Raw genomic sequence first — 57671 nt, forward strand, 5'->3', positions numbered from 1 at the left:
TCGGCCACCGAGACCGTGTCATCAACCGCAACCGGCGCGTCGTTCACGCCCGTCACCGTCACCGTCACCGTTGCCGTGTCGGCACCGCCATTGCCGTCGCTCACCGTGTAGACGAAACTGTCTGTGCCAGTGAAATTCGCATCCGGCGCGTAAGTGAATCGCCCATCCGGCAGCATTGTCAGAGTGCCGTGTGTCGGGGCAGTCGTGAGCACGACCGCCAGCGCGTCGCCCTCGATGTCAGAGTCGTTCTCTAGAACTGAACCCGCGACGCTACCGTCTTCGCCGACCACGAAAGTATCCGGAGCGGCAATCGGGTCGTCATTTACGGCTTCGACTTCTACAGTCACGGTGCCAGTGGCAGAAGTTCCGGTCGTGTCGACGATCTCATATGTAAAAAAGTCTTGCCCGAAGAAATTGGCCTCGGGCGTGTAAACGAATGTCCCGTCCGGATTAACCGTCGCGGTACCGTTCTGTGGCCCCTTGTCTAACGAGAAGACAATTGAATCGTCCGAGGCATCCGCCAGCTCAATCTTGCCTGAAATGGGCGAGGAGCCGCCAGAATCCTCGGGTCCGGAAACCACAACATCAACTGGTTCGATCTCCCCAAAAGGGTCGCGAATATTGTCAATGTTCAGATGCGTGTCGTCGAAATCCCCCCTTGTTTCGTTGGGGTTATTCTCCGGTTCCTCGGGTTCAGGTTCAAATCCCTGCGAGGGTGGAAGTGTGCCATCATCCGGTGCATTTTGCTGGATGAGAGGTGAGCTAACGGATTTGATCTCGACGTAATTCTGGCCTGCGAGGATACGCTCTTGAGCCAGTTGATAGGCGACAAGTGCATCCCCCACCAACAGTGACTCGTCCATTTCTTCTCCGTCCGAACGCGGCAGTTCGACAACCTGGCCAGAAACAGGAATCACCCATTTTGTGTCGGTCGTGGTGATTGTCGTGATCAGATTTCCGTCAAGATCTGAAAGCACGATCGAACCCAGGCTGCCGTCCGGGTCGTAGTTGAGCGCGACAGTTACTTGGGTGACGGTCTCTGCGCGATCGACCTCGGCATAAACATTGGTCCCACGGATGCCCATCGTGGCTGCAGGAGTGCTGACATCCATGTCGCCGGTTTTCGCCAGTTGTCCAGCAATGAAAACGAAGCCACCGTTGATGAGGTTGAATGACCCCGCGTTATTGGTTCCCTCCGGCTGATAGACAAGCTCATCGATGACCATGCGCGACGCTTCCGACATCGAAAACACGGTACCATCGGCGAAGGTAACAGACAGTCTGCCATCCGCGTCGGTCAACAGGACATCGCGTTGGTATATCTTGGTTCCTACCGACAGATTGTCTATCGTTCCGTCGAGCCTCTGTACCCGGGCACTGCCCGATACCACTTCGACTTGCCCGATCGGAACCGGCACCGGGGCGGGCCCGAGCTGGGCGAATTGCGCATCGACCGCGGCACCCGCCAGCAATCTGACCGTATCGCCGTCAAGCACACCACCCTCTGCCGAAACAAGGTCAGCAGGGCTCAGGCTTTCAAAATATTCCAGGACGCGCACAACAGTCCCTTGTGCATCCCGGACGAGCAGATCTTGCTGCGACTTTTCGAAATCCGCTCCAAAAAGCCCGAAACCATCGGGGAACACAAGAGGACTACTATCGAGAGACGTGATATCGACCGCGGTCTCAAGCGTACCGACTGGTTCCGAAAATGCTACCCGAGCCATCCTTCGCCCCCCAGTACAAACATTAACCAAAGGTTAACCTTAACACAGGCGGTCGATTCTGCCTAAAAACATCAATGAAGATGCTATATTATGTCTACATTTTGGCCGATATAGGGTAACATTTACTCCAAACTACAAGCTATTGTTCACACCCGAGCCTCTCCATTCCCGGTAAGATAGATTGTAGATTGGGCCCATACTCGCCACAGGTGCGGACGGGGAAGCGGTACGGTGTTTAAGACGCTCACAAGCACGGTCAATCTTGGTCGACTTCTCGGCCTGGCTTTGCTTGCCGGCCTTCTGGTGCTGCGGGCCATCGATCCTACAATCGTAGAAAGGACAAGGTTACAGACCTTCGATCTGTATCAGCGCCTTGTGCCCCGCGAGACCGGGAATTTTCCGGTTGTGATCTTGGATATCGACGACCGGAGCCTGGCCGAACTCGGTCAGTGGCCGTGGCCCAGGACATTGCTTGCGACCTTGACGGAGCGCGCCATGCAAGCCGGTGCGGTGGCACTCGCTTTTGACATCGTCTTTTCGGAACCCGACCGGCTGTCGCCTGCAGTCGTGGCAGCAGACAACCCGCAACTGCCGGAAGACTTGCGTGCTGTGATGCTGGAGCAACCCTCAAACGACCGCATTCTGGCAGATGCCTTTGCACGGTCGAGAGTTGTCGTGGGTCAGACCAGCGTCCGTATCGGAACGCAGCGGACCGACCAAACCAAGGATATTCGGCAAATCCCTCACGCCTTTATCGGGCATGATCCGACGCCTTTCCTGCTGAAGTTTCCCAATCTCATCGAAAACCTGTCCGTTCTTGAAGACGCTGCATTGGGACACGGGGTGTTCACCGTGCTTCCCGACTCGGATGGGGTTTATCGGCGTGTCCCTATCGTGATGATGGTCGAAGGCGCCTTGAGACTGAGCTTGTCGGTAGAGTTGCTGCGGGTCGCGACGGGCGGAAATGCGTTTGCGACCAGGGCCAACGAGGCCGGAATCGAAGGGGTCGTTGTGGCCGGCCAGATGATCAGGACCCAGGGGGATGGAACAGTCTGGACACGGCTTTCGAAATCCGATCCCGATCGGTTCGTTTCCGCCGTCGATCTGATACGGGGCGACCTGCCACCCGAGCGTCTGCAAGGTCGACTGGTTCTAGTTGGCACCTCGGCCATCGGGCTCGAGGATTTTCGCGCAACGGCCCTTGGCGTTCCGATGGCCGGTGTCGAGCTGCATGTACAGTTGCTGGAGAATATCCTCGGCAATGAGCTGCTAAAGCGTAGCAACACCGCCGATGTGCAGGAATTGTTCTGGGTGGCTTGTCTCTCGCTTCTGGTCATCGCGCTGGCACCGATGATGCAGGCGAGCTGGCTGATCGTCAGTTCACTGTTGCTGGTCTCTGCCTACGCGAGCTATTCCTATCTTTCGTTTGCCTGGACCAGTACCTTGGTCGATCCGACCTATCCGATGTTCTCGACGATCCTGTCTTTGATGCTGACGTCGAGCACGAACTACCTGCGTGAGGAACGGCGCAAGCGGAGGATCAGAAACGCGTTCGGACAATATGTGTCCCCCGATCTCGTCGCAAAGTTGGCGGATAGCCCGGAAGGACTGACACTCGGTGGCGAGCGACGGGACTTGTCCGTGCTTTTCAGCGACATTCGTGGTTTCACCACCCTAGCAGAAACCTTTCGCGAAGACCCGCAGGGGCTGACGCGACTGATGAACCGAATGTTGACGGCCATGTCTGAACCGATCCTGCAATATGGCGGTACCATTGACAAATTCATGGGCGATGCCGTCATGGCGTTCTGGAACGCCCCCCTCGACCACCCCGATCATGCCTCCGATGCCTGCCACGCCGCGCTCAAGATGGTGGCAGCCGTTCACGAGCTGAACCAGCAACGCAAGAAAGACCGTTCGTCTGGAGAGGAGGTCCAACCGATCGATATCGGAATTGCTGTTAATACAGGAACCTGTTTCGTCGGCAACATGGGCAGCGATACCCGCTTCGACTACACCGCTGTTGGCGACACCGTGAACGTTGCCTCCAGACTGGAGGGTCAAACCAAGTCATACGGGGTACGCATTCTGGTCGGCGAAGCAACAGCCAAGGCCATCGAAGACAGCTTCGCGGTGATCGAACTGGATCTTGTCCGGGTCAAAGGCAAGACCGAACCCGAACGGATCTATGGTCTGTTCGGAGACAGGGCGCTTGCCGAAAACCTTCAGTTCCGCGCGCTAAAAAAGGCCGTCGAAGCGATGCTTACCGCCTATCGAGCCGGTGAATGGGGCCTGGTCCTAAGAAGGGTCGGCGATGTCGAGAAGCTGGTTTCGGCATTGCAACTCGAGATGTGGGGCTATTGCGCCCTGTTCCGAAACCGTCTGAGCCAGCTTCAGGAAACGCCGCCCGACGAGAACTGGACAGGGGTCTACGATGCGCAAGAGAAGTAACCTAGCGTTCGCGCATGGCCTCGTATTGTGCGCGTCTCAATGGCTTTAGCAGGTAATCCAGCACCGTCTTGCGTCCGGTCAGGATATCGATGCTCGCCACCATGCCCGGAGAAATGGGAAGCGGCCTTTCTGCGTCACCCAGATGACTCTGTTCTGTCTGTACGACAACGCGGAAAAACTCGGTCCCGTCATCTGCGGCAATCGTGTCTGCGCCGATCCTTTCGACATATCCCGGAATATCGCCGTAGATCAGATAGTCATATGCCGTGATCTTGACCGAAACCCGTGCGCCCGGCCGGACAAAGGCGACATCCGCAGGACGCAGGTTTGCTTCGATCACCAGGCCATCATCGACCGGCACAATTTCCGCCAGCGCCTGTCCCGGCCCGACCACTGCACCAAGCGTTGTGATCGGAACGGCATTTACCGTTCCATGCACCGGTGCACGGATGCTCGTTCTGGCCACACGGTCGCGGGCAGCGCGTAAGCCTTCTTCGACAACCGCGAGCTCGACCTGCAGCTCTGCCAGCCTCTGACGCGCCGTCAGTTCATAGCCGGATTGGGCCACTTCGATCTCGGTTTCGGCTTGCGCGATGACCGCTTCCAGCCGGAGTTTCGACGCTTCCCCGACAGCCAGGTCCCCTTCCAGTGCGGCCATCTTAGACATCAGCCGCAAGAACTCGATCTTTGGCACTGCTCCCGTTCTGGTCATCTGTTCGGTCAGTTCCACTTCTTCACCGAGCGGGACAATCATCTTGCGGCGTTTGACTTGCTCCGCCTCAAGCTCGGCCAGTTCGCTTTTGCGTTGGCGCAGCCTGTCATCGAGAATCTGCAACTCCCGGTTCAATTGCGCTCGCCGGGTTCGGAACAACTCCCCTTCGGCGCGCGTCGCAAGGGGGTTCGCCTCTCTCAACTCGGCCGGAAAACTGATGTCGTCATGGCGCATGGATTCGCCGACCAAGCGAAGGCGTTCAGCCAGAAGAGCCCCCCGCCGCTGTTTTAGCTCGCCAAGCTCGGAGGCGAAGCGGGTATCGTCGATCAGCATGATCACGTCCCCTTCGGCGACGGTGTCCCCCTCTCGAACATAGATCGCGCGCACGATGCCGCCCTCAAGGCTTTGTACGACCTGTACCTTTCTGGAGGGTATCACCTGGCCTTGCCCCTTGGTGAACTCTTCGATCTCACTCTTGCTGGCCCAAACGAAAAAGCCGAGGACGGCCGCGGCGACCAACAGCAGAAGCCGCGCGGATGTACGGCCCGAAGCGGCCTTACCGGACCCCCGAGGATTGTTTGCGAACATGCCTTCGACATTCTGCTCGAACATCTATCCTTGCCCCGTTTGCTTGAGCGTGGTCGCCCTGGACAATTGCGCCGAGACATCCTCGCGCGTTCCGTCCAGCACCTTCTTGCCAGCATCGAGAACGACGTAACGCGAGGCGATATTGGCCAGCGGTTGGCGGTGTGTGCACAAGATCAAACCAGTGCCCGGCCCAAGTTCGGTATCCAGACGTTGGCACACACGCGCCTCCATCCCCTGGTCCATCGCATTGGTGGGTTCATCGAGAAAGAGAAGCCTCGGGCTGCGCAGCAGCATGCGGGCCAGTGACAACGCCTGCGCTTGACCGCCCGACAGCCTTGCACCGCGCTGGCCCACCGAATAGTTCAGCCCCTCGGGCACGCTTGATACGAACTCGTCCAGACCCGAGAGATAAAGCGCCCGTTCAATTTCCGATTGCGAGCTGTTCGGCCTACCGATCAACAGATTCTCACGCAAGCTCCCGGTGAAGGCTTCGACGGATTGCGGCAAGTAACCTATGCCGTCGCGCAGCTCGGCCGGGTCGAATTGCGATAGCCCGTGATTGTCGACCAGAATGGTACCCTTTTCGGGTGAAATCAGCCCCGACAGCAGCATGCCAAGTGTAGATTTGCCAGACCCGACCCGACCGAGTAGCGCAATGCGCGCGCCTTCGGGAATGTCCAGTTCGACCGCGTCAATAGCCGGCCTGCGCGCGCCGGGATAGGTGAACGTGACCTCGCGAAAACTGACCGCACCCTTTCTGACCCTCAGATTGGACTGCACGGTATCGTGACGTTCGGTAGGCCGTGCCATGATATCGTTGAGCATACTCAGAGACTTGCGCGCGTACTGGGCGCGAAAGATCGTCTGCGCGATAACAGCAAGGGGCGCAAGCGCCCGGCTGGCAAGAATATTGGCAGCGATCAAGCCACCAACGGTGATTTCGCCAGCGACGATGAGATAAACGCCGAGCACAACGATAAAGACACTGTTGAGTTGCTGGATCGCAAGTGTCGCGCTTTGGGCAAATCCCGCCCAGATTCGCGCCCGGCCGTTCAGGCGCGACGAGGACGCGACCGCGTTTTCCCACTCGCGCTGAAGCACGTTTTCCGCATTCAGCGATTTGACCGTGGTCACCGCGGCGAGTGTTTCGGAAAGAACGCTTAACCGGCGCGCGGCCACCTGTATCGCGGTCTGTGCCGTTTTTGCCATCGGCAGCTGAGACACGCTCGCTATGACCAGGGTCAACAGAATGGCGGCCAGCGGCACATAGGCGAGCGGCCCGACAATTGCGAAAAGAACGGCAACGAAGACGCCGACAAAAAGGAAGTCGACGAGCGCGACAAAAGAGGCCGATGCAAAGAACTCCCGAACTGTTTCGTATTCTCTGATACGCCCTGCCAGTGTCGCGTATTCCGCCTGACGATCCAGGTGCCGGAGGTTCAAAACCTGCCGGAACAACGCGGACGCAACCTTGAGATCGACGCGTCTGCCAATGCCTTCCAGTGTTCCGGCTCGCAACAGGCGCAGCAGCAGATCGAGCGATATGGCAATGCCGACACCGATGGCCAGCGTCCAAAGCGTGACGGTAGAGTTGGTCGGGATCACCCTATCGTAGACATTCATAACAAACAAAGGCAGTGCCAGCGCCATGATATTGATAAGCAAGGTGGCCAGCATGACCTGGCCCCACCCTTGCCAGTTCGAAAAGACCGGCCCCCAGAACCAATGCCTTCCGGTTAGGGTCTCGCTATTGGTCTCGGCTGCAAAGGACGCAGATTGCACATCCTCCAGAGGTGTCACCAGAAGCAGATCAGGCCTGATCCGCTTTTGCACGATCGAAAGCGGCCGCACCTCGGTTTCACCGGTTGCCGGGTCGAAAACCGTCACCGTTCTTCGTTTCGCATCAATCTCGATGATTGCCAGCATGTCGCCGCGTGGCCCGACCGAAATGCAGGGCAGAACGATCGGGTCCAACCGCTTCAATTTAGCGCGATGCACCCGGGTTCGGAACCCAATGGCACGCAGGGCGAGTTCAAGGTCGTCGACCTCACCCAGGTTTGCGCCCGCTGGCAATCTCGACATAACGGCGATCGGGGTGAAAGATCGCGCATAGTAGTCGGCAAACCACTCGACCAATCGCAGCGGCGGCGACATCTTCCGTGCCTCTTCGCCACCGCCGAGCGATATCCCCGGCGCTTGCGTTACAGCTATCTTTGTCTCCGTCGCTGGGGTTGACTTGTTCATCTATTCACGACGGGTAAGGCCTTGTCGATTACGTTGAAAGGCTTTTGACTTTGAGTTGCCCCCACCTGCAAGGCAAGAACCTCGCCGGTGCTATCGATGCCGAAATACCGCGCCAGCTGGCTTTGGGCGCCTAGCATTCGATATGCGCTCATGACGACCGCCGCGTTGGAATTGACTTGTTGTACACGGGCATGGAACAACTCGGTTTCGGCGATCAGGACATCCAGCAGACTGCGCGTGGCGAGTTCGAATTCCACAAGATACTGCGCCACCAGATCACGGTTCAGCGAAACCTGTTTGGACGCCAAGCCCGAGATACGCTGGTTGGAGTGAAAGGAAGTCCAAGCGGTTTCCGCCATTTGCTGGACTTGTCGGGCGATGGCCATCCGGTCGTAGAGGGCTTCGTTCTGTCTCTCCACCAAGGCTCTGCGCCTTTCGTTCCGACCGCCGCTATACAGCTGCCACGTCAGATTGAAGCCTATAAAGGCACGGGTTTCCTCACCACTCGCCCCATCGAGATCGGCCCCGTAGGAAGACCCCGCATTCAAACTTACTTGTGGCAAGTACTCCGACTCGGACACCCCCCGTTCGAATTTCCTTGCATCTACATGCGCCTGAGCGCCCTTCACCCTGAAATTATTGGCTATGCTGGTCCGCACCAACACATCCAGGCTTTGCGGGATAGCCGGGACAGGTGGCACCGCCAGGTTCGACTTCGGCAAACTTCCCACCAGTTCCTGGAAACGCCATTCGGCGTTCTGAAGCTCGCGAGAGATTTCGCCGATTGTTATGCGCACGGCTTCGACGCGTGCCTCGGACTGCAACTGATCGCTCAGCGGAAGGCGCCCACCCGACACCTGGTTCGACACCTTGTCAGATATTTCCAGGTGCCGCGCCAATTGATCTTGCGCCGTTGCTAGCAAGGCTCTGTTTCTGGCAACGTCAATATGCGCTTGCACAACGGTCAACGCCATGGTTTCCGATGCGTCAAGATACTCGAACATCGTGCGATCAAGCCGTGCCGCCCGCACGTAGACGGTATTGGCGCGTCGATAGCCATCGAAGACCGGAAGCTCTACCACGAAACCAACCTCGCGCGAGTTTTTCGATCTTGCGTTGTCCGCCAAGGACAATCCTCCCGGATCATCCACATACTCCGGAACCAGCGAGCCGAAAGCGGTCACCGTCGGCTCGTAGGCCCCCCGCATCTCCAAAAGTTCGTATGCAGCCGACCGCACTGCAGCGTCTTTCGCTCGTACACTTGGGTTCGAACTGAGTGCCGTTCTTACAGAGGTCCTTAAATCCTGGCTCATGACTGGTGGCGCGGTCAGAAAGAGCGAAATCAAAAAAATAGACGAAACTAACCTAACTCTAAACATTCAACGCTCCCCTACGGACATTGAAGATTGAACTCTCACCGTAGCAAAATATTCGAATTTTTAGAAGCTATTTACCGACCGGACCTAAATCAGAAGACAATCGGAGGACCAGACGACAAAACCGCATCTCAGTAACGCGAGTTTGCTTGGCATTGCCGCACCGTGCGCTGGTAAGGCTGAAGTGCTATCGCAATACACCGTTGAACGCCAGGGACAGACGTTCGGCGATCAAATCGGCATCCGATTCCTCCATGATAAAGGGGGGCGCCAGCAAAACGTGGTCGCCATGGCGCCCGTCGCGTGTGCCGGGCATCGGGTAACAGATAAGGCCATGGGCAAAAGCGGCTTTCTTAAGCTTCCCGGCCACCCCCTTGGCCGGGTCGAACGGGTTCTTGCCGTCACGATCGGCTACCAACTCGACACCCCAGAACAGGCCCCGTCCACGAATATCCCCCACATGCGGATGCTGGTCGAACCGCGCGCGCAACGCCGCTTCCATCACCCCGCCCAGCGACTGCACCCGCGCGGGCAGGTCGTGTTCCAGCATCTCCCGCACAACCGCAAGCCCGGCGGCGGTGGCGACCGGGTGGCCGATATAGGTATGCCCGTGCTGGAAGAAGCCCGAACCGTTCGCAATGGCCTCGTAAATTGCACCTGAGCACAGCATCGCGCCCACCGGCTGATAGCCCGCCCCAAGCCCCTTGGCGATGGTGACGATGTCGGGCCGCACCCCCTCGCCCGTGCAGGCAAAGAGGTGACCGGTGCGCCCCATACCACACATCACCTCGTCCAGGATCAGGAGCACGCCGTAGGTGTCGCAGATCTCGCGGATGCGGGCGAAATAGCCCTCGACCGCCGGAACCGCGCCCAGCGTTGCGCCCACCACCGGCTCGGCGATAAACGCCATCACCGTTTCCGGGCCAAGCCGCAGGATCTCGGCCTCCAGCTCATCCGCCGCGCGGCGACCATAGTCGGCGAGGCTCTCGCCCTCGGCCCGCTCGGCATATTCATAGCAGGGCGCGATATGGCTGACCCCGATCAACAGCGGGTCGAATTGCGCCCGCCGCCAGGCATTGCCGCCCGCCGCCAGCGCCCCCAGCGTGTTGCCGTGATAGCTCTGCCGCCGGGCGATCAGGTGGCGCCGTTCGGGCTGGCCCACTTCCAGATAATACTGCCGCGCCAGCTTGATCGCGGCCTCGACTGCCTCGGACCCGCCCGAGACGAAATAGACCCTCTCGATCCCCTCGGGGGCGTTTGCGATCAAGAGATCGGCCAGATCCTCGGCAGGGTCCGAGGTGAAGAAACCGGTATGGGCAAAGGCCAGCCGGTCCACCTGATCCTTGATCGCCTGTTGCACGCGGTCGTTGGAATGGCCAAGGCAGGACACCGCCGCCCCGCCCGAAGCGTCGAAATAGCGCTTGCCGGTGCTGTCTATGAGGTAACAACCATCGCCGCCCACGGCGGTGGGGAGTTGCGCGTGACAGTGACGGGGGAAGACGTGGCTCATGCCGCTTTCCTTTCCAGATGATGCCGCAACGAGGCCACCGCGGCGGCATTGTCGGGCCAGAGGGTGCCATCGGGCGACAGCAGGTTGTTTTCAAAGCCGACGCGCAGGATCTCGGCGCCCACGCGCGCTCCGGCCAGCAGGCAGGCCTGTTCCTGCGGACCAAAGGCACACAGGCCCAGCCGCAGCCCATCCAGCGCCGGGGTAAGCGCGGCCAGTTCCTCGGGCCGGCCTGCACGCGGCGGCGTATAGGCACCCAGCACACAGATCACCTCGTCCTGCTCGGGGCGGATGATGCCTGCCGCGCGCCCTTGCGCCAACAGGTCCAGATCGGCGCGATCATAGGCGATATGCTGCAAGCGGATGCCGTTATCGGCGGCCATCGCATAGAGGCGCGGCGCCAGATCGGCGTCGCGGGCGATCTCGCGCAGCGAGACGCTGGCCCAGGCCGGGCGCAGTGCATCAAGGCAGGCATATTGCTCGGTCGGGCTGTAGATACCCGCAGCCTCGGTTGTGATCTGCACCTGCATATCGGGCAGCACGCGCGCCAGTTCGTCCAACGCCTCTCGGTACCGGCCCGCATCCAGCGAATGCGCGCCGTCGGCGTTGCGCACATGCAGGTGCAGCGCATCGGCACCGGCGGCGCGGCAGGCGCGCGCCTCGGTCAGCATCTCGTCCAGCGTGATCGGCAGGCGGGCATGATCGGCCTTGCCGCGCCGGGCGCCATTGGGCGCAACCATGATCAGGGGGGCGGTCATCGGAACTCCTTGGCTCATGAGTGTCAGGATAGAGCGGTTTGCCTGTCTCAAGATGACCTGATCCGACACATCACGTGACCTAATCCGACATGGCGTTCTGCCGGTCCTCGGAGGGCAACAGGCCAAACAGCCGCCGGTAGCTGCGCGCAAACCCCGCCGGGCTATAGCCGTGATCCAGCGCGATCTCGGTTAGGCTGCGGCGACTGTCGCGCACCTCGGTGCGGGCATCCTGAAACCGTAGTTCCAGGTAGAGCGCGCTGGGGGTCTTGCCGAATTCGCGGGCAAAGACGCGCTCCAGCTGACGCGCGGACACGCCCTGCGCGCGGGCGATGGCGGCGATCGGCAGGGGCGGCAGCAGGTTGGCACGCATCAGGCGCAGCGCGGCAAAGGCGACCCGGTTACGGGTCTCGAACCGCATGTCCAATGCCCGACGCTGACGGGTGCCGCCGCCCCGCACCGCGTCGATCACCAACCGGGCGGCGATCTCGTCGGCTATCTCGCCACCCAGGTCGCGGCGCAGAACGCTCAGCATCATGTCGCTCGCCGCCCCGCCACCCGCACAGGTCATCACGTCACCATCGCTTACGAAAAGCGAGGCGGTGACCTGAATCCGGGGGTGGCTGTCGCGCAGATAGGCGACGTCCTCCCAATGCGCGGCCACCCGGCGCCCGTCGAGCAGCCCCGCCTGTGCCAACCGCACCACGCCCGAGGAGATGCCCCAGACCGGATGCCCCCGCCGCGCCCAGCCGCGCAGCCGCGCGGCAAGCGCCGATTCTGCGCTGTGCCCGGCCCGCACGCCCGCCACCACCACGATGACCGACCGGGGCGGCACCGCCTCGGCAGCAAGGTCGGGGATCAGACGAAACCCGTTCGACGCCGCCACCGGCCCGCCCGACAGGCTGACGGCATTATAGCGATAGCCGGTGCCGGGCCGTACCCTGTCGAGCAGGCGCAACACCTCGACCGCCGACGAGAACGCCTGCATCGTGAACCCCTCGTCGAGGACAAAGACGAAATGCCGCCCCGCCGTGTACTGACCCATGCGCACCGCCGTTCCCCCGTTTCCCTGTCAGCATAGAAACGCGCGCCACCGGGGCAAGCGCTACACCGTGACACTTACCGGAAGCTGAGGGATTGCTTGAGAAAAATGGACAGAGCCTGCATTGTCGAGGGTATATCATTCCGACTCGGCCCTGGCCGTTCCGATTATCGAGAGCGCACCGTACCAGACGAAAGAGGTTTTCCATGCAGACCCGCTCCCCTTCACTCCTGATGCGTATGCGCTGGGTACCCGCCACCCTCACCGGCCTTGCGGTCGGACTGACCGCCCTGCCGATGGGCGCGCAAGAAGCGCCCAAGGTGTCAGTTGCTGCTGCCTACACCCAGGAGATTACCGAAGAGGCGGTGTTCATTGGTCGCGGCGAGGCGATCGACAAGGTCGATATCGTGGCCCGTGTCAGCGGGTTCCTGGACGAACAACTGGTCGAGGATGGCAGCACCGTGGCCGAGGGCGATCTGCTGTTCCGGATCGAGCCCGACCTCTATCAGGCGGTGCTCGAGGCGCGGCGCGCCGATCTGGACAAGGCCGAGGCCAATCTGGAACTGGCAGGCGTAGAACTCGCCCGCAAGGAAGAGCTGCTCCGCCGAGAGGCCACTCCGGCCTCGGAAGTGGACATTGCCCGCGCCAACGAACTGGTGGCCGAAGCGGCGGTGAAATCGGCACAGGCGGCGATCCGTCAGGCCGAGCTTGATCTGAGCTATACCCAGATCGAAGCACCGTTTGCCGGCCGGCTGGGTCGGGTCGCGACCTCGGTCGGCGATGTGGTGGGGCCGGCCAACCCGCCGCTCGTCACGCTGGTGCGCGAGACACCGATCCATGTCACCTTTGCGCTCAACGAAAAGCGGATGATCGACGTGCTGCAACAGCTTGGTGAAACAGCCGAGACGCTGGCCGAGAACCAGCGCAGCCCCGACGTTCACGTCACCCTGCCCAACGGCGCACCGCTGGACGAGGTCGGGCGACTGGTCTTTGTCGATAACCGGGTCGATCCGTTGACCGGCGCAATCGTGATGCGGGCCGAGTTCGCAAATACCCAGAGGCTGATCGTGGATGGCGCCTTTGTCCATGTGCGCATCTCGGCGCTGGAGCCGACGTTGCGGGTGCTGATTCCGCAGGCGGCGCTGCAACGCGATCAGCGCGGCGATTTCGTGCTGGTGGTCAATGACAAGCAGATGGTCGAACAGCGCTATGTGACGCTGGGCGACACGGAAGGCACTGCGGCCATCGTGCTCGATGGCCTGCGCGAGGGCGAAAGCGTGATCGTGGAGGGCCTGCAACGGGTGCGCCCCGGCGTTGCCGTCGATGCGGTTGTCGCCGCAGAACAGCCGGGAGAGTAACCCATGTTCTCGGCCCTTTTCATCAGCCGGCCAAAGCTGGCCTTTGTCATTTCGCTGGTCCTGACCATTCTGGGCGGGATCGGCTATCTGGTCTTGCCGGTTGCACAGTTCCCCGATATCACACCACCGGTGGTCAGCGTTTCGGCCAACTATACCGGCGCCAATGCCGAGACGGTGGAAAATGCCGTCGCCGCCCCGATCGAGGCGCAGGTGAACGGCGTCGACGACATGCTCTACATGACGTCGACCTCGGCCGATAACGGGTCCTATTCGCTGAGCGTTACCTTCGAGGTAGGCACCGATCCCGACATCGCCTCGGTCAACGTACAGAACCGGGTGGCACAGGCGCTGTCCTCGTTGCCGACCGAGGTGACCAATTCGGGCGTGGTGACGCAGAAATCCTCGACCAACATGCTGATGGTGGTCACGCTCACCTCGCCCAACGACACCTATGACAGCGTGTTTCTGTCCAACTATGCCTCGATCAACCTCAAGGACGCGCTGGCGCGGGTGCAGGGTGTCGGCAAGGCCGATGTGCTGACCGACCTGCAATATGCCATGCGGATGTGGATGGACCCCGACAAGATGGCGGCCCTGTCGATCACGCCCGGTGACCTGATCGCGGCGGTGCGCGAGCAGAACCTTGAGGTATCTGCCGGCCAGATCGGTGCGCCCCCCGCGCCCGAGGGACAGACATTCCAGTACACGATCAAGTCCAAGGGCCGGCTGAGCACGGTTGACGAGTTCGAGAATATCGTGATCCGCACCGGCGAGGCCGGCGCCGTCGTGCGGGTGCGCGATATCGCCCGGGTCGAGCTGGGGGCGCAGTTTTACAGCGCTTCGGGCTATTTCCAGGGCAAGCCGGCCACCGTGCTGGGCATCTACCAGGCGCCGGGCGCCAATGCGCTGGCGGTCTCCGAGCGGGTCACCGCCGAGCTGGAGCGACTGTCGCGCGGCTTTCCCGAGGATGTGGAATACGAGATTCCCTTCAACACCACCGATTTTGTGGAACAGTCGCTGAATGACGTGGTGACGACCCTGATGCTGACCTTTGTGCTGGTGGTCTCGGTGGTCTTTGTGTTCCTGGGAAACTGGCGGGCCACGCTGATCCCGGCGGTGGCAATCCCGGTCTCGCTGATCGGCACTTTTGCCTTTCTGCTGGCCTTCGGCATGTCGCTGAACACCATCTCGCTGTTTGCGCTGGTGCTGGCCATCGGCATCGTGGTGGACGACGCCATCGTGGTGGTGGAAAACGTCGAACGCATCATCGCCGAAGAGGGGCTGAGCCCGCCCGAGGCCACCCGCAAGGCGATGGGCCAGATCACCGGACCGGTGATCGCAACCACGCTGGTGCTGCTGGCGGTGTTCGTGCCGGTCACCTTCATGCCCGGCATCACCGGGCGGCTTTATTCGCAATTCGCCGTCACCATCTCGGTCGCGGTCGCGATCTCCTCGATCAATGCGCTGACCCTGTCGCCGGCACTGTGCGGTCTGGTGCTGCGGGCGCGCTCGGGTCCGCCCAAGGGGGTGCTGGCCCTGTTCGAGCGCGGCATCGGCGGGGTGCGCGACGGTTATGTGGCGCTGGTGCGCAAGCTGTTGATCCTGCCGGTGATCTCGCTGGCCATCGTGGCCGCGATCGGCGCCGGGGCTGGCGGCATCTTCTCCAACACCTCCAAAGGGTTCCTGCCGCTGGAGGATAACGGATACCTGTTTGTCGACGTGCAACTGCCCGACGCAGCCACGCTGGGCCGGACCGAGACGGTCACCGCGCGGCTGAACGACAAGCTGCAGCAGCTTGACGGCGTGGCCAACACGGTTCTTGTGAACGGGTTCTCGATGCTGAACGGGCTGACGCCCAACGGCGCGATGATCATCGTCAACCTGACCAACTGGGAGGAACGGCAAGAGCCGGAGCTGAGCGCCGATGCCATCCTGAAAAAGATCCTGAACATCGCCTATGGTGAAAGCGCGGCCTCGATCGTGGCCTTCAACCCGCCCCCGATCCAGGGTCTGGGCATGTCGGCGGGCGTCGAGATGGAGGTGCAGCAGACCGGTGGCGGCTCGGCCCAGGATCTGGCCGCGGCGGTCGGCTCGCTGGTCTATGCCGCCAACCAGCGGCCCGAGATCGCACAGAGCTATACCACCTTCCGGGCCAACGTGCCGCAGCTGTTCGTCGATCTGGACCGGGAAAAGGCCAAGACGCTGCAAGTGTCGGTGGCCGAGGTGTTCCAGACCATGCAGGCGCATCTGGGGTCGTATTACATCAACGACTTCAACCTGTTTGGCCGCGTCTACCGGGTGATGATCCAGGCCGAGGGCAGCTATCGCGACAAGGTCGAGGATATCGGCAACCTCTATGTGCGCTCGCAACAGGGCCAGATGGTGCCGCTGGGCACGCTGATCGACGTGGAAAACGTGCTGGGGCCGGTGCTGCTGAAACGGCACAATCTGTTCCGCTCGGCCACGGTGACGGCGGTGCCTGCTCCGGGCCTGTCCACCGGCGACGCGATTTCGGTGATGACCGAGGAGACCGCGAGTGCCCTGCCCCCCGGCTATGCCTTCGAATGGACCGGCAGTGCCCAGCAACAGCTGAGCTCGGGCGGGCTGGTCGCGGTGATCCTGGGGCTGGCGGTGCTGTTCGCCTATCTGTTCCTGGTGGGCCAGTATGAAAGCTGGTCGATGCCGGTCTCGATCCTGCTCTCGGTGATCGTGGCGCTGTTCGGGGCGGTGGCGGCGGTGGCCGTGGTCGGCTCGGACATCAACCTCTATACCCAGATCGGCATGATCATGCTGGTGGGCATGGCGTCCAAGAACGGGATCCTGATCGTGGAATTCGCGATGGAGCAGCGCGCCAAGGGGCTGAGCATCCGTGAGGCCGCTGCCGAGGCCGCGCATCAACGCTTTCGCGCGGTGATGATGACGGCGCTGTCCTTCCTGCTGGGCGTGGTGCCGCTGCTGACCGCCAATGGCGCCGGCGCCGCAAGCCAGAAAGCCATCGGCGTTGCCGTGTTCGGCGGCATGCTGGCGGCCACGGTGATCGGCGTGGTGCTGGTGCCGGTGCTCTATGCAGTGATGCAGGGCGCGCGCGAGCGGATCAAGGGCAGCCCCGACGCCCCGACCCCCGCTGAGTGACCCCGACCGGCTGAGAGAGGAGCGCAGTCCATGTTCGACGTGCTGCGCCACCGCGCCTATCGGCACCTCTTTGCTGCGCAGGTGGTGGCGCTGACCGGGACCGGTCTGGCCACCGTCGCGCTGGGGCTGTTGGCCTATGATCTGGCCGGACCGCGCGCGGGTATGGTGCTGGGCATCGCGCTCACCATCAAGATGCTGGCCTATGTCTTTCTGTCGCCGCTCGCCGCCGCGCTGACCGAAGCCATGGACCGGCGCCGGGTGCTGGTGGCGCTCGACCTGGTGCGAGCGGTAGCGGCGGCCAGTCTGCCGCTGGTCACCGAAATCTGGCAGGTTTACGTGCTGATCTTCGTGCTACAGGCGGCCTCGGCCGGGTTTACCCCGGCCTTTCAGGCCACCATCCCAACCCTGCTGCCTGACGAAGAGGACTATACCAAGGCGCTTTCACTGAGCCGCCTGACCTATGATCTGGAGAGCCTGGTCAGCCCCGCCTTGGCGGCGCTGTTGCTGGGGCTGGTCAGTTTCAACGCGCTGTTTCTGGGCACCGCGCTGGGTTTTGTCGGTTCGGCACTGCTGGTGGTATCGGTTGCCCTGCCCCGGCCCGGCGCCAGCCGCACCGGCGGGCTGGCAACGCGCAGCCTGCGGGGTCTGCGTCTCTACCTCGCCACCCCACGGCTGCGCGGGCTGCTGGCGCTGAACCTTGCCGTGGCGATGCCCGGCGCGATGGTGCTGGTCAACACGGTGGTTCTGGTCAAGAGCGAGTTGGCCGGGTCGGACCGGATGGTGGCGCTGGCTCTGGGGGTCTTTGGCGGCGGCTCAATGCTGGCGGCGCTGGCCCTGCCCCGGCTGCTGGACCGTTTCAGCGACCGGCCCGTCATGCTTGCCGGAGGCGTCGCGATGGCAGTGACCGGGCTGGGTCTGGCGCTCTGGGTGGCGCTTCTCGGTCTGACATCGGGCCCGCTGCTGCTGGCCTGGTTCCTCAACGGCATCGGCTTTGCCTCGGCGCTGACACCGTCGGGCCGGCTGTTGCGCCGCTCGGCCGGGCCCGAGGACCTGCCCGCGCTGTTTGCGGCGCAGTTCTCGCTGTCCCATACCTGCTGGCTGCTGGCCTATCCGCTGGCGGGCTGGCTGGCCACGGTCACGACACCTCAGATCGTCCTGACGGTGCTTGCGCTGATCGGTGCCGCGGGATGCCTGGCTGCGGCCCGTCTCTGGTCCCCTGCTGTCCCGCCCCAACCGCAGGCATGACAGTCAGACTTGCTGGGTCCGGGAGAATGCGCGCCCGGATCACGTCCGAAACCCGATTGGCCCGTCGCCTCAGCGCTGTTTTTCCTCGATAAACCCACCGACCGCGCGCATGTTCTCGGGCCCGATCTCGGCGCGGGCATCCGCCATCAGGTCCGCCAGCGACTGGCCCCGCAACGAGGCACGCCACGCCTGTTCAGCGACCAACATCCGCCGCTTTATGAAACAATCCTTGCGATAGGCGCAGGGGTCATTGCTGGTCACCTCGCCCTTGCGCCGAATCTCGCGGCAGACAAAAGCCGGGCCGGGACCATCCACCGCCTCGACCACATCAAGCAGCGAGACCTGCTCCGGCGCGCGGGCAAGGCGAAAGCCGCCACGCGGTCCCGGCACCGCCTCGGCCACACCGGCGGCTGTCAGCGCGCGCATATGCTTGAGCAGATAGCTTTCCGACAGGCCGTGCAGGGTGGCAAGATCACGCCCGGACAGAACCTTGCCCTCTGGAAGCTCTGCCAGAACCGCAGCACAGTGCAGCGCCGCCTCGACCCCATCCCCCAATCGCCGCATGCCTTCCCCCCGCGCCGGTTCCGCCGATCCCGCTTGCGTCGGCCATTCATGGATATAAACTATCTATGATTCGACTGCAACACCCGCATGAAAGGACACGTGACAATGCGCTTCAACTTCACCAGACAAACACCTCAGGTCTTTGACGCGATGCTGGCGCTCAACGACACGATCTCTCAGGCCAATCCCGACAGCCGCCTGGTCCATCTGACCAAGATCAGGGTGTCGCAAATCAATGGCTGCGCCTATTGCGTCAACATGCATGTGAAAGAAGCGCAGCAGGACGGACTGCCCGACACCCTGTTGCATCTGATCGCTGTCTGGCCCGAAACAAGTGTCTTTACCGCCCGAGACCGCGCCGCGCTGGCCTGGGCCGAAACGCTGACCCGGCTTGAAGGCTCCGAGGTTTCGGATGCCGATTATGCCGCCGTGCGCGCAGAACTGTCTGAACAGGAAGTCGCCGCGCTCACCGCCTCGATCGGGATGATCAACCTGTGGAACCGCATGGGCGTCGGCGCCCGCCTGCCGGTCTGAAACGCGACAGGCGGCGTTCGCACGGGATGCGGGCGCCGCCATAAGAGGCACAGATACCGGATTTGAGAATGGTGCGGTCGAGAAGACTCGAACTTCCACGGGTGTTACCCCACAGCGACCTCAACGCTGCGCGTCTACCAATTCCGCCACGACCGCACTGCCAGTGACTTGGTAGAGCGGCGTATAGACGAGGGTTGTCGGGATGTGAAGAGACAAAAACACATGACTTTGATTTCTTGAACGACGCCCTATCTGCTAGCGGATGGCACGATACGCCTCAGACTCAGGAGCCCGCAGATGACCGGTCAGTCCCCTCGCCCCGAACTTCAGATCGACATCGTCTCGGACGTGGTCTGCCCTTGGTGTATCGTCGGGTTTCGGCAGCTGGATCAGGCGCTTGCGACAACCGGCGTGCTGGCGCGGCTGCGCTGGCATCCGTTCGAGTTGAACCCGCAGATGGGACCCGAGGGCCAGAACCTGCGCGAACATATCATGGAGAAATACGGCTCGACGCCAGAGCAGAGCGCCGAGGCGCGCGCTCGGCTGACCGCGATCGGGGCCGAGTTGGGGTTCACGTTCAACTTCACCGATGAAAGCCGCATCGTGAACACCTTTGCCGCGCATCAACTGCTGGACTGGGCCGAGGGTCAGGGCCGCCAGCATCCGCTGAAACTGGCTCTGTTCGCGTCCTATTTCACCCGAGGCCGGGATGTGTCGGACCCTGATATCCTGCTTGACGCGGTAGAGGCGGCTGGGCTGGACAGGGAGGCTGCGCAAACGGCGCTGACCTCGGGCGCGCATCAGGCGCCTGTGCGCGAAAAGCAGAGGTTCTGGGCGCAGCATGGCATTTCCGGCGTCCCCTCGATGGTGTTCGGCGGCAAATACCTGCTGACCGGCGCCCAGGGCGCCGAAAGCTATGCGCAGGTGATAGAGCGGTGCCTGGCCGAGGCGGCCTGACGCCACCCCTTCGCCTGCCCCCTTCCCCTGCCCGGGTCCGCGCGATATGACAGCGCCATGGAATGGAAGATCACCGACGGGCTGACCGATTACGACGAGGCCGTGGCCTTTATGGAGGCGCGCGCTGCCGCCATCGCGGCGGGCGAGGCCGAAGAATGTATCTGGCTGCTGGAGCATCCGCCGCTTTACACCGCCGGCACCTCTGCCCGGCCCGCAGATCTGACTGATCCCGACCGCTTTCCCGTCTATGACAGCAAGCGCGGAGGACAGTATACCTATCACGGCCCCGGTCAGCGAGTGGTCTATGTCATGCTCGACGTGGGTAAGCGCGGCCATGACGTGCGCCGCTTTGTCCAGCAACTCGAGGAATGGGTGATCGCCGCATTGGCCGAGTTCAACATTCGCGGCGAAATCCGCGAGGGCCGGGTCGGCGTCTGGGTCAAGCGCGAGGACAAGCCGCTGACGCTCAGTGGTCAGCCCGCCGAGGACAAGATCGCCGCCATCGGCATCCGCCTGCGCAAATGGGTCAGCTTTCACGGCATCTCGATCAACGTGGAACCTGATCTGAGCCATTTCTCGGGCATCGTGCCCTGCGGCATCACCGAATACGGGGTGACCTCGCTGGTCGATCTGGGCCTGCCGGTGACCATGGGCGATGTGGACGTGGCCCTGCGTCAGAGCTTCGAACAGGTGTTCGGCGCCGATTGATCCCGCTCAGCGCGCGGGCAGCATCTCCTCGATCACATTCAGCACCGCATCGGGACGTTCATAGATCAGGAACTGCCCCATGCCTTAGAACCGGCGAAAGCTGGCGCCGCGCATGCTGGCGGCGAAACGGCGGCTCAGGCCACCAGCACCGTCACGTGTATTGCCGCAATCACCTGCTCGCCGTTTGGTGCTACCTGAAATGGAGGTTGGTCCGGGCTCTCGTTTTGCTCTCCTTCTATCAGACCGCTAACCCCCAATTCTAAGCTGGCAACCACCAGATTGGGTCAATTCAAAGAAAGGAAACTTCTCTGCTGGTCTGAAAATAACCCATTTGGGTCATGTAACGGACAAAGTTCCGTGTCAGGTTAGGCTTACCGTTCAGTGAGTGAGTGGTGTTTTCAACAAGTTCGGCGCGGTCGCCTGTTCCCATAGCAGTACCTGCGCTATTGTTTCGGTTCTGCCGCCCCGCCCCTTGGCGGGGCGGCAATTTCTTTGCTAGCTCCGCTCTCAATCACCGCCGATGCGCTGCGGATGGGCACAGGCATGCACCACGCACTCCATCTCAAGCGTGACATGTGTGATGCCCAGACGTGTCTCCAGAACGGACTTCACCCGTGCCTTGATTGCATCGGCCTGCCCCCAGGCGCCGGGTTCGATCACCAAATGCGCGCTGAGCGCGGCGGTATTCTCCTGAAGACTCCACAGATGCAGGTGATGCAGCGATCGAACGCCCTCGACAGCTTCGATTTCTTGCGCCACCGACTCGGGATCGTGTCCCGGCGGCGTACCCAGCATCAGCACCCCGATGGCGGCGCCGATCTCGGCCCGGACATGCCACAGGATGTAGACCGCGATCATCAGCGTCACCAGCGGGTCGACCCAGGTCCAGCCGAACCAGATCACCGCGCTGCCCGCCACGATCACCGCGACCGAGCCCAGCGCATCGGCCAGATTGTGCAGAAAGGCCGCGCGGATATTCATCGAGGTCTTGGCCATCGACCAGGTCAGCGCCGCCGTCACCAGATCGATGACCAGCGCCAGCGCGGCGATCCAGACCACCAGCCAGCCGTCGATGGGCTGCGGGTCGAGAAAGCGCATGATCCCCTCGTAAACGAGGTAGAGCGCCAGCACGATCAGGGTGGTATAGTTGATCAGTGCCGCGATCACCTCGGCGCGACCATAGCCATAGCTCATCCGTGCATCTGCGGGGCGCCGGGCGATGCGGCGGGCGCCAAAGGCGATGATCAGCGCCACCGCGTCCGAGAAATTGTGCAGCGCATCGGCGATCAGCGCCAGCGAGCCCGACAGGATCCCCCCCACCACCTGCGCAAGGGTGAGCAGCATGTTGACCGCAATTGCCCAAGCAATGCGCGCATCGCCGGCGGATGGGTCGATGTGATGGTTGTGGTGCCCGTGGGCATGAGTATGGGCCGATGCGGCCTCATGGTCATGTGGCATGAGAAAGCGTTCCTGATTCCGGTTCGCTTTCCCACCTAATTGCTACAGCGGCTGTAGGTTCAAGAGGTGATCCGTCTTTTCAGCCCAAGGCGGCGCGAATCTTCTCGGCCTGTTCGGCAATTGCCGCCATGTCGCCCATCTGGCCCGGCGGGCGCAGGCGCACCCCTTCATGACGGGGCAGCACGTGGAAATGCAGGTGGAACACCTCTTGCCCGCCCGCCGCTTCGTTGAACTGCTGGATGGTCACACCCTCGGCGCCAAAGGCCGCCATCACCGCATGGCCCAGCTTTTGCACCGTCGCCATCACCGCAGACAGTTGCGTGGGGCTGGCATCCAGCAGGTTGCGGCAGGGTGTCTTGGGGATCACCAGCAGATGCCCGTCGGCACGCGGCATGATATCCATGAAGGCAAGCGTGTCGTCATCCTCATAGACCCGGGTCGAGGGGATCTCGCCCCTGAGGATCTTGGCAAAGATATTGTCGGGATCATAGGCCATGGTCATCCGTCCTGTTCTGTACGTCGCACGAGTTGTGAGCGAGCCGCAGGGCGGGGTCAAGGCGCGGTACGGTCTTCTGTCCGGGGATGCGGGGCCACGGCGACGTGGCCCCGCGCTGTGTCACTCGATCCGGCCCGGCAGGCTCAGATCGCCCGAGGCGATGTCGAACACATCGGTCACGCATAGCAGCGGCGCATGAATGTTTGCGTTCACCCGCAACGCGGCGGTCACCCCGTCATAGGCCGCGCCCGCCACCGCATCGGCATCGGCAAAGGGCACGGTCAGCGTGATCTCGGGCCCAACAAAGCGCGGTGTATATCCGGGACTGTCGATATAGATCGGCAGGCCGGGCCAGGTCAGCGGCATCGCCGGTTTCGCGCCCTCGGGAATGTCGCGCACCCCAAGCGCTCCGGCCCCGCAAGCCTCGGTCGGGGTCAGCACCACCCAGTGGCTGTGCCAAAGCGTTCCGTCATTGGCCGGATCGCCGTCGCCATCCTCGTCAAACAGCGGCGTGTCGTCGAAATCCGGGTGGCTGGTGGCGGCCAGCGCCAGAATGCCGGTGCCGCCCTCGAACCCGACAGTCGCGGGGTCCAGCGAGGTGGGCCAGACATAGGACAGCACCGGTGCCCCGCCCAGCGCCCCGACGGGCTCGGGCCGCTCGGCACCGGCGATGCCGCTGGTGGTCATGTGAAAGGTCACCAGACGGCCCTCGCGATGGGCATGGGCCGCAAGGATGTCAAAGGCGGCCACCCGCGATGCATCGGCGGCGGACAGCACCGCCCCCTCCTGCTCGACGGCATGAGTGCCCCCGGCCAGGCCGGCACCCGCGCCGAATGGCAAGACAACGGAAAGAAGCAAGGGTCTGAGCATGTCGGTCTCCTGAATGATATTTAGTAGCGATTCGCTATCATATCGCCCGCATCATTGCAATACTCATAGCGAGTCGCTACAAATACCTCATGACCGAGACCGAGCAGATCCGCGCGCTTGTCACCCGTCTCGCCCGTCTTGATGCGGCCGAGACCTGGGAGGACGACCTCAACCCCGTGCAACTGGCGGCGCTAGACTACCTGTCGCGCGCCAACCGTTTCTCGCGCGCGCCCTCACATGTGGCCGCCTATCTGGGCACCACCCGGGGTACCATGTCGCAAACGCTCAAGGTCTTGCTGCGCAAGGGATATCTGGAGGAAACCCGATCCGAGGCCGACAAGCGCTCGATCAGCTACACCCCGACCCTAACGGGGCAAGAGGCAGCGGGCCGGAGCACTGCGCTGAGCCATGCTATCGACGGGTTGGGCAAGGATGGCAAATCGGCGCTTTGGCAACAGTTGAGCGCCGTTTTGTCGGCCATGCTGGTGGCCAATCAGGGGCGGTCCTTTGGGGTTTGCCAGAATTGCACCCATTACAGGGCCACCGGGACCGGCGGCCTCTGCAATCTTCTGAAGGCACCGCTTCTGCCCGAAGAAGCGCAGCAAATCTGCCACGAGCAGGTGCCTGCCTGAGCCGCATCCCCGGTTTTTGCCGCCCCGGTTCAAGAGGGGTGCGGCCATTTATCTTGATCCAGATCAAACTCCGCCATTGATGCGCCCTGCCTCACATTCTAAAACCGCAAGGAATCCGCGCGGCCCGGAGCGTTTCGGCTGTGCGTAGAAATCTGCAAGGAGGCACCTAAATGGCAGACGCAGCCATTCATGGTCACGGGCATGAGGACAATCGCGGCTTCTTTACCCGCTGGTTCATGTCGACCAACCACAAGGATATCGGGATCCTGTACCTGATCTTTTCGGCGCTGGCCGGTCTGATCTCGGTGCTGATGACCGTCTACATGCGGCTCGAACTGATGGAGCCGGGCGTTCAGTACATGTGTCTGGAAGGCTTCATGGCCGATCCCTGCACGCCGAACGGCCATCTGTGGAACGTGATGATCACCTATCACGGCGTCCTGATGATGTTCTTTGTCGTCATTCCGGCCCTCTTCGGCGGTTTCGGCAACTTCTTCATGCCGCTTCAGATCGGTGCGCCGGACATGGCGTTCCCGCGCATGAACAACCTCAGCTTCTGGCTTTATGTCGCCGGTACCTCTCTGGGTGTGGCCTCGATGCTGACGCCGGGTGGCAACGACCAGCTGGGTTCGGGCGTGGGCTGGGTTCTGTACCCGCCGCTCTCGACCAGCGAAGGCGGCATGTCGATGGATCTGGCGATTTTCGCCGTGCACCTGTCGGGCGCCTCCTCGATCCTTGGTGCGATCAACATGATCACCACCTTCCTGAACATGCGCGCCCCGGGCATGACGCTCTTCAAGGTGCCGCTGTTCTCGTGGTCGATCTTCGTGACCTCGTGGCTGATCCTGCTGTCGCTGCCGGTTCTTGCCGGCGCCATCACCATGCTGCTGATGGACCGCAACTTCGGCTTCACCTTCTTTGATCCGGCAGGCGGCGGCGACCCGATCCTGTACCAGCACATCCTGTGGTTCTTCGGCCACCCCGAAGTGTACATCGTGATCCTGCCCGGCTTCGGCATCATCAGCCACGTGATCGCCACCTTCGCGCGCAAGCCCGTCTTCGGCTATCTGCCGATGGTCTGGGCGATCATCGCGATCGGTGTTCTGGGCTTTGTCGTCTGGGCGCACCACATGTACACCGTCGGCATGAGCCTCAACCAGCAGGCCTATTTCATGCTGGCCACCATGGTCATCGCGGTGCCCACCGGTGTGAAGGTGTTCAGCTGGATCGCCACCATGTGGGGCGGCTCGATCGAGTTCAAGACGCCGATGCTGTTCGCCTTCGGCTTCCTGTTCCTGTTCACCGTCGGCGGTGTGACCGGCGTGGTGCTCAGCCAGGCCTCGGTCGACCGGGCCTATCATGACACCTATTACGTGGTTGCCCACTTCCACTATGTGATGAGCCTGGGGGCCGTGTTCGCCATCTTTGCCGGCATGTATTTCTACTTTGCCAAGATGACGGGCCGCCAGTATTCCGAGTTCTGGGGCAAGATCCACTTCTGGATGTTCTTCATCGGCGCCAACCTGACCTTCTTCCCCCAGCACTTCCTGGGCCGTCAGGGCATGCCGCGTCGCTACATCGACTACCCGGAAGCCTTTGCCTATTGGAACAAGATCTCGTCCTATGGCGCGTTCATCTCGTTCGCCTCGTTCCTGCTGTTCTTCGGCATCGTGTTCTATGCGCTGTTCCGCGGCGCCCGCGAAAGCCGCAACAACTACTGGAACGAATATGCCGATACGCTGGAGTGGACCCTGCCCACCCCGCCGCCGGAACACACGTTCGAGACCCTGCCCAAGCAGGAAGACTGGGACAAGGGCCACGCGCACTAAGCGCCAGAGCCAGAAAAACCAGAAAGGCCCCCGACGCATCCGCGCGGGGGCCTTTTCCTTTTCTCTTGCTCTACCATCGCCCTTACCGGCAGGCGTTGCAAAATCTCAACGCCGGGCGCGGCACTAACGCTTGTCCAAAACCGCAAGCTGTACATGCGGCAGGATTTGTGGAGACTTTGTCGAAAAACAGAACAAGTTTTGAGGCAGAGCATGAAAGCGACCTGGAGCGTCTTCTCCATGGTCAAGGAACCCGTTCACATCCTGCGCCGATTTGTGGATCACAATCTGGGCGCGGGTGCCAGTTATGTGCATCTCTTCTTTGACGATCCCGACGATCCCGCCTTTGATACCTTCGCCAACCAGCCCGGAGTAATTACCCAGCGCTGCGGCCCCGACTATTGGGAGGGCTTGAACCGCCGGCGCCCGCCCTACGTCGAGCGGCGGCAGTTGCTGAATGGCCGCGTCGCGTACGAGCGTTGCCTGACCGATTGGCAGGCCCATTTCGATGCCGACGAGTTGATGGTGACGCGGGGGGGGCCGCTTGGCACGCTACTGGCTGCGGTCCCGCCCTGCCACCAGACTGCACATCTGGGCACGCTGGAACCGATGACCCCGCCCGAGGAACATGACGGGCCGATGCCCTTCCGCCGCTCGGTCCGTCATCTGAAATTCCGCGCCCGGCTGCATGTCTATGGCGAAGACCTCCAGGTTTTTCGCAACGGGTTGTTCGGACATTACCAGGGCAAGTCGATCCTGCGCGCGGGGCTGGAGGGCTGGGGCCATGGCATCCACTTTCCCCGCCCCCCGTCGCCCGAGATCGAAAACGCGATCTTCGAGATGGACAACGCCTGGATCGCGCATATGCATTGCGAGAACCGCGAGCTTTGGGTGAACCGGACCCTGAACAAGATGCGCGACACCTCTTACAACCTGCGCACCGGCAATTACGACATCCTGCCCTATGTGGCACCTGAGGCGGCGGCGCTGGAGAATCCCAGCGAACAGGACCTTCTGGAACTGCTATCGGGCTTCTACGACCGGGTCAGCGTGCTGTCCGAGGACTTGCGTGCGCGTATGGAGGCATTGGACCTGCTGCAATACCATCAGGTCGAACTCCTCGATTGAACCGTTGCTGCGGCAACGCGGGCTATGGACGGCGGCCGCGGTCGTGATACCTAAGCGCCATGCCCTATGACTGGAAACGCACCGATACCCTGCAAGAGCTGCATCTGTGGCCGCACAACTCGTTGCCGCCGCGTGGGGCGGCCGCCTTGGTGCTGTCGATCTTTGCGCTTGGGGTGCTGCCGCTGATCGCGGTTCTGGGGTCGCCACTCTTGTGGGGGTTGTTGCCGTTTCTATTGCTGGCGGTCGCCGGGCTGTGGCTGGCTATCGAGATGAACTATCGCCAGCGCCGCATCCTCGAGATACTGACGCTCGACCCCGAACGCGCGCATCTGGTGCGCCACAACCCGCGCGGGGCGGTGCAGGAATGGGACTGCAACCGCTATTGGGCCCGCGCCACCATGCATGCTCATGGCGGACCGGTGCCCCATTACGTGACCCTCCAGGGTGGCGGGCGCGAGGTCGAGATCGGGGCGTTTCTGTCCGAGGATGAACGCATCGCGCTTTACGACGATCTGCGGGACATGCTGGCGCGGTGATTGACAGGAGCGGCATGGCGGGCTAGGCAAACGACATGCAACAGACACGCGCCTTTGTCAGCACCGTCTATTATCCGCCGTTCACATAACGGCGGCTGCATTCCCTGTTCAACCGCCGCGATCCGGCGGTCCGAACATCTTCTCACATGACCACACGACCCGGCATCGCGGCCCCTTCGGAGCCTGTCATGTCCTGTCACCTCACCTTCACCTCGGTCGGCCTCTTCGGCTTCGGCGCCTTTGGGCGGCTGATCGTTCAGCACCTGACACCGCATCTGCCCTGTCTGATCCATGACCCCGCCCTGCCCGATGGCATCAACCTCCCCGTCGGCGCACGAGCTGTTCGGCTGAGCGAGGCGGCGGGCTGCGACCTGGTGATCCTTGCGATGCCCGTCGCGGGCATGGCCGAGGCCTGCCGCGCCATCGCCCCACTTCTGCGCCCCGGTGCGGTGGTGGCCGATGTGGGCTCGGTCAAGATGACCCCGGCGGAGATCATGCAGGCGAACCTGCCCAGCCATGTGGCGTTGATCGGCACGCATCCCCTGTTTGGTCCGCAAAGCGCGCGACACGGGATTGCCGGTCACAAGATCGCGCTTTGCCCGTTGCGTGGACGCGCCCATCTGCCGGTGGCCGCGTTCCTGCGGGCGCGGCTGGGCCTGCGGGTGATCCTGACCACACCCGAGGCCCACGACCGCGAGGCCGCCACGGTACAGGGGCTGACCCACCTGATCGCGCAGGCGCTGAACCGGATGGGCCCCTTGCCCGACCGCATGACCACAGCCAGTTTCGATCTGCTGAAACAGGCGGTCGAGATGGTACGTCACGACCCGCCCGGCGTGCTGGCCGCCATCGAAAGTGCCAATCCCTTTGCCGCGGGCGTGCGCGAAGAATTTCTGGATCTCGTGACGGGGCTAGACCACGCCTATGCGGCGCCAAAATAGAAATGGCCCGCATGGGCGGGCCTTTCAGTCAGTCTATACAAGATCGGATCAGCAATTGCCGGTGGCGCAGAGCTGATCCTTGACCATCGGGCCGACCTTGCCGAAATCCATCTGGCCGGTATAGCGCGCCTTCAATTCGCCCATCACCTTGCCCATGTCACGGATCGACCCGGCACCGGTGGCCGTGATCGCCGCGCGCACGGCGTTCTCGACCTCGTCCTCGTCCAGCTGCTTGGGCAGGAACTCCTCGATCACCGCGATTTCCTGACGCTCACGCTCGGCCAGGTCCAGCCGCCCGCCCTCTTCATAGGCGCGCGCGCTTTCCTGGCGCTGCTTGGTCATCTTGCCCAGAATGGCCAGAACCTCGGCATCGCCGCAACAGGCGGCCTCTTCATCGCCACTGCCACGCACCGCGATGTCGCGATCCTTGATCGCCGCATTGATCAGCCGCAGGGTCGACAACCGATCGGCCGCCTTGTCCTTCATCGCCTGTTTCAGCGCGGTATTCACACGTGCCCGCATATCCATCAGAACTGCCCATCCCCTGACATTGTTCAAGTTCCCGAACATAGCGAAAGAAAAAGCACGACACAACCGGGGCGCTACATTGATAAGTTATTGAAAAACAACAAAAGCCCAAAAATTGATCAGGGTTGACCCAGGGCCACAAGACCCTTAGGTATGCGCCGATTTACCCAGAGATAGAGAGTCGCGCCATGGCCCAGAACCCCCTGTCCAAGCCCACCGCATGCCTGGTTCTGGCCGATGGAACAGTGTTTTACGGCACCGGCTTCGGCGCTACCGGCCAGACCGTGGCCGAGCTGTGTTTCAACACGGCGATGACCGGCTATCAGGAAATCATGACCGATCCCTCTTATGCGGGCCAGATCGTGACCTTCACCTTTCCCCATATCGGCAATGTCGGTGTCACCCCCGAGGATGACGAGACCGCCGACCCGGTGGCCGCAGGCATGGTGGTGAAATGGGACCCGACGCAACCGTCCAACTGGCGTGCCGCCGAAGAGCTCAAGGGCTGGCTAGCCCGGCGCGGCCGGATCGCCATCGGCGGTGTCGATACCCGTCGCCTGACCCGCGCCATTCGCCAGCAGGGCGCACCGCATGTGGCCTTGGCCCATGACCCCGATGGCAAGTTCGACCTTGCCGCGCTGGTCGCCGCCGCGCGCGGCTTTGCCGGGCTCGAAGGCATGGACCTGGCCAAGGACGTGACCTGCGCGCAATCCTATCGCTGGGACGAGATGCGCTGGGCCTGGCCCGAGGGTTATGTCCGGCAGGAGGCGCCCAAGCACAAGGTGGTTGCCATTGACTATGGTGCCAAGCGCAACATCCTGCGCTGCCTCGCCTCGGCAGGCTGTGACGTGACCGTGCTGCCCGCCACCGCCACCGCGGCCGAGGTGCTGGCGCATGCGCCCGACGGCGTGTTCCTGTCGAACGGACCCGGCGACCCGGCGGCGACCGGTGAATATGCGGTGCCGATGATCCGCGAAATCCTCGACACCACCGCCTTGCCCGTCTTTGGCATCTGCCTGGGCCACCAGATGCTGGCGCTGGCGCTTGGCGGCCGCACCGTCAAGATGAACCACGGCCATCACGGCGCCAACCACCCGGTCAAGGACCTGGAAACCGGCAAGGTCGAGATCACCTCGATGAACCACGGCTTTGCCGTCGATGCGCAGAGCCTGCCCGAGGGCGTGGTGGAAACCCATCGCTCGCTGTTCGATGGTTCCAACTGCGGCATCCGCATGACCGAGCGGCCCGTCTTCTCGGTGCAGTATCACCCCGAGGCCAGCCCCGGCCCGCAGGACAGTTTCTATCTGTTCGAACGCTTTGCCGAAGCGATGGACGCGCAAAAGGCCGATGCCTGACAAAAAACCTGCAATCTCAGCCGGTTTTATCTGCCATTAACGCTCTATTAACCTGAACTGAGCAACCCTGACTGCCGGAACGGTTGTCGGGGCTGCATATCATGAGCGACCTACATCTCAGGCTAAGCTCTGCCAGCCTGGCCCATCCGGCGCCGGAACCGCAACTGCCTCTGGGCCGCTATCTGGTTCGCAGCGGAGTGATCACTCAGGCACAGCTGGTACAGGCTCTGCAGATGCAGCTGCGGCTCGATGCGCCGATCGGCGAGATCCTGATCGCCGAGGGCTGGGCCGAACCCAACGACATCCTGCGCGCGCTGGCGCTTCAGAACGGGGTGCAATGGGCCGATCTGGCCGCCGACCCGCCGCGGGCCGAGCTATGCGGATTGATGCCCTTCGATTTCTGGCTGCGGCACGGGGCCATCCCGTGGATGCGTCTGGGGCCGATGGTAATCATCGCCACCGCCCGCCCCGACCAGTTCGACCAGTTGCGCGAAGAGATGACGCAGACTGGCATCCTGCTGATGCCGGCGCTTGCCAGCCGCGACCAAATCGACAGCGCCCTGGCCCGCCATTTTGCTCCGACGCTGGCTGAGCAGGCCGAGACCCGGGTTGCGCCGCTCTACAGCTGCCGGACCTGGAACTGGCGCAGCCGGATACCGGGCAGCCTTGCCTTGCTGGCGCTACTCGCCCTGCTGCTGGTGGCACCGGTGCAGGGCATGGCCCTGCTGTTTCTGACCGCCGTATGCACGCTATCCTTGTTTGCCGGCCTCAAGGCGGTGGCCCTGCTGGCGCATCTGATGAACCAGTCCCATCTGACCGCGCCGCATGCCCCCGGGCTGGCGGCAGAGATACAGGGAATGAGTTTACCCAAGATCTCGATGCTGGTGCCGCTCTACAAGGAGCGCGAGATCGCGACCGCTCTGCTGACCCGGCTCAGTCGCCTGACCTATCCCAAGGTGCTGCTGGATGTCATTCTGGTGCTGGAGGAAAAGGACCAGGTCACCCGCCAGACCCTGGCCCAATGCACCCTGCCGGCCTGGATACGGGTGATCGAGGTGCCCGGCCACAAAGGCCTGACAACCAAGCCGCGCGCAATGAACTATGCGCTCGACTTCTGCCGGGGCGACATCATCGGCGTCTGGGACGCCGAAGACGCCCCGGTAGCCGATCAGCTCGAATATGTGGCGACCCGGTTCGCTCAGGCGCCAGAGGACGTGGTTTGCTTGCAAGGCATTCTCGACTACTACAACCCGCGCAGCAGTTGGCGGGCACGGTGTTTCACCATCGAATATGCCAGCTGGTTCCGCATCGTGCTGCCGGGTATCGCCCGGTTGGGCCTGGTGGTGCCGCTGGGTGGCACGACCCTGTTCTTTCGCCGACGCGTGCTGGAGGAACTGGGCGGGTGGGACGCGCATAACGTGACCGAGGATGCCGATCTGGGCGTGCGCCTCTGCCGGGCCGGGTACCGGACCGAGCTGATCGACACGGTGACCTATGAAGAGGCGAATTACCGCTCCTGGCCCTGGGTCAAGCAGCGCTCGCGCTGGCTCAAGGGCTTCATGGTGACATATCTGGTGCATATGCGGGCACCGCTGCGGTTGTGGGCCGAACTGGGCACGCGGCGCTTTCTGGGCGTACAGGCCTTCTTTCTGGGGACATTGGGCCAGTTCCTGCTGGCGCCCGTGCTGTGGTCTTTCTGGCTGATCCTGTTCGGCCTGCCCCACCCGCTGGACGAGGTTCTGTCGGCCCCGGTTCTGATCCTGTGCAGCTCCATCTTCGGGGCAACCGAACTGCTGGGACTGGCGATCGGATTGGTCGCGGTCTCTGCATCCGAGCGCCGGTTCCTGACCCCCTGGGTGCTGACCATGCCGCTCTACTTCCCGCTTGGCGTGCTGGCCGCCTACAAGGCGCTCTATGAACTGGTGGTCAATCCCTATTTCTGGGACAAGACCGAACACGGTCAGGCCAGCGAGGAAAAACCGGCCCCACTACCCGGCACGACCGATGAACAGGCGCGGGAACAGGGTTTTCATTAAAACCCTGTTCACAGGATTTCTGCGAAATCCTGCCGTGGCCTCGTTCTCAGCGCCGTTCTCGGCTGTCGGCGTCCAGCTTCAACCGGGTCATGAATGCGATCGAGATGTGATCCTTGAGCGCCTTTTCGGCCGCTTCCTCGTTCCGGCCCGCGATGGCCTCGACAATCCCCTTGTGCTCGCTCTGGGCAATCTCTCCGCGCCCTTCGGCGGCCAGCGAAGTTGTCGCCATCAACGCCATGGTCCGGTGCACCAGGTCAAGCTGCTGCACCAGGTAACGGTTATGCGAGGCCAGGTGGATCTGTTCGTGAAACCGCCGGTTGGCCCGGCTCAACGCCTTGGGGTTGCCCACCAGCTTGTCATCGGCCACCACCATCTCGCGCAATACCGCGATCTCTTCGGCTGTGGCATGGCGCGCGGCCAGCCGCGCCGCCAGCCCCTCCAACTCGCGCCGCACCTGATACAGCTCTGCCATCTGGTTGTGATCCAGCGAGGCCACGATCATCGAGCGCCCGTCGCGTTCCAGCAGCGACTGCGTCTCAAGCCGTTGCAGAGCCTCGCGGATCGGGGTGCGCGACACTCCGAACCGTTCGGCCAACTCGCTTTCCACCAGGCGATCGCCGGGTTTGTAGATGCCGCTGTCGATGGCTTCGAGGATCAGGTGATAGGCGTCTTTCTGCGCCGGGCGGCCTTGGGTCATTGCTGTTCTCTTCTCCCTGTTCGGACTTGTGTATCCGCCGGGACCCGCCCGGATCAACCCTGCCATTGCGCACGCGCGCTATCTGCCCTAGATCCGGGCCATGGTGCGCGAAGCCTTCTCTCATGTGACGACCTGGGTGTTCGATCTGGACAACACCCTTTATCCGCCCGCGATGCGGCTCTTCGACCAGATCGAAGTGCGGATGACCGCCTATGTCATGGAGGCGCTTGGCGTCACCCGGGCCGAGGCCGACCGCCTGCGCGCGCAGTATTGGCGGCAATACGGCACCACGCTCGCCGGGCTGATGCGCGAACACGGGCTCGACCCCGATCCCTATCTGGTGGCGGTGCATGAGGTAGACATGAGCCACATGACCCCCGACGCCGCGCTGGCCAGCCATATCCGCGCCCTGCCCGGGCGCCGCATCGTCTATACCAACGGCTCGGCGCCTTATGCCGAGAGGGTGCTGGCCGCGCGCGGGTTGAGCGGGTTATTCGATGCCATCTATGGTGTGGAACACGCGGGCTACAGGCCCAAGCCCGAGCGCGCCGCGTTTGAAGAGGTGTTCACCCGCGACGGGGTGATCCCCGAACGCGCCGCCATGTTCGAGGACGACCCCCGCAACCTGACCGCCCCGCACGAGATGGGGATGCGCACGGTACATGTGGCCCCCGATCCGCACCCGGCCGAGCATATCCACCACCATACCGACGATCTGACCGCGTTTCTGTCCCGGCTGACCTGAGGGAGCTCAGTGCCCATCGCCCAGCACGGGCAGAAAGCCGCCGCTGTCGGGATCGCGCCGCATCTCGTAATAGAACCAGCGCCGGTGCGCGGGCGCCTTTTCCTTGCGAAAGGCGATCACCGCGTCGCGCCCGTCGGTGCGCAGGTTGATGGCGCCATAGACGCCCACGTTGCGGCGGAACACCTCGTCCAGCAGCTTGCGCTTGGCCGCGCGCATCTCGGCCAGCGCCGCCGCATCCGCCCCTGCGCCCTTGGCCAGCTCCGCCTCGATCCGGCCGTTCAGCCGGTCGAGCGCCGGGCGCAGGTCGTCCCGCTCGCGCTCTCGGGTGGAACGCAGGAGTTCTGTGGACAGGATCAACGGCCGCGCCCCGGCGCCCGTCTTGCCCAACAGGCCCAACAGGTCGGGGCGCGGGTGAACGTGCCCCTCTTCATCACCCGAGGACACCACATAGGCGGCCGGATGGGCGGCCTGCAAAAACTCCTCGGTCACGTCCGAGGACCCGTGATGGCAGGTTTTCATCAGATCGACGCCAAACCGCTCGGCAGCAGCGGCGATGATCTCGGGTCGGGCGATGGCCTCAAGCTCGGCCTCGGTCGCTGCCAGCGGCGTCGAGACCGGCACCCCACCATAGTGCTGCATCAGAAAGCACTCGGCCGAGGTGTTGAGATCGCCTCCGAACAACACCCGGAACCCGTTGAAATCCAGCCGCAAAAGGACCGAATGCCCGTTCTTGGTCTTGCCGTCATCCATTGAACGCGAGGTGGGTTTGTCACCAAAGGCGCGCAGGCGCGGCTGGCCCGCGGCATCTGGCTCGACGACCGGACCCAGCACCTCGATGGTTATCAGCCTGCCGTCATCGGGGGCAAAGCCCGGCAGCCAGGCACGCCCATCCTCGTGCACCGCTTGGGCGGTGGTGAGCGCGGTGACGGGGCCGATCCGGTCCGCCTCCAGCGCGGTCTGCATCAGCTTGGGATAGAGCTTGCGCCCGCGCCGGGCCGAATCGGACAACAACGCCCGCATCTGTGCGTCGGTCTCAACGATATCGGTCAGGTAACCGCCCTGTTCCGGCCCCAGCAGATCGTCGCCCACCCGTTCGACCAAACCACTGTGATAGACATGCTCGATCCGCAGGCGGCGGTTCTCGAAGATCGGCTGAAAGCCGCGATAATGATCGGCATCCGGATGGGTGACGATGGCGGCATGGATCTGGCCCGAATTGTCGAAATCGCGGAACCGCCAGTTCAGAAACCCGTTGGCGTTGCGCCCGATCCCGGCGTCGATCACCATCACGCGCGGCGGATGATGGTGGCCCGGCTCGGTCAGGATACAGGCATCGCCCTGCCCGATATCGAGAAAGATCAGCTCCAGCACCCGCTCGTCCTGCAACTCGGCGCGTTTCATCAGATAGGGTTTCTTGCCATAGCGGACATGGGTCCAGGTGGCATCGACCGGATCGCGGACATCCACCCAGTCGCCCCACAGCACCTGTTTCACCTTGCGGCGGCTGGTTTTACCGTTCTTTTCAACGTCACGGTAAAGGTAGCTGACCGGACCGCGCGCATATTTCAGCGTCATGGGAAATCTCCGCCCTCAATACAATTCCCGGATGATAGCACAAAAGCAGAGTCGCCGCGCATCTCTGCTCCGCTCGGCGCGATCAGCGGCACCGCGCCGCAGGGGATGCGGCATCGCGCTGCACTGCGGCAAAAGGTGACCTTTGGACTCAGGTTCCAAAACCTATCTGCCACCTGACAGATAGTTCAAAGGACCTGACATGAGCGCCATCGACCTGCCCCGCAACCTGCCCTTGGGCCAGCGCCTGCTGTTTTCCGTGCCTCTGTTGGGCCGCATCGCCAAGGAAGTGGCCTATGGCGACAGCGACAACATCTATTACGCCATTGCCGCCGCGCTCAGCCTGTGGGGCATCGCCATCCTGTTGTTCGGCATTCCGGGCCTCTACATTCCGGCACTGGCGCTGGTCCCGGTGATCTGGGCGGTGCTGATCCTGATCACCCGCGGCTGAGTGCGCCGGACAGGATGTCGCTTGGCACCCCGGCACGTTCCGGCATAGGGTGCCGCGCAAAAGACGGAGCCTGCCCATGCAAGAGAGCTGCGACATCCTGATTTCCGGTGGCGGCATCGCCGGACTGACCGCGGCGGCGGCCTTTGGCAGCGCCGGGTTCCGGGTGATCTGCGTCGACCCGGCCCCGCCGGTGACCGAACGTGACGTGGACGGATCGGACCTGCGCACCACCGCATTCCTGCAACCGGCGCAGGTGCTGCTGGAAAGCTGCGGCCTCTGGGCCCAGCTGGCCGATCATGCCGCCCCCTTGCAGATCATGCGCATCGTCGATGCGGGCGGCGCGATGCCCGAACCGCGCGTGGTGCGCGATTTCAATGCCGCCGATCTGAGCGACAAGCCCTTTGGCTGGAACCTGCCCAACTGGCTGCTCCGGCGCAAGATGGTGGCGCGGCTGGCCGAACTGCCCAATGTGGATTTCCGCCCCGGCACCGCCACCACCAGCCTGTTCACCCGCACAGCCGAGGCCCGCGTGGGGCTGAGCGACGGCAGCCGCGTGACCTGCAAGCTGGTGCTGGCCGCCGACGGGCGAAACTCACCCATGCGCGCGGCGGCGGGGATCGGGGTCAAGACCACCCGCTATGGGCAAAAGGCGCTGGCCTTTGCCGTCACGCACCCGATCGCGCATCAGAATGTCTCGACCGAGATCCACAGATCCGGCGGGCCGTTCACGCTGGTGCCCTTGCCCGACTGGGAGGGGCAACCCTCGTCGGCGGTGGTCTGGATGGAGCGGGGGCCGCGCGCAGTAGAGCTCCTCGAAATGCAACCCGAGGCATTTGAGGCGGCCATGACCGAACGGTCTTGCGGCCTCTTCGGACCCCTGAAACTGGCCTCGCGACGTACGATCTGGCCGATCATCAGCCAATCGGCAGAGCGGCTGACCGGCGAGCGGGTCGCGCTGATGGCCGAGGCCGCGCATGTGGTGCCGCCCATCGGCGCGCAGGGGCTGAACATGTCGCTGGGCGACTTGCGGACTTTGCTGGAACTGGCGCAGGCCCGGCCCGAGGACTTGGGCGATGCGCAGATGCTGGCCGCCTATCACAAGGCGCGTCATGCCGAGATCGAGCTGCGCGTGAAGGGGATAGACCTGCTCAATCGCGCCTCGATGGTCGAGGCGCGCCCCTTGCGGGACGCGCGCGCGATGGGGCTGAACGCGCTCTATTCACTGGCACCGGTCCGCCGGACCCTGATGCAGATGGGTCTGGGCGTGCGGTAAGCCCCGGGGCGCCGCCCCGGACCCCGGAGTATTTCCGACCAGAAAGAAACCAGGCTCAGAGCACCTGGTCGAGCACGCGTTTCAACCGGTCAATCGTACCATCGACATCATAGAGTTTGTCGAGGCCGAAGAGGCCCAGTCGGAAAGTCCGAAAATCGGCCGGTTCATCGCATTGCAGCGGCACGCCAGCAGCGATCTGCATGCCCAGGGCGGCGAATTTCTTGCCGTTCTGGATCTCGGGATCGCTGGTATAGCTCACCACCACGCCGGGTGCGCCGAACCCTTCGGCGGCGACAGAGACGATGCCCTTGCCCTTGAGCAGCGCGCGCACCCCGTTGCCCAGCGCCCATTGCGCCTCGCGTAGTTTGTCGAAGCCGTAGTCGCGGGTCTCGGCCATGGTGTCGCGGAAGGCGCGCAGCGCGTCGGTGGGCATGGTGGCGTGATAGGCATGGCCGCCGCCCTCATAGGCCTTCATGATGTCGCGCCATTTCTTCAGGTCGATGGCGAAACTGTCCGACTGCGTCTCGGCCAGCCGTGCCTCTCCGCGTTCGGACAGCATCACCAGACCAGCGCAGGGCGAAGCGCTCCAGCCCTTTTGCGGCGCCGAGATCAGCACGTCTACGCCGGTCGCCTGCATATCGACCCAGACGCAGCCGCTGGCGATACAGTCGAGTACCATCAGCGCGCCCACCTCATGCGCGGCAGAGGCCATGGCAGTGATGTAATCATCGGGCAGGATCACCCCGGCGGCGGTTTCCACATGCGGGGCAAAGACCACATCGGGTTTCTGCTCGCGGATGGCCGCCACCACATCTTCGATGGGCGCCGGGGCGAAGGGCGCGGTGCTTTCATTGCCGCTGCGGCGCGCCTTCATCACCGTTGTCTCGGCAGTCAGACCGCCGGTCTCGATGATCTGGCTCCAGCGATACGAGAACCAGCCGTTGCGCACCACCAGAACGCGCGCGCCCCGGGCGAATTGGCGCGCGACCGCCTCCATCGCATAGGTGCCACCACCGGGAACGACCGCCACGGCATCGGCATTGTAGACCGCGCGCAGCATGTCGGAAATGTCCCGCATCACCTGTTGAAAGGCCGTGGACATATGGTTGAGCGAACGGTCGGTAAAAACGACCGAGAATTCCTCGAGCCCATCGGGATCGACAGTATCCAGTAGTGCGGCCATCGCGGGCTCCTCTCCTTGTTCCGGGCTCTTTCATGGCCGCTCTGCGCCGCCGGGTAAAGAGGGGAGCGCGGCCGGGCGTCTTGGCCACGCGGATGGAACCGGGGCTTTGCCCCGGACCCCAAGGTATTTTTGAACAGAAGAAAGCGGAAGATGCGCGGACTGTGCCCGGGGCCGCCATGCTCGGATGCTTGCCGGCGCGCACGGCGCCGTGACCTCTCAAGCGAATCGCTGCGGGCAGGGAATGGCGCGCAGGACGGACGCATTGAGGGCGCTCGAACGACCGGGTAGCGCGGCTGCAAAGAGATCTACCCGCGCTCGTAAAGCTGGGGCGTGCCCACGCGGGGCATCTCCGCCTCGTTAACCTCAACACGTTAACCTTAATACTGACGATGTTCTTTCCCTGTATCGAATATGCGTGATGTTGACGCAGATATGACGCTACTTAGGGTCAACTCCCCTTTACTCTTTCCGAAAAATGCGGGCACAAACACGCACGGAAGATAGGCAAAGGACCATTCACCCTTGAAACAGCAGAAGCGAACCAGCTTTCATGCCGTCCGCGACGAGGTGAAACGCCGGATCGAAAGCCGGATTTGGCCGCAAGGGACATTGCTTCCAACCGAGTCGGAACTTGCAGAAGAGTTCGGCTGTGCACGTGCCACGGTCAACAGGGCCTTGCGCGAATTGGCCGAGCAGGGATTCGTCGAGCGCAAACGCAAGAGCGGCACCCGGGTCAAGACGGCGCCGGTCCGGCAGGCCCGTTTCGAAATCTCGCTGGCCCGGCGCGTTGTCGAGGAACAAAACGGTGATTACCGCTATGCGCTGGTCGAGCGGGCGGTGATCACCGCGCCCGCCTGGCTGGCTTCGCAACTGGGGCTGCACCCCGGCACGCGGGTGCTGCACCTGCTGTGCATGCATTATGCCAACAACCAGCCCTTTCAGCTTGAAGAGCGCTGGGTCAGCCTGTCCGCCGTCCCGGCGATGGAAGAGGCCGATCTGAGCCGGATCGGCCCGACCGAGTGGTTGCTGACCGCGATCCCTTTTACCGATGCCGAAATCGCCTTTGGCGCCATCGGCGCCGACGGGCGGCTGGCCGAGTTCCTGTCGACCTCCGTCGGCATGCCGGTGATGCAGATGGAGCGCACCACCTGGCTCAAGGGCGAGCCCGTGACCTTTGCCCGACTGACCTATCATCCGGGCTATCGCGTCCGGACCGCCTATTAACCGATTGGGCCGGGCAAGCGTTCTTCGCTGAGCAGCACATTGGCCTCGACCTCGCCCGCACCGGGCAGAGTCATGATCCGGCGGCGCAGGACGCGTTCGAAATCGGCCAGATCGCGCGCCACCACGCGCAGGCGATAGTCGTAGAGGCCCAGCACATGTTCGACCGTCTGCACCTCGGGGATGGCGCTGACGGCGCGTTCGAAATCCTCGAGGCTGACGCGCCCCTTGCGCGCCAGCTTGACTCCCAGAAACACGGTGACGCCAAATCCCAGCGCCTCGGCGTTCAGAAGCAGGCGGCGGCCCTTGATCACCCCCGCCTCCTCCAACCTGCGGATGCGCCGCCAGGTAGCAGGCTGCGACAGACCGAACCGGCGCCCCAGCGCGCCCGCGCTTTGGGTTGCGTCCTGCGCCAGCGCGCGCAGCAACTTGCGGTCGATCTCGTCCAGGTCCGTCATACCGGCAATACCTCGTCGCGCTTGAGCCGCGCGATATGCATCAGCGCCTCGATATCGGCAATATGCGGCAGGGTCAGGATGCGGTCGCGATAAAGCTTCTGGTAATGGGCCATGTCGCGGGCGATCACCGACAGGCGCACATCGACCCGGCCCAGAAAGGTCTGGATCTCGATCACCTCGGGCACCTTGCGCGCGGCCCCGATGAAATCGTCAAAGGCGCGCGGCTGGGTCTTGTCAAGCGTGACACGCAGGCTGACCTCGACCGCAAAGCCCAGCGCCGCCCAGTCGATCACCGCCTCCTGCCCCTGGATGATACCGGCGGCCTGCATCTTTTCGATCCGCCGCCAGCAGACGCCCGACGTGATCCGGCAGCGCTCGGCCAGTTCGGTGGCGCTGAGGCTGGGGTCGGCCTGATAGTGGCGCAGAATGCGGCGGTCGATATCATCGAGCATGAATTTTCCGTATTTCTCGAACTTGGCGAATTATCTTTCATCAAACTGACGAAATCTCAACCTCATTCCTCTCGCACCTCGGCGTAACAGCCTATAGAAACGCGGCAATCGAAACAGAAAGGACCGGCATCATGCGCGTCTATTACGATCGTGACTGCGACATCAACCTGATCAAAGACAAGAAAGTGGCCATCCTGGGATATGGCTCGCAAGGCCACGCCCACGCGCTGAACCTGCGCGACTCGGGCGCCAAGAACCTGGTTGTCGCCCTGCGCGAAGGCTCGGCCTCGGCCAAGAAAGCCGAAGGCGAAGGGCTCAAGGTCATGGGCATCGCCGAAGCCGCAGCCTGGTGCGACGTGATCATGTTCACCATGCCCGACGAATTGCAGGCCGAGACCTACAAGAAATACGTGCATGACAACATCCGTCCCGGCGCCGCAATTGCCTTTGCCCACGGCCTGAACGTGCATTTCGGCCTGATCGAGCCTAAGGAAGGCGTCGACGTCATCATGATGGCGCCCAAGGGCCCCGGCCACACCGTGCGCGGCGAATACACCAAGGGCGGCGGCGTGCCCTGCCTGGTGGCAGTTCACACCGACGCCACCGGCAAGGCGCTAGAAACCGGCCTGTCCTATTGCTCGGCCATCGGCGGCGGCCGTTCGGGCATCATCGAGACCAACTTCCGCGAGGAATGCGAAACCGACCTGTTCGGCGAGCAGGCCGTGCTGTGCGGCGGCCTGGTCGAGCTGATCCGCTGCGGGTTCGAGACCCTGGTCGAGGCGGGCTATGCCCCCGAGATGGCCTATTTCGAATGTCTGCACGAGGTGAAGCTGATCGTCGACCTGATCTATGAAGGCGGTATTGCCAACATGGATTACTCGATCTCGAACACCGCCGAATACGGCCAGTATGTCACCGGCCCGCGCATCCTGCCCTATGAGCAGACCAAGGCGTCGATGAAGGCCGTTCTGACCGACATCCAGCAGGGTAAGTTCGTCCGCGACTTCATGCTGGAAAACGCGGTTGGCCAGCCGACCATCAAGGCCTCGCGTCGCGCCAATGACGAGCACCAGATCGAGCAGGTCGGCCAGAAGCTGCGCGATATGATGCCCTGGATCTCGGCCGGCAAGATGGTTGACAAGTCGAAGAACTGATCCGCAGGTTCAGGAACACGAAGGGCGCGCCGATTGCGCGCCCTTTTTCATTGCAGCGGCGAAGCGGGGTGAACATGAACCCGCGTTTCCTGCCCTTCTCCTGTCAAACGAAAGAGGTTTTGACGCTTGGACAAGTAGCCGCGCCAGGTTTTGTCCGGGTGATTGCTGATTCGAACATCATGGCTCGCACGCATCAAACCGTTGAGCTGCACAAGCGGTACACCCTGAGAAGCGCTGTCATGCTTTGACACCACATTGCGCACAAGATCGTGCAACTTGGCCGGCTGGGGGTTGGGGCAGGCCCGCATTTCCTCGCTCGAAGTCTGTGTCGACCTGGGTCTGAGGATGTGGAACTCCGAGCATATCGCACGAAACCCGGGCGGGCTCTTGTCTTCGCCACTGCCAATGACACGCACTCCACGTTCGATCAACCGGGTTGCAAGATGGCTGAAATCACCGTCCGAACTGACGATCATAACCGTGTCCACCTGCCTGCAGCAGGCAAGCTCGATCGCGTCAATCGCAAGCAGGATATCGGCGGAATTCTTGCCGGATCCGCTATGGATCACCCGGAACCCGGGCGTTTTCTCCCAGTTCGGCAATCTGCTTGCATCCCCATACACTCGCCGAAACCGGGCTGGGGCAACATTCTGCGCGATCTTCCCGATCTGAGATGCGTACTCGGCACTGATATTCTCACCATCGATCAAGAGCGCGAAACCGGGCCTGTCCATTCTGTCGTTAATCTCATATTGCAACTTCGACTCTAGTTGCACGAAATGGCGGCAGAACTTTGACTGAGTTGAGAAAGTTTCGCCCCGCTCCGAAACGTTCGTCATTGACCTCGGAAAGAAGCAGAGGCCTTCTGTCGACACCTCATCAACGGGAAGACAATGACCCAATCCCCTGACATAACGGCGAAAAGCTGGGCCATGGTGGCGACGTTGGGCTTTGTCTGGGGTGGGACATTCCTGGTCAACGAACTGGCGCTTGAGGGGATCACGCCGTTCTGGCTGGCCGCCGGGCGGGTCTGTTTCGGGGCGGTGCTCAGCACGCTGGTCTGGCGCCTCATGGGCGGGCGGCTGTTTTCGGTGCCGTTGAGCCGGTCAGAGCGCCTCTCGCTGGTGACCATCGCGCTGCTCAGTTCGGCGGTGCCCTTCTCGCTGATCGCATGGGGTCAGCAATATGTGACGGCCGGGTTTACCGGCGTCTCGATGGCCTCGATCGCGCTGATGGTGCTGCCGCTGGCGCATTTCCTTGTGCCGGGCGAGCGGATGACCTGGCGCCGCGCGCTGGGGTTTGTCATCGGCTTTGCCGGAGTTGCGCTGCTGATGGGGGCGCAGGCGTTCGAGAGCAGCGGCGCGACGCTGGAACTGCCCGGGCGGCTGGCCTGTCTGGCGGCGACCGCCTGTTACGCGGTGGCCTCGATCCTGATGCGGCGGCTGCCGGCGGTCGATCCGGTCGGCCTGTCGACCGTACTCTTGCTGATCGGGGTGGTCGCGGTGCTGCCGATGGCCTGGATCGCCGAAGGCCCGCCGCCCTCCACCGATCTGCGCACGCTGGGCCTGATCGTGTTCCTGGGCATGGTGCCCACGGCAGCGGCCAATCTGTTGCGCGTCACCCTGATCCGCAGCGCCGGGCCGGTGTTCATGAGCCTGACCAACTATCAGGTGCCGGTCTGGTCGGTCCTGCTGGGCGCGGCCCTGTTGGGAGAGCCGCTGCCGCCGGTCCTGCTGTGGTCGCTGCTGCTGATCCTGACCGGGGTCGGGCTCAGCCAGTATGGCGCGCTCAGGCGCCTGTTCGCCCGTCAGTAACGGCCGATCTTGAGTTTCACCCGGTCCAGCACCTTGCCATCGGCGCCAACCGCCTGCACCACCGCCTCATAGGTGTTGCCACGCCCGCCCGAGCAGGGCGGCAGATAACCCTTGGAGGCGTATTCGCCGGTGCTGCGCGCCGGGGCCACAACCCGTACCCCGCCCGGCAGTTTCGCGGTCATGCCCGGCACCGCGGGCAGCTTGGCGCTGGCGCCCTTGACCGGATAGCCGATGGTGCCATGCCCGCCCTTGCTGGAGAGCGGCTTGTAGCTCTTGTCGTTGTACTGAACCACCAGCATCACCGTGCCTTCAGGGATGCCCGCCACCTGCATCGGCGGCGTCGCACCCTTGCCGCCCTGCAACTGGCAATGCTGGCCCTTGGGGATCTTCTTGCCGTCCCAGGGTGGCAGCAGATCAACCGTCATCCCGGCCTGGGCCATTCCGGCCGAAAGCAGAAATGCAAAAGTGGTCAAAGAACGAAACATCCAGAATTCTCCCTGTTCAACGGGGGCAGGATGCGCAGCGCCGCGCCTGTTTTCAAGCCTGGATCGCGCCGGCCACCGCCTCGACCACGCTGTCGACGGTCCGCTCCAGCAGCGCCTCGTCCTCACACTCGGCCATCACCCGGATCAGCGGTTCGGTGCCAGACTTGCGGATCAGCAACCGGCCAGAACCGTTCAGCGCCGCCTCGGCCTCGGCAATCGCGACCTGAACCGGCGCAGTGTCAAGCGGCGCCTGGCCGGCGGCAAAGCGCACATTCTTGAGCAGTTGGGGAACCGGTGTGAACTGGCGGGCAAGCGCGCTGGCGGGTTGGCCAGACCGCACCATCTCGGCCAGGAAATGCAGCCCCGCCATCAGCCCGTCGCCGGTGGTGGCATAATCGCTCATCACGATATGGCCCGATTGTTCGCCCCCCAGGTTGAACCCGCCCTCGCGCATCCGCTCGACCACGTAGCGGTCGCCGACGGCGGTGCGTTCCAGCCTGATCCCTTGCCCGTTCAGGAACCGCTCCAGCCCCAGGTTCGACATCACCGTTGCCACCAGCGCCCCACCGGCAAGCTGGCCTTCGGCGGCCCAGCGTGCCGCCAACAACGCCATCAGCTGGTCCCCATCTGCGGGGGTGCCGGTCTCGTCGATCATGATCACCCGGTCGGCGTCACCGTCCAGCGCGATCCCCACATGGGCGCCATGCGCCACCACCTGTTCGGCTGCCGTCTGCGGATGGGTCGAGCCGCAGCCCCGATTGATATTCAGACCATCCGGCGCAATGCCCACCGGGATCACATCGGCGCCCAGTTCCCACAGGATCTCGGGCGCGGCACGGTGGGCCGCGCCATTGGCGCAATCGACCACCACCTTGAGCCCGTCGAGCCGCAGATCGCGCGGCAGCGAGGATTTCACCCGCTCGCCATAGCGGAACCGGGCATCATCGACCCGCTTGGCGCGACCGATATTTTGCGCTTGCGCCGGCTGTACGCCAGCCTCAATCAGCGCCTCGATCTCGATCTCGGCCTGATCGGACAGCTTGAACCCGTCCGGGCCAAAGAACTTGATGCCGTTATCCTCGGCCGGGTTGTGGCTGGCGGAAATCATCACCCCCAGATCGGCCCGCATCGAGCGGGTCATCAGCCCCACCGCGGGTGTCGGCACCGGGCCAAGCAGCAGTACGTTCATGCCGGTCGAGGTCAGCCCCGCGGTCAGCGCGCTTTCCAGCATATAGCCCGACAGGCGGGTGTCCTTGCCGATCACCACACGGTGCACACCGCTGGCGTCACGGCGGAAATAGCGGCCCACGGCGGCGCCGATCCTCAGCGCCATCTCGGCGGTCATCGGGTGGGTATTGGCGGTGCCCCGCACCCCATCGGTACCGAATAGCTTGCGCATCCCCGCCTCGCTTTTCTTGAAATCCCTGGCGGAACAGCTTTAGCGGACGGCGGCCCAGAGGCGCAAGGCCTGCGCGGTTTCTGCCACGTCATGCACGCGCAATATCTGGACGCCCTGCGCAAGCCCCGACAAACCAACGGAAATCGAGCCTGGCCCGCGCGCCTCGGCGCGCGGTTCTTTGCCGATGGCCCCAATAAACCGCTTGCGCGAGACACCTAGCAAGATCGGACAACCGATGCCGTGGAACAGTGACAGGTTTCGTAGCAGTGTCAGATTGTGTTCCTGCGTCTTGCCGAACCCGATCCCGGGGTCGATCATGATCTGCCCCCGGTCCAGCCCGGCGGATACCAGCCGCGCCACCTGCGCGGCCAGAAAGTCATACACATCCAGCAGGACATCCTCGTAGTGCGGATCATGCTGCATGGTCGCCGGATCACCCTGTGCATGCATGATACAGACCGGAGTCCGCGTCTCGGCGCAGAGGGGTGCCAGCGCGGCGTCAAAGGTAAAGCCCGACACATCGTTCACCAGGCTTGCACCGGCGACCAGCGCCGCCTCGGCTACGCTGGCCTTGCGGGTGTCGATGGAAATGGCAGTGCCGGTTTCAGCCCGGATCACTTCGATAACGGGTGCGGTTCGACTGATTTCATCCTCCGCAGGCACCTCAGCCGCACCGGGCCGCGTGGACTCTCCGCCCACGTCGATCAGGCTCACACCCTGCGCGACCATTTCAATTGCGGCACGACGGGCGGCCTCGACCTCGAAATGGCGCCCCCCATCCGAGAAGCTGTCAGGCGTAACGTTGAGAATACCCATCAGATGCGGGCGGTTCATGTCGAGCCCGGCCAAGGCCGGACGTGGCAGCGTAAGCCGTTCAAGATACGACATCGGGATCTCGCCGACCGGGATCACCGCGCCCGGCTGCCCTCGACGCAAGTGCTCGGCATGGGTGAACCAAAGCGCGCTGCCCGCCAGCGGCTCTGCGTCATTGGGCCGTACCGCGCCCTGCTGCACCAGCGGACGAAAATAGTCGCTCACAGGTCGGACTGCTCCACCGGAACCGCGCGCAGCGGCACATCGGCCCCAACAGGCAGCGACGCGCCAATCACCAACATCTCGCCTGCCTCGAAGGTGGCCGCGAACCAGGCGGCCAACGCAACCGCCTCGGACGGTTTGGCCGAAGGGCCATCCACCGCGTCGAGTACGATCTTTGAGGGTGCCCAGACACATATCTGACCGTTCTTCATCGCCCAGTCCAGTTCGGTCCGGGTCGAGACCACCTTGCAACGCAGATCGCGCGCGGCCAGCTGCCAGGCGTTCTGCTCGATCGCCAACAGGTCGATGCGACGCTGGGTCATCGCATGACCGGTCTGTGGGACCGCAAGGTCCGACGCCCCGACACAGATGATCAGAGGACGGTCGCGGTGTTCCAGCTGGTCGATCCAGCCTTTGAGGTTATCCGACGCAATCGCCGCGTTGGACAGGTAGACAAGGCGCGGATGGGGGCGCAGATCCTCGGTCTGGTCCACATGCAGCTTGTCGCGACCGCGCACGATCTCGACCCCCAACGCACCGGGGCCGCGATCCAGCTTCTCGATGCGGACAAAGGCGCGCACTGCCTGCGGCTCGTGCAGGATGAGCTCGGCCACGCGTTCGGCCAGCGTTTCAAGCAGGTTCAGCCGCTCTTCAGCCAGCGCGCGAGCAATTGCCTCGGTCACGCGATCATAGGACAGGATACGGTCGACGTCGTCGTCGATGGGGCCGGTCAGCGGCATCACCTCGACCACCACGTTGAAACAGATGCGCTGGGTGGTGCCGCGTTCGGCCTGGAATGCGCCGATCTCGACCTCGACCACATGGTCGCGCAACGAGATACGGTCCAGCGGACCGCGCGATGCCGTCGCTTCGGAACGCTCCGAGGGATGGGCAAAGGCGAGGCGGATTTCGGAACTCATCTGGCGGGCCTTTCCGGGGTCGTGTCAGTCTGCCCTCATTAGGCGCAGATCCAGCCTATAGCAGGACGACATGCGCCGCACCAGTTATCGAATGCGTCATCAGGTGACGCGAAACCAGCTTGTCATGCCCGAAGACGCGTGGCCCAACATGTGGCAATGCAACAGCCAATCGCCCGGATTGTCGGCGACCAGCGCAATCTGGCGGGTTTCACCACGCGCCACCAGCACCGTATCGCGCCAGGGGCCAAGCTCTCCGTTCGGGGCAATCACCCGGAAATGGTGTCCGTGCAGGTGCATGCCATGGTCAAAGGCGGTTTCGTTGACGAATGCGATCCGGTGCAGGCTGCCACGCGCGGCGTCTAGGAACGGGGTTGCGGGCCGGTCGGCCTGACCGTTCAGGGCCCAGAACCGACCCAGCTGCGCCAGTTCGCGCCCGCTCAATTCGGTCTCGCCCAGCCGCGCGCTGTCGAGCCAGCGCATCGCGCCGCCCTCCAGCCGCATCTGGTGCAGTGGGCTGTCGGCCAACCCCTCGATCACCGGCAGCGGGTTGGGCGGCAACGGCACAGGCGCCTCGCGGGTGGCACGCGCGCCCTGCCCCGCGACGTCGAACCGGCACAGGCCATAACCACCGTCGCGCTCGATACTGAGAAGGCTGGCGGCGGTGCCGCTTTCGGCGGTGATGTCCACGATCAGGTCGGCCCGCTGCGCCGGTGCCAGGGGAAAGGCACCACTGACCGGCAGCGGTTCCTCCAGCGGCATCCCGTCCAGCGCCACGATCCAGCCCTGCATGCCGTCGAGTCCCAGCTCGAATACCCGCGCATTGGCCGCGTTGATCAGCCGCAGCCGCAGCCGCGCGCCCTGCCTTGCAGGATAGGCCGGGTCGAAACCGCCATTCACCGTCAGCAGGTTGCCCAGCCGACCGGCATGGCTGAGGTCATGGCCATTGTCGAAATCGCCCGCCAGCGCGCCGGTTTCGGGATCGAGCCGCCAGTCGTCCAGTACCAGCACCCATTCGCCGTCGATATCGGGCGCGCTGGGTTCATCGACGATCAGGGGTCCATAAAGACCGCGCGCGACCTGCTCCATCGACCGGTTATGCGAATGGTACCAATAGGTGCCCGCGTCAGGCAGGGTGAAGTCATAATCGAAACTGCCACCCTGTGGCACCGCCTGTTGTGTCAGGCCGGGCACGCCGTCCATCGCATTGTCGATGCGGATGCCGTGCCAATGCACGGCGGTCGGTTGCGGAAGCTCGTTCATCAGGCGGCGGCTGAGACGCGCGCCCTGTGCGACCCGGATTTCAGGCCCGGGCGCGCCGCCCTCATAGCCCCAGATGGCGGTGTCGGGATAGCCCTCTGGCGCGATCTGCTGGCGTGCCTCGCGCGCGGTCAAAGTGACCGGCCCGGCTGCGGCCAGACGCGGCATCAGCGCGCTGGCAGCCGCGGCTTTCAGAACATGTCGGCGAGTCAACAGCATTGCGGGCCTCCTTCATCGCCCGCAATATAGTCTTGCGCCAAGCCCCTGCCAGCAGGGTTCCAGCGCGGGTGCGTCAATCAGTTGCTCGCTGTGCGCTGACCATGCCGATAAAACAGGTGAACCCCGATCTTGGCCGTCTGGGTGAACCGGCGGGCCCAGCTGGGGCGCACGGCGGTGGTGTGGTAATAGGTGGCCCCGTCCGTCAGGCTTTCGGCGGCCCCGTCCATGGCCAGGCGCGCAACCTTGGCGACCCGCTCATAGGCCTGTTTCTCGGCGATGACTTCCTTGCGCCCGTCGCAGGTATAGGTGAACTGGCACTGATACTTGCGCCCGGTTCCCTGACGAATGACACCGCAGGGCGTGTTCGGAAAGCGCTCGCTCTCGACCCTGTTCAGGATCACTTCGGCTACGGCAAACTGACCCTTCACGGTCTCGCCGCGCGCCTCGAAATACAGCGCCTCGGCCAGGCATTGCCATTGCTCTCCACCTTGTGCCCGGGGCTGTCCGTCGATCCAGGAACGCGAGAACGTCACCTCGGTCACCGGTGCGTCTTGTTCCGACTTCGGCATAAGAGCGCTGAGATAGTCGCGAAAGGTCCTAACCTCGCGATTGGCATCGCGCTGCGTTTCGGCTTTGAGGCCCTCGGGCCCCCGATCGGCAACAGCAAAATTGGGCAGCGTGACAGCAGCAGAAAGCAGCACTGTCAGAACAAATCGTTTCATCTTCTTCCCCCAGATCAGGCATCACGCACCGGTACCTCCCCAGTCGGCGCAGACAGCCCATACTCCAGACGGGCGGAAAGATCTAGTTTTTGCAAATTTGCAAGGGTTTTCTGGGGCTCACGTCCAGAAATGCAAGGCATACTACCCCACTCGAATCCACTATATCTTGGCGCTCAACTCAGCCGAAACACCAAGTTTATCCGAAATCGCCAGCTGCGCGGCAGCCAGTCGCGCCACCGGAACCCTGAAGGGCGAACAGGACACATAGTCGAACCCCGCGGCCCGGCAAAAGGCGATTGATTCGGGGTTTCCGCCATGTTCTCCACAGACCGAAACGGTCACGCCGGGCTGACCACGGCGGCCCCGTTCGACCCCCAGTTTCAGCAATTCGCCCACCCCTTCCCGATCCAGAACGTGGAAGGGGTCCTCGGGAAACACGCCCTGGCGGACATAGGCCGACATGAACCGACCGGCATCGTCGCGCGACAGGCCATAGGTCATCTGGGTCAGGTCATTGGTGCCGAAGCTGAGGAACGAGGCGCAGGCGGCGATCTCGTCGGCGCGCAAACACGCGCGCGGGGTTTCCACCATGACGCCCAGGCGATAGTCGAACTCCTGCCCGCGCTCGGAGGCGACGGCGGCGGCAACCGCGTCGATGCGGGCCTTGACCAGCTCCACCTCGCGCTTGGCAGAGACAAGCGGGATCATCACCTCGGGCACGACAGGTTCGCCCTTGCGGCTGGCCTCGAGCGTCGCCTCGAAGATGGCGCGGGCCTGCATGTCATAGATCTCGGGCACGGTGACCCCCAGCCGCACACCGCGCAGGCCCAGCATGGGGTTGTATTCGCTCATCGCCTCGACCCGGCGGGTCACGTCGCTGACCGGCAGGTCCAGCGCCTCGGCCAGTTCGCGCTGGCCGCTGCGGGTGGTGGGCAGGAATTCATGCAGTGGCGGGTCGAACAGGCGGATGCAGACCGGCTTGCCCTCCATGATGCGAAACAGCTGCACGAAATCCTGCCGCTGCATCGGAAGCAGCCGTTCCAGCACTGCCTTGCGCCCCGAGGGGGTCGCGGCAAAGATCATCTCGCGCATCACCGTCAACCGGCCCGGTTCAAAGAACATGTGCTCGGTCCGGCAGAGCCCGATGCCCTGCGCATCGAAATTTCGCGCGGCCTGGGCATCGGCGGGGGTGTCGGCATTGGCGCGGATGCCGATATCGCGTTCGGCATCGGCCCAGGCCATCAGGGTCTGGAAACTGTCATCCAGCGCCGCCTCCATCATCTCGGGTTCGCCCGCCAGCACCTGGCCGGAACTGCCATCGATGGTCAGGATGTCACCGGTGCGGAACACCCGCCCGTCGGGCGCCTTGATCATGCGCGCCTTGGTCTGGAACTCCATGTCCGAGGCGCCCACGATACAGGGCAGGCCGAGGCCCCTCCCGATCACCGCCGCATGGCTCGTCATGCCACCCCGTTCGGTCAGCACCGCCACGGCCGCATGCATGCCACGTACATCCTCGGGCGAGGTCTCGCGGCGCACCAGCACGCAAGGCTCGCCCCGCGCCGCGCTGGCCTGCGCCTCGGCGGCGGTGAACACGATCTTGCCGGTGGCCGCGCCCGGGCTGGCGGCAATACCGGTGGTCAGCACGTCGCGCTTTGCCTGCGGGTGCACCTGACGGTGCAACAACTCGTTCACCGAATGCGGGTCGATGCGCATCACCGCCTCTTGCTGCGGGATGATGCCATCCTCGGCCAGCCGTACCGCGATGCGCAGCGCCGCGCGGGCGCTGCGGGGCACGCGTACCCCGTCCAGGATATGCACACGCCCGGATTCGATCACGAATTCGACCTGCATCTCCTCGCGCAGCTTTTCGCGCATCAGCGCCGCGTGCTGCTTGAGCGCGGCAAAGGCCTCGGGCGCCACATCCTCGAGCGAGACGCCGCGCGGGTCCTTTTCGAGATAGAGCGCCTCGGCCCCCGCCCCCAGCGCGTCGCGGCCCTGGCTCTGGCTCAGGTAGCGGCCGGTGATCTGGGGCAGGCCGGTGGCCGGCTCGACCAGTTGCAACACGCCCGAGCCGCATTCACCCTGGCCGAGGCCGGGGATCATCTCCTGCACCACAAGGCCCAGCCCCGCATCGGCGGGCGCGCCCTTGGCCTGACGCAACAGCCGGGCCGAGGTGCCCTCCCACGCGCGCGCCATCGAGCGCAGCACGGCGGCCAGTTGCTCGCCCGGATCCTGGGGAAAGTTCTCGTCGGTCTCGTCTTCATAGGCGCGCAACGACTGGCGCAGCCCCTCGCGTCCGTCGGCCTCGATCTCGTCGAACACGTCCGGGTCCAGACGGGCCACGTGAATGGCGAAGGTCTGCACGAAGCGCAGGTAGAGCGCCGCCGCCGCCTCTGCCCCCATCCTGTCGCTCAGTTCAACGAAACGGGCATCGTTCATGCCGATATTCAGCACCGCGCCGGGCCCACCCCAATCAGGGTCCTCGGAGCTGGGCCGCACACAGAGCAAAGCGGTCGGTTCGAACTGACCGACAATGGCCGCGATATCGGGCAGCTGGCCTTGCGCGATGTCATGCACCGCCGAAAAGGACAGCGCCACCGTCCGCGGCACCGGCAGGTCGAGGCGTACCAGACGTTGCAGGCATTTGGCGCGGCCGCCATGGGTGCCTGTTGCCACCGGTGCGGTGGCGGTGATCAGCGTGGTGTTCGGATTATTCTGCACTGCGGCACCCCTCGTTTGCGTGCAGAATAAGGGCGTTTGAAGGCGGCGCAAGCGCCATGTGCGCACAGACAGCGCCCGCGGCTACTGGGCATATGAGTATTTGTGACCAGAAAGAAGCAGCAGCACCGGATCTCGGCAGACCGAGCGCCTGACGAGGCCCGATGCGCGCCACAAGGGGATGGCGCGACGGGTGCCTCAGCCGTCGATCCGCGTCAGATCGGCGACACTGGAACAGACCTTGCGGATATGGCTGAGCAGGTTCAGGCGGTTGCGGCGCACCACCTGATTGTCGGAATTGATCTGCACCTCTTCGAAGAAGGCATCGACCGGCGCACGCAGGGCGGCCATGGCCGTCATCGCTGCGGCGAAATCCTCGATCTTGAGCGCGGCGTCGATGGATGCCTCAGCCTGATCCAGCGCGGCAAACAGCGCCTTTTCGCTGTCGGCCTCGGCAAATTTGATATCGGCTCCAAAGGAGTATTCGACCCCGTCCTTTTCCTCGGCCTGGGTCAGGATGTTGTTGGCGCGCTTGAAACCCTGCACCAGGTTCTCGCCATCCTCGGTGGCGATCACCGTGTTGAGCGCGCGGGCGCGTTTGACCAGCAGGTTGAGGTCGTCGTTGCCCTCCATCGCGATACAGGCGTCGATCACGTCGTGGCGGATGCCCTCGTCGCGCAGAAAGACCTTGAGCCGGTCATGGATGAAGGAAAGCAGGTCGGCGGAGAGATCGGGAACGTCCCCGGCCAGTGCCTCGAGCGCGTCCGCATCACCCAGCTTTTCCCTGATGGTCTCGAACGCGGCGCCGAACACGCCGTGATCGGCGATCTCTTCGATCAGGTCGCGCAATTCGGCCTCGCCATTGCTGGCGTGATACTTGTGGCGCAGCAACTGGGCGTCGATAGGTCGGTCCAGCGGTAGGCGCAGGTCGTTGGCCAGCACCAGCCGAATCACCCCCAGCGCAGCGCGTCGCAGAGCAAAAGGGTCTTTCGAGCCGGTCGGCTTCTCGTCGATGGCCCAAAAGCCGGTCAGCGTGTCGAGCTTGTCGGCCAGCGCCACGATGACCGAAAGCGGCGCGGTAGGTACGTCATCGGAGGGGCCGAGCGGCGAATAATGATCCTGCGCCACGGCTGCTATGGCCGCATCCTGACCCGAAGCTGCAACATAATAACGCCCCATAAGTCCCTGAAGTTCAGGGAATTCGAACACCATCTCCGAGCTCAGATCAGCCTTGGCCAGTGTCGCGGCCTGTTTGGCCTGCCCGGTATCGGCTCCGACCATCGGTGCCAGATCACCCGCCAGCGCTGCGATGCGGCGGATACGGTCGCCCTGCGAACCGAGCTTGTTGTGGAAGGTCACGTTTTCAAGGGCCTCGGTCCATGCCCCCATGCCCGTGTGCGCCACGCGCAAATCGTTGTCCCAGAAGAACTTGGCATCGGCCAGCCGAGCTGACAGCACCTTTTGGTTGCCCGCAAGTATGGTGGCGCCATTGTCCGCGGTCTCGCGGTTGGCGACGGTGACAAACCGTTCGATCCGGCCCGTCTTAGGGTTCCGGACCGAGAAGAATTTCTGATGCTCGCGCATCGAGGTTTGCAGCACCTCGGGCGGCAGGTCCAGAAATTCGGCCCCGATCTGGCCCATAAGCACGACGGGCCACTCGACCAGGCCGGCGACCTCAGCCAAAAGCCCCTTGTCCTCGACCAGTTCCAACCCGGCGGCAAAGGCCATGTTCTGGGCATCGTTCCAGATGTGCTCTGCCCGCTCGGTGGGGTCCAACACCACGTGCGCGCGCTTGAGCTTCGCCTGGTAATCCTCGAAGGAAGTGACGGAAAACCGGGCCGGCGCCATGAAACGATGCCCAGTTGTGCGGTCACCTGCCGTGATTCCGTCGACGTCGAGCGGTACCACCTGCGTATCGGCCTCGGTGGTCAGAATGCACAGGATCGATTGCAGGGGTCGCACCCAGCGCAAGGACCCAGCCCCCCATCGCATCGACTTGGGCCAAGGGAAATTGCGGATAGTGTCTTCCAAAACCTCGGCAACGATCGCTGCCGCCGGGCGGCCGGGTTTTTCGATGGTTGCAAAATAGACCGCACCTTTAGGCGTTTCGCGTTCTTCAAGCTGGTCGCGGTTGATCCCGGCACCGCGCAGGAACCCGTCTATTGCTTGTTCCGGCGCGCCTACCTTTGGACCCTTGCGCTCTTCGCGGAGCGCCGGACTTTCGGCCAGCAACCCCTCGATGGCCAACGTCAGACGGCGCGGCGTGGTCAACGCGGCGGCATGGGCATAGGTCAGTCCGGCCTCGACCAGACCGTCGGTGATCCGCTTTTTCAGGTCCTCACCGGCACGCGCTTGCATACGGGCGGGGATCTCTTCGGAAAACAGTTCGATCAGCAGGTCGGGCATGGTCGGTCCTTAGAAATTGACGATCATCTGGATGACGACCGCATTGGCAATGTCCACAAAGAAGGCGGATACAAGGGGGAGCACGATAAAGGCAAGAGGCGACGGGCCATAGCGCTTGGTCACGGCCGTCATATTTGCAATCGCGGTGGGGGTTGCGCCCAGCGCAAAGCCACCGAACCCCGCCGCCAGCACCGCCGCGCGGTAACCGCCGCCCATGACCCGGAACAATACCAGCAGGATGAACCCCAGCGCAAACAGCGTCTGAGCGGCGATGATCACCGCAAGCGCCAGGCCGGTCTCGGCGATGGTCCAGAGTTGCAGGCTCATCAGCGACATCGCCAGGAAGGCGCCCAGCGCGAATTCCGAGATCAGCGCCAGCGTGGGCGTGCGCGACACGCGCGGGGCACGCGGAAACAGGGCCGAGCGCAGGTTGCCCACCACGATGGCGGTCAGCAGGCAGGGCACGAAGAGCGGCAGTTTCAACCCCATCTGGTCGATGGTTTCGTGCAGTGCAAAGCCCAGCAGGATCGCCACGTTCAGCGTCAGAAGCACCCTCATCAGCGACTTGTGGTCGATCCGGGGGGGCTCCTCGTCCATCTCGTTGGGCAGACCAACGGTCAGTTCCTCGTCCGGGCGGTTCGGGGTCAGGTTGCGGCTGTCGACCAGATAGGTGGCGATCGGGCCACCAATCAGCGCCGCGATCACCAGACCCAGCGTCGCCACCGCGACCCCCAGTTCTGTGGCGGCTGTCAGGCCGGTGACCCGTGCTACCTCGGGCGCCCAGGCGATGGCGGTGCCGTGTCCCCCGATCAGCGACGCCGAGCCGAACAGCACTCCCGCCTGCGGCGGAAAGCCGAACACCACCGCGCCCAGCACCCCGATCACGTTCTGCGCCAGAATGGTCAGCAGGGTCAGCACCAAGAGGATCGCCAGCGGCTTGCCGCCCGCGATCAGATCGCCAAGCCGCGCGTTCAACCCGATACCGGTAAAGAACAGAACCAGCAGGAAATCGCGCCCGGTCAGATCAAAGGCCAGTTCGATCCCGAACAGGGAATACAGCGCCAGCGCCACCAGCGAAGCCAGCAAGCCGCCCGTCACCGGTTCGGGGATGCTGAACCGCTCCAGAAACGGCAGCCGGTCATTGATACGTACACCGATCAGATAGACCGCCAGCCCCAAGGTCACGGTCATGAAGGCGGATATGTGCAGTGTCTCTGTCACCGGTTTCCGCCTGTCGCTTCAGTTTTCGGGGCGCGGTGGACATTCCTCGCCCACCACGGTGCCGTCATAGGCTTTTTGCCCGCAATTGTTGAGCGTATGCCAGACATAGCCACGCCCGTCCTCGGCCACGGTGACGATCCTGTCCACCCCATAGTGGATGTTCTTGGCCGCCAGATAGGCGCGCGCTGTCCCGGCTTTCAGCGCCGCGGCAATCGCCGTCGCGTCGTAGCAATCGAACCAGGCGGGTGCGGTCAAGGGTTCGGGCGCGTCGGCGGGTTCATAGCCTGCGCTCAGCGCATCGAGGGTCAGATCGGTGGTGAAACAGGCGCGGTAGCGAATGGGCGAGCTGTCGGCGTCGATGGCCTGAAACCCGTCATAGGCTATGGGTTGCGGTGCGCCACCGCCCAACGGCATCAACGCCACGTCCTGCCCCGGTCTGGCCGTGACCTCGTAGTAGAAGCCATAGACCTGAAGGTAGTACATCGCCGCGCCGGCGGCCGCACCGCAGAGCAGCAGCACAATGACCAAGACCTTGCCTGTCATGGGTATCTCCGATTGACCGCCTGGACCCGGCTTCAGATCCAGTCGAGATTGACCTTGCTGGTGGCGTATTTCTCCCCAATCCGCTCTTTCAGCGCCCGAAAGCGCGGGCGCAGGTCGGGAAACTTGCGTTCATGGGTTTCGACAAGGGTGACGCGGACCGGCGCGAACAGGTCGCGCTCTTCCATCGCTTCGAGTATGTCCAGTTCGGCCCCTTCGATATCCATCTTAAGCATGGCGATATCGCCGTGTGCGGCGACCAGCCCGGACAGGAAGGCGGGAAAGTCGATCATCTCGACCTCGATCACATTCTCAGCCTGGGTGCTGATGCCCCGCCCCCCGGGCAGTGTGGTGCTCATCACCGTATTCTTCTTGGGATCCTCGCCAAAGCTTTCGGCGCGCATTAGGCCGATACTGCCCGCCGTCACCCCGGCGGCCTGATTGTGCAGATGCACATTCGCGGCATCGCCAAACCGACCTTCGAGCAGGGAAAAAGCATAGGGGTCAGGCTCGAAACAATGCACGGTTGCGCCGGTCGCGGACAGCACCTCGGTGACATCACCGACATTCGCGCCGCAGTCGATCGCCACGTCACCGGGCCGCAGCATGGCCGCGGCCCCGGTCATGAAACCTTCGCTTTGCGCCGTGCGGACATGGCGTTTCAACCGGCGCCGCGCCTTGCGCAGCTTCTCCTCATAGGCGTCGCGTGTTGCCTGATCCATGGCGGTTGCCCCTGCCCTGTTGTCCTCAGGCCGTAGCATAGCCCCCGGCAGCGGTCTGCACAAACGCATCCGCGCATTGCTTGGCCAGCGCCCTCACCCGTCCGATATAGGCCTGCCGTTCGGTCACCGAGATCACGCCCCGCGCATCCAGCAGGTTGAAGATATGGCTGGCCTTGATGCACTGGTCGTAAGCCGGATGCGCCATCACGATGCGCTTGCCAGTCTTGGGGTCGTCATGGCTTTGCGCCAGGATCGCGGCGCATTCCGCCTCGGCCTCTTCGAAATGCCGCAGCAGCAC

At 63.3% G+C, this 57671-nt stretch carries 50 protein-coding genes and 1 tRNA gene (1 of these 51 running past the window's edge); 20 read left to right on the top strand and 31 right to left on the bottom strand.

Annotation, left to right across the window (positions count from 1 at the left end; translation table 11 throughout):
• A partial coding sequence (locus AC2FNY_RS17285) for a tandem-95 repeat protein (RefSeq protein ID WP_496803225.1) occupies positions 1-1727 on the bottom strand: 1727 nt, incomplete at its 3' end.
• A gap of 231 nt (positions 1728-1958) precedes the next feature.
• On the opposite strand from AC2FNY_RS17285, the gene AC2FNY_RS17290 reads away from it, so the two are divergent.
• Positions 1959-4178, top strand: coding sequence for a CHASE2 domain-containing protein (locus AC2FNY_RS17290; protein ID WP_234137876.1), 2220 nt, complete (start codon positions 1959-1961; stop codon positions 4176-4178).
• A gap of 1 nt (position 4179) precedes the next feature.
• Here the strand turns inward: AC2FNY_RS17290 and AC2FNY_RS17295 are convergent, their stop codons facing one another.
• The 6 genes from AC2FNY_RS17295 to AC2FNY_RS17320 all read right to left on the bottom strand — a co-directional run bounded on the left by AC2FNY_RS17295 (position 4180) and on the right by AC2FNY_RS17320 (position 12405).
• Positions 4180-5502 carry an HlyD family type I secretion periplasmic adaptor subunit gene (locus AC2FNY_RS17295; RefSeq protein ID WP_234162957.1) on the bottom strand — a complete coding sequence of 441 codons (1323 nt, stop codon included), beginning with the start codon at positions 5500-5502 and terminating at the stop codon, positions 4180-4182.
• The gene (locus AC2FNY_RS17300) at positions 5503-7632 is read right to left on the bottom strand and encodes an ATP-binding cassette domain-containing protein (RefSeq protein WP_238904701.1); all 2130 of its coding nucleotides are present in this window, start codon (positions 7630-7632) and stop codon (positions 5503-5505) included.
• A gap of 86 nt (positions 7633-7718) precedes the next feature.
• The gene (locus tag AC2FNY_RS17305) at positions 7719-9101 is read right to left on the bottom strand and encodes a TolC family protein (protein WP_369426327.1); all 1383 of its coding nucleotides are present in this window, start codon (positions 9099-9101) and stop codon (positions 7719-7721) included.
• Positions 9102-9285: 184 nt separating this feature from the next.
• Positions 9286-10608 (bottom strand): aspartate aminotransferase family protein, encoded by a 1323-nt coding sequence (locus AC2FNY_RS17310; RefSeq protein ID WP_496803226.1) that lies wholly within the window; start codon positions 10606-10608, stop codon positions 9286-9288.
• The gene (locus AC2FNY_RS17315) at positions 10605-11363 is read right to left on the bottom strand and encodes a beta-keto acid cleavage family enzyme (protein WP_496803227.1); all 759 of its coding nucleotides are present in this window, start codon (positions 11361-11363) and stop codon (positions 10605-10607) included. Before AC2FNY_RS17315 ends, AC2FNY_RS17310 begins: the two co-directional genes overlap by 4 nt.
• Positions 11364-11442: 79 nt before the next feature.
• Positions 11443-12405 (bottom strand): GlxA family transcriptional regulator, encoded by a 963-nt coding sequence (locus AC2FNY_RS17320; protein WP_496803228.1) that lies wholly within the window; start codon positions 12403-12405, stop codon positions 11443-11445.
• A gap of 203 nt (positions 12406-12608) precedes the next feature.
• On the opposite strand from AC2FNY_RS17320, the gene AC2FNY_RS17325 reads away from it, so the two are divergent.
• Genes AC2FNY_RS17325 through AC2FNY_RS17335 form a run of 3 tightly spaced genes read left to right on the top strand, consistent with a single transcriptional unit; the run spans position 12609 to position 18137 of the window.
• Positions 12609-13760, top strand: a complete 1152-nt coding sequence (locus AC2FNY_RS17325) for an efflux RND transporter periplasmic adaptor subunit (protein WP_496803229.1) — start codon at positions 12609-12611, stop codon at positions 13758-13760.
• A gap of 3 nt (positions 13761-13763) precedes the next feature.
• The gene (locus AC2FNY_RS17330; RefSeq protein WP_496803230.1) at positions 13764-16892 is read left to right on the top strand and encodes an efflux RND transporter permease subunit; all 3129 of its coding nucleotides are present in this window, start codon (positions 13764-13766) and stop codon (positions 16890-16892) included.
• Between the two features lie 30 nt (positions 16893-16922).
• Complete coding sequence (locus AC2FNY_RS17335) at positions 16923-18137, top strand: MFS transporter (protein ID WP_496803231.1); 1215 nt, start codon at positions 16923-16925, stop codon at positions 18135-18137.
• A gap of 69 nt (positions 18138-18206) precedes the next feature.
• Here the strand turns inward: AC2FNY_RS17335 and AC2FNY_RS17340 are convergent, their stop codons facing one another.
• On the bottom strand, positions 18207-18701 hold the full coding sequence (locus AC2FNY_RS17340) for an RrF2 family transcriptional regulator (protein WP_234144882.1): 495 nt from the start codon (positions 18699-18701) through the stop codon (positions 18207-18209).
• 105 nt (positions 18702-18806) lie between these two features.
• Here AC2FNY_RS17340 and AC2FNY_RS17345 point away from each other — a divergent pair, with 105 nt between their 5' ends.
• Positions 18807-19235 (top strand): carboxymuconolactone decarboxylase family protein, encoded by a 429-nt coding sequence (locus AC2FNY_RS17345; protein WP_234137867.1) that lies wholly within the window; start codon positions 18807-18809, stop codon positions 19233-19235.
• Positions 19236-19304: 69 nt separating this feature from the next.
• On the opposite strand, the gene AC2FNY_RS17350 is transcribed toward AC2FNY_RS17345, so the two are convergent.
• Positions 19305-19391, bottom strand: a tRNA-Leu gene (locus AC2FNY_RS17350).
• 141 nt (positions 19392-19532) lie between these two features.
• Here AC2FNY_RS17350 and AC2FNY_RS17355 point away from each other — a divergent pair.
• Positions 19533-20192, top strand: coding sequence for a DsbA family oxidoreductase (locus AC2FNY_RS17355; protein WP_234166895.1), 660 nt, complete (start codon positions 19533-19535; stop codon positions 20190-20192).
• A 57-nt stretch (positions 20193-20249) separates the two neighbouring features.
• A complete protein-coding gene (lipB, locus tag AC2FNY_RS17360; RefSeq protein ID WP_496803232.1) occupies positions 20250-20900 on the top strand; it encodes a lipoyl(octanoyl) transferase LipB in 651 nt (216 codons plus the stop codon).
• Between the two features lie 507 nt (positions 20901-21407).
• On the opposite strand, the gene AC2FNY_RS17365 is transcribed toward lipB, so the two are convergent.
• The 3 genes from AC2FNY_RS17365 to AC2FNY_RS17375 all read right to left on the bottom strand — a co-directional run bounded on the left by AC2FNY_RS17365 (position 21408) and on the right by AC2FNY_RS17375 (position 23724).
• Entirely contained in the window at positions 21408-22358 is a 951-nt protein-coding gene (locus AC2FNY_RS17365; protein WP_496803233.1) for a cation diffusion facilitator family transporter, read from the bottom strand.
• Between the two features lie 79 nt (positions 22359-22437).
• Positions 22438-22860 (bottom strand): HIT family protein, encoded by a 423-nt coding sequence (locus AC2FNY_RS17370; RefSeq protein ID WP_234137863.1) that lies wholly within the window; start codon positions 22858-22860, stop codon positions 22438-22440.
• A gap of 114 nt (positions 22861-22974) precedes the next feature.
• Positions 22975-23724, bottom strand: a complete 750-nt coding sequence (locus AC2FNY_RS17375) for a hypothetical protein (RefSeq protein ID WP_496803234.1) — start codon at positions 23722-23724, stop codon at positions 22975-22977.
• A gap of 89 nt (positions 23725-23813) precedes the next feature.
• Here AC2FNY_RS17375 and AC2FNY_RS17380 point away from each other — a divergent pair, with 89 nt between their 5' ends.
• The 5 genes from AC2FNY_RS17380 to AC2FNY_RS17400 all read left to right on the top strand — a co-directional run bounded on the left by AC2FNY_RS17380 (position 23814) and on the right by AC2FNY_RS17400 (position 28787).
• Positions 23814-24356: a MarR family winged helix-turn-helix transcriptional regulator gene (locus AC2FNY_RS17380; RefSeq protein WP_496803235.1), complete on the top strand. Its 543-nt coding sequence runs from the start codon at positions 23814-23816 to the stop codon at positions 24354-24356.
• A 170-nt stretch (positions 24357-24526) separates the two neighbouring features.
• Complete coding sequence (gene ctaD / locus AC2FNY_RS17385; RefSeq protein WP_234166900.1) at positions 24527-26185, top strand: cytochrome c oxidase subunit I; 1659 nt, start codon at positions 24527-24529, stop codon at positions 26183-26185.
• A 210-nt stretch (positions 26186-26395) separates the two neighbouring features.
• Positions 26396-27310 (top strand): glycosyltransferase family protein, encoded by a 915-nt coding sequence (locus tag AC2FNY_RS17390; protein ID WP_234137859.1) that lies wholly within the window; start codon positions 26396-26398, stop codon positions 27308-27310.
• A gap of 59 nt (positions 27311-27369) precedes the next feature.
• Positions 27370-27846, top strand: coding sequence for a DUF2244 domain-containing protein (locus AC2FNY_RS17395; RefSeq protein WP_234162961.1), 477 nt, complete (start codon positions 27370-27372; stop codon positions 27844-27846).
• A gap of 146 nt (positions 27847-27992) precedes the next feature.
• A complete protein-coding gene (locus tag AC2FNY_RS17400; protein ID WP_496803236.1) occupies positions 27993-28787 on the top strand; it encodes a prephenate dehydrogenase/arogenate dehydrogenase family protein in 795 nt (264 codons plus the stop codon).
• Positions 28788-28835: 48 nt separating this feature from the next.
• Here AC2FNY_RS17400 and AC2FNY_RS17405 read toward each other — a convergent pair whose 3' ends face one another.
• On the bottom strand, positions 28836-29315 hold the full coding sequence (locus AC2FNY_RS17405; RefSeq protein ID WP_234166902.1) for a GatB/YqeY domain-containing protein: 480 nt from the start codon (positions 29313-29315) through the stop codon (positions 28836-28838).
• A gap of 188 nt (positions 29316-29503) precedes the next feature.
• Between AC2FNY_RS17405 and carA the strand changes: the two genes are divergently transcribed.
• On the top strand, positions 29504-30670 hold the full coding sequence (gene carA, locus AC2FNY_RS17410; RefSeq protein WP_234166903.1) for a glutamine-hydrolyzing carbamoyl-phosphate synthase small subunit: 1167 nt from the start codon (positions 29504-29506) through the stop codon (positions 30668-30670).
• Positions 30671-30771: 101 nt separating this feature from the next.
• On the top strand, positions 30772-32706 hold the full coding sequence (locus tag AC2FNY_RS17415) for a glycosyltransferase (protein WP_496803237.1): 1935 nt from the start codon (positions 30772-30774) through the stop codon (positions 32704-32706).
• A gap of 46 nt (positions 32707-32752) precedes the next feature.
• Here the strand turns inward: AC2FNY_RS17415 and AC2FNY_RS17420 are convergent, their stop codons facing one another.
• Complete coding sequence (locus AC2FNY_RS17420; RefSeq protein WP_234137853.1) at positions 32753-33403, bottom strand: GntR family transcriptional regulator; 651 nt, start codon at positions 33401-33403, stop codon at positions 32753-32755.
• Between the two features lie 100 nt (positions 33404-33503).
• Between AC2FNY_RS17420 and AC2FNY_RS17425 the strand changes: the two genes are divergently transcribed.
• The gene (locus tag AC2FNY_RS17425; RefSeq protein ID WP_234137852.1) at positions 33504-34148 is read left to right on the top strand and encodes a pyrimidine 5'-nucleotidase; all 645 of its coding nucleotides are present in this window, start codon (positions 33504-33506) and stop codon (positions 34146-34148) included.
• A 6-nt stretch (positions 34149-34154) separates the two neighbouring features.
• On the opposite strand, the gene AC2FNY_RS17430 is transcribed toward AC2FNY_RS17425, so the two are convergent.
• On the bottom strand, positions 34155-35723 hold the full coding sequence (locus AC2FNY_RS17430) for a ComEC/Rec2 family competence protein (RefSeq protein ID WP_496803238.1): 1569 nt from the start codon (positions 35721-35723) through the stop codon (positions 34155-34157).
• A gap of 199 nt (positions 35724-35922) precedes the next feature.
• Between AC2FNY_RS17430 and AC2FNY_RS17435 the strand changes: the two genes are divergently transcribed.
• Both AC2FNY_RS17435 and AC2FNY_RS17440 read left to right on the top strand, forming a co-directional pair.
• A complete protein-coding gene (locus tag AC2FNY_RS17435) occupies positions 35923-36171 on the top strand; it encodes a hypothetical protein (RefSeq protein WP_234137850.1) in 249 nt (82 codons plus the stop codon).
• Positions 36172-36247: 76 nt separating this feature from the next.
• Complete coding sequence (locus tag AC2FNY_RS17440) at positions 36248-37444, top strand: UbiH/UbiF family hydroxylase (protein ID WP_496803239.1); 1197 nt, start codon at positions 36248-36250, stop codon at positions 37442-37444.
• 55 nt (positions 37445-37499) lie between these two features.
• On the opposite strand, the gene AC2FNY_RS17445 is transcribed toward AC2FNY_RS17440, so the two are convergent.
• A complete protein-coding gene (locus AC2FNY_RS17445) occupies positions 37500-38627 on the bottom strand; it encodes an aminotransferase class V-fold PLP-dependent enzyme (RefSeq protein WP_234237856.1) in 1128 nt (375 codons plus the stop codon).
• A 522-nt stretch (positions 38628-39149) separates the two neighbouring features.
• On the opposite strand from AC2FNY_RS17445, the gene hutC reads away from it, so the two are divergent.
• Entirely contained in the window at positions 39150-39851 is a 702-nt protein-coding gene (gene hutC, locus AC2FNY_RS17450; RefSeq protein ID WP_496803240.1) for a histidine utilization transcriptional repressor HutC, read from the top strand.
• Here hutC and AC2FNY_RS17455 read toward each other — a convergent pair.
• Both AC2FNY_RS17455 and AC2FNY_RS17460 read right to left on the bottom strand, forming a co-directional pair.
• Positions 39848-40306 (bottom strand): Lrp/AsnC family transcriptional regulator, encoded by a 459-nt coding sequence (locus AC2FNY_RS17455; RefSeq protein ID WP_496803241.1) that lies wholly within the window; start codon positions 40304-40306, stop codon positions 39848-39850. The two genes, hutC and AC2FNY_RS17455, sit on opposite strands and share 4 nt — an antisense overlap.
• Positions 40303-40758 carry an Lrp/AsnC family transcriptional regulator gene (locus AC2FNY_RS17460; protein ID WP_496803242.1) on the bottom strand — a complete coding sequence of 152 codons (456 nt, stop codon included), beginning with the start codon at positions 40756-40758 and terminating at the stop codon, positions 40303-40305. Before AC2FNY_RS17460 ends, AC2FNY_RS17455 begins: the two co-directional genes overlap by 4 nt.
• Positions 40759-40889: 131 nt before the next feature.
• Between AC2FNY_RS17460 and ilvC the strand changes: the two genes are divergently transcribed.
• Entirely contained in the window at positions 40890-41912 is a 1023-nt protein-coding gene (gene ilvC, locus AC2FNY_RS17465) for a ketol-acid reductoisomerase (protein ID WP_234137844.1), read from the top strand.
• Between the two features lie 47 nt (positions 41913-41959).
• Here the strand turns inward: ilvC and AC2FNY_RS17470 are convergent, their stop codons facing one another.
• Complete coding sequence (locus tag AC2FNY_RS17470; protein WP_234166912.1) at positions 41960-42751, bottom strand: NYN domain-containing protein; 792 nt, start codon at positions 42749-42751, stop codon at positions 41960-41962.
• 54 nt (positions 42752-42805) lie between these two features.
• Here AC2FNY_RS17470 and AC2FNY_RS17475 point away from each other — a divergent pair, with 54 nt between their 5' ends.
• The gene (locus tag AC2FNY_RS17475) at positions 42806-43726 is read left to right on the top strand and encodes a DMT family transporter (RefSeq protein WP_496803243.1); all 921 of its coding nucleotides are present in this window, start codon (positions 42806-42808) and stop codon (positions 43724-43726) included.
• On the opposite strand, the gene AC2FNY_RS17480 is transcribed toward AC2FNY_RS17475, so the two are convergent.
• The 12 genes from AC2FNY_RS17480 to AC2FNY_RS17535 form a co-directional block, all read right to left on the bottom strand.
• Positions 43720-44211, bottom strand: coding sequence for a hypothetical protein (locus AC2FNY_RS17480; protein ID WP_234162965.1), 492 nt, complete (start codon positions 44209-44211; stop codon positions 43720-43722). The genes AC2FNY_RS17475 and AC2FNY_RS17480 overlap by 7 nt on opposite strands.
• A 52-nt stretch (positions 44212-44263) precedes the next feature.
• Entirely contained in the window at positions 44264-45610 is a 1347-nt protein-coding gene (glmM, locus tag AC2FNY_RS17485) for a phosphoglucosamine mutase (RefSeq protein ID WP_234177243.1), read from the bottom strand.
• Positions 45611-45649: 39 nt separating this feature from the next.
• Entirely contained in the window at positions 45650-46648 is a 999-nt protein-coding gene (gene folP, locus AC2FNY_RS17490) for a dihydropteroate synthase (RefSeq protein WP_496803244.1), read from the bottom strand.
• On the bottom strand, positions 46645-47565 hold the full coding sequence (locus AC2FNY_RS17495; RefSeq protein ID WP_234137838.1) for a dihydroneopterin aldolase: 921 nt from the start codon (positions 47563-47565) through the stop codon (positions 46645-46647). Before AC2FNY_RS17495 ends, folP begins: the two co-directional genes overlap by 4 nt.
• A 99-nt stretch (positions 47566-47664) precedes the next feature.
• Positions 47665-49041, bottom strand: coding sequence for a multicopper oxidase family protein (locus tag AC2FNY_RS17500; protein WP_496803245.1), 1377 nt, complete (start codon positions 49039-49041; stop codon positions 47665-47667).
• Between the two features lie 77 nt (positions 49042-49118).
• Positions 49119-49763: a cell wall hydrolase gene (locus AC2FNY_RS17505; protein WP_234137836.1), complete on the bottom strand. Its 645-nt coding sequence runs from the start codon at positions 49761-49763 to the stop codon at positions 49119-49121.
• A gap of 159 nt (positions 49764-49922) precedes the next feature.
• Positions 49923-52487 carry a pyruvate, phosphate dikinase gene (ppdK, locus tag AC2FNY_RS17510; protein ID WP_234166916.1) on the bottom strand — a complete coding sequence of 855 codons (2565 nt, stop codon included), beginning with the start codon at positions 52485-52487 and terminating at the stop codon, positions 49923-49925.
• A 195-nt stretch (positions 52488-52682) separates the two neighbouring features.
• Positions 52683-54890, bottom strand: a complete 2208-nt coding sequence (glyS, locus tag AC2FNY_RS17515; protein ID WP_234162967.1) for a glycine--tRNA ligase subunit beta — start codon at positions 54888-54890, stop codon at positions 52683-52685.
• A gap of 9 nt (positions 54891-54899) precedes the next feature.
• Positions 54900-56111, bottom strand: coding sequence for a sodium/glutamate symporter (gene gltS / locus AC2FNY_RS17520; protein WP_234162968.1), 1212 nt, complete (start codon positions 56109-56111; stop codon positions 54900-54902).
• A gap of 18 nt (positions 56112-56129) precedes the next feature.
• Positions 56130-56654, bottom strand: a complete 525-nt coding sequence (locus AC2FNY_RS17525) for a DUF6446 family protein (RefSeq protein ID WP_234137832.1) — start codon at positions 56652-56654, stop codon at positions 56130-56132.
• Between the two features lie 32 nt (positions 56655-56686).
• A complete protein-coding gene (locus AC2FNY_RS17530) occupies positions 56687-57373 on the bottom strand; it encodes an FkbM family methyltransferase (RefSeq protein WP_234137831.1) in 687 nt (228 codons plus the stop codon).
• A 25-nt stretch (positions 57374-57398) separates the two neighbouring features.
• Positions 57399-57671: the final stretch of a glycine--tRNA ligase subunit alpha gene (locus AC2FNY_RS17535; protein ID WP_234137830.1), read on the bottom strand. The gene runs 663 nt beyond the window's last position; only the last 273 of its 936 coding nucleotides appear in the window; its start codon lies off the right edge, out of view; the stop codon is at positions 57399-57401.

The organism is Ruegeria sp. BHSC223 (assembly GCF_059613025.1).

Coding starts and splice junctions, on each gene's coding strand:
- AC2FNY_RS17295 (WP_234162957.1), bottom strand. CDS start 5,502: ATGTTCGAGCAGAATGTCGAAGGCATGTTCGCAAACAATCCTCGGGGG.
- AC2FNY_RS17300 (WP_238904701.1), bottom strand. CDS start 7,632: ATGTCGCCGCCGCTGCGATTGGTCGAGTGGTTTGCCGACTACTATGCG.
- AC2FNY_RS17305 (WP_369426327.1), bottom strand. CDS start 9,101: ATGTTTAGAGTTAGGTTAGTTTCGTCTATTTTTTTGATTTCGCTCTTT.
- AC2FNY_RS17310 (WP_496803226.1), bottom strand. CDS start 10,608: ATGAGCCACGTCTTCCCCCGTCACTGTCACGCGCAACTCCCCACCGCC.
- AC2FNY_RS17315 (WP_496803227.1), bottom strand. CDS start 11,363: ATGACCGCCCCCCTGATCATGGTTGCGCCCAATGGCGCCCGGCGCGGC.
- AC2FNY_RS17320 (WP_496803228.1), bottom strand. CDS start 12,405: ATGGGTCAGTACACGGCGGGGCGGCATTTCGTCTTTGTCCTCGACGAG.
- AC2FNY_RS17325 (WP_496803229.1), top strand. CDS start 12,609: ATGCAGACCCGCTCCCCTTCACTCCTGATGCGTATGCGCTGGGTACCC.
- AC2FNY_RS17330 (WP_496803230.1), top strand. CDS start 13,764: ATGTTCTCGGCCCTTTTCATCAGCCGGCCAAAGCTGGCCTTTGTCATT.
- AC2FNY_RS17335 (WP_496803231.1), top strand. CDS start 16,923: ATGTTCGACGTGCTGCGCCACCGCGCCTATCGGCACCTCTTTGCTGCG.
- AC2FNY_RS17340 (WP_234144882.1), bottom strand. CDS start 18,701: ATGCGGCGATTGGGGGATGGGGTCGAGGCGGCGCTGCACTGTGCTGCG.
- AC2FNY_RS17345 (WP_234137867.1), top strand. CDS start 18,807: ATGCGCTTCAACTTCACCAGACAAACACCTCAGGTCTTTGACGCGATG.
- AC2FNY_RS17355 (WP_234166895.1), top strand. CDS start 19,533: ATGACCGGTCAGTCCCCTCGCCCCGAACTTCAGATCGACATCGTCTCG.
- lipB (WP_496803232.1), top strand. CDS start 20,250: ATGGAATGGAAGATCACCGACGGGCTGACCGATTACGACGAGGCCGTG.
- AC2FNY_RS17365 (WP_496803233.1), bottom strand. CDS start 22,358: ATGCCACATGACCATGAGGCCGCATCGGCCCATACTCATGCCCACGGG.
- AC2FNY_RS17370 (WP_234137863.1), bottom strand. CDS start 22,860: ATGACCATGGCCTATGATCCCGACAATATCTTTGCCAAGATCCTCAGG.
- AC2FNY_RS17375 (WP_496803234.1), bottom strand. CDS start 23,724: ATGCTCAGACCCTTGCTTCTTTCCGTTGTCTTGCCATTCGGCGCGGGT.
- AC2FNY_RS17380 (WP_496803235.1), top strand. CDS start 23,814: ATGACCGAGACCGAGCAGATCCGCGCGCTTGTCACCCGTCTCGCCCGT.
- ctaD (WP_234166900.1), top strand. CDS start 24,527: ATGGCAGACGCAGCCATTCATGGTCACGGGCATGAGGACAATCGCGGC.
- AC2FNY_RS17390 (WP_234137859.1), top strand. CDS start 26,396: ATGAAAGCGACCTGGAGCGTCTTCTCCATGGTCAAGGAACCCGTTCAC.
- AC2FNY_RS17395 (WP_234162961.1), top strand. CDS start 27,370: ATGCCCTATGACTGGAAACGCACCGATACCCTGCAAGAGCTGCATCTG.
- AC2FNY_RS17400 (WP_496803236.1), top strand. CDS start 27,993: ATGACCACACGACCCGGCATCGCGGCCCCTTCGGAGCCTGTCATGTCC.
- AC2FNY_RS17405 (WP_234166902.1), bottom strand. CDS start 29,315: ATGGATATGCGGGCACGTGTGAATACCGCGCTGAAACAGGCGATGAAG.
- carA (WP_234166903.1), top strand. CDS start 29,504: ATGGCCCAGAACCCCCTGTCCAAGCCCACCGCATGCCTGGTTCTGGCC.
- AC2FNY_RS17415 (WP_496803237.1), top strand. CDS start 30,772: ATGAGCGACCTACATCTCAGGCTAAGCTCTGCCAGCCTGGCCCATCCG.
- AC2FNY_RS17420 (WP_234137853.1), bottom strand. CDS start 33,403: ATGACCCAAGGCCGCCCGGCGCAGAAAGACGCCTATCACCTGATCCTC.
- AC2FNY_RS17425 (WP_234137852.1), top strand. CDS start 33,504: ATGGTGCGCGAAGCCTTCTCTCATGTGACGACCTGGGTGTTCGATCTG.
- AC2FNY_RS17430 (WP_496803238.1), bottom strand. CDS start 35,723: ATGACGCTGAAATATGCGCGCGGTCCGGTCAGCTACCTTTACCGTGAC.
- AC2FNY_RS17435 (WP_234137850.1), top strand. CDS start 35,923: ATGAGCGCCATCGACCTGCCCCGCAACCTGCCCTTGGGCCAGCGCCTG.
- AC2FNY_RS17440 (WP_496803239.1), top strand. CDS start 36,248: ATGCAAGAGAGCTGCGACATCCTGATTTCCGGTGGCGGCATCGCCGGA.
- AC2FNY_RS17445 (WP_234237856.1), bottom strand. CDS start 38,627: ATGGCCGCACTACTGGATACTGTCGATCCCGATGGGCTCGAGGAATTC.
- AC2FNY_RS17455 (WP_496803241.1), bottom strand. CDS start 40,306: ATGACGGACCTGGACGAGATCGACCGCAAGTTGCTGCGCGCGCTGGCG.
- AC2FNY_RS17460 (WP_496803242.1), bottom strand. CDS start 40,758: ATGCTCGATGATATCGACCGCCGCATTCTGCGCCACTATCAGGCCGAC.
- ilvC (WP_234137844.1), top strand. CDS start 40,890: ATGCGCGTCTATTACGATCGTGACTGCGACATCAACCTGATCAAAGAC.
- AC2FNY_RS17470 (WP_234166912.1), bottom strand. CDS start 42,751: ATGACGAACGTTTCGGAGCGGGGCGAAACTTTCTCAACTCAGTCAAAG.
- AC2FNY_RS17475 (WP_496803243.1), top strand. CDS start 42,806: ATGACCCAATCCCCTGACATAACGGCGAAAAGCTGGGCCATGGTGGCG.
- AC2FNY_RS17480 (WP_234162965.1), bottom strand. CDS start 44,211: ATGTTTCGTTCTTTGACCACTTTTGCATTTCTGCTTTCGGCCGGAATG.
- glmM (WP_234177243.1), bottom strand. CDS start 45,610: ATGCGCAAGCTATTCGGTACCGATGGGGTGCGGGGCACCGCCAATACC.
- AC2FNY_RS17495 (WP_234137838.1), bottom strand. CDS start 47,565: ATGAGTTCCGAAATCCGCCTCGCCTTTGCCCATCCCTCGGAGCGTTCC.
- AC2FNY_RS17500 (WP_496803245.1), bottom strand. CDS start 49,041: ATGCTGTTGACTCGCCGACATGTTCTGAAAGCCGCGGCTGCCAGCGCG.
- AC2FNY_RS17505 (WP_234137836.1), bottom strand. CDS start 49,763: ATGAAACGATTTGTTCTGACAGTGCTGCTTTCTGCTGCTGTCACGCTG.
- glyS (WP_234162967.1), bottom strand. CDS start 54,890: ATGCCCGACCTGCTGATCGAACTGTTTTCCGAAGAGATCCCCGCCCGT.
- AC2FNY_RS17525 (WP_234137832.1), bottom strand. CDS start 56,654: ATGACAGGCAAGGTCTTGGTCATTGTGCTGCTGCTCTGCGGTGCGGCC.
- AC2FNY_RS17530 (WP_234137831.1), bottom strand. CDS start 57,373: ATGGATCAGGCAACACGCGACGCCTATGAGGAGAAGCTGCGCAAGGCG.